Genomic DNA, 54,723 nt, shown 5'->3' with positions numbered 1-54,723 from the left:
CGCTCGCGGTCACGCTATGGTCCCCTCGAAGAGAAACAACGCCTCTCGGGGGAGCCGTGGCGACCGACCTGCAGGACCTATCGCGACGCCTGTTCGCAACCGCTGATCAGCTCTGGACCAACAGCTCCTTGCGGCCGGATCAGTACGCACAGCCGGTCCTGGCGCTGATCGCCCTTCGCCAGATGGAGGCGAAGTTCGACAAGGTGCACGCCGAACTGGCTCCGCAGTTCAAGGGGCGGCTCAAGGCGACGCCTGCGGACTACCAAGCGCGCGGTGCGGTGTACCTGCCGGAGAACGCCCGGTTCTCGAAGTTGCTCTCCCTGCCGGGTACGGCTGACCTCGGAGCGGCGCTGAACGCGGCCATGAAGGCCGTAGGCGACCATAACCCCGACCTCGCTGGCGCCCTTCCACAAGGTTACAGCGGGCTGCCGAGCAGCGTACTCCAAGAACTTCTCCGCCTGCTCGCTCCTCTGAAAATCGAAGGTGACGCCTACGGTCTGGTCTTTGAGTACTTCATGGGACAGTTCGCCTCGTCCTTCATGCAGAAAGGAGGAGAGTACTTCACGCCAGCCTCAATCGTTAAGCTCATCGTGGAAGTGATCGAACCTTACCACGGCACCATCTTCGACCCGGCGTGCGGATCAGGTGGCATGTTCGTCCACTCGGCGGAATTTGTTCGCCGTCATCATCGCGCGCCCGAGAGCGAGATCAGCGTCCACGGCGTGGAGAAGATGTCGGACACGCTGCGTCTGTGCAGGCTCAACCTAGCAGTGCACGGATTGTCCGGCGATCTGCGTGAGTCTAACAGCTACTACGACGATCCACACAAGCTGATCGGCCGGTTTGACTTCGTCATGGCCAATCCACCCTTCAATCAGCCGGAGGTGGATCGGGCGAAGCTGGTGAATGAAGCTGGGAAAGTGGACGCCAGATTCCCGCTTGGGCTGCCCTCCGTCAACAACGCCAACTATCTCTGGATCAGCCTGTTCTACGCAGCCTTAAAGCCAACCGGCCGAGCCGGCTTCGTAATGGCCAACAGCGCCTCGGACGCCAGCGGTAGCGAGCGTGAGTTGCGGCGGAAGCTGATTGAGACTGGCGCAGTAGACTGCATCGTCTCCGTAGGTCCGAACATGTTCTTCACGGTGACCCTGCCGGTGACCCTCTGGTTCCTTGACAAGGGAAAGGCGAAGAGCCCGCGTGGCGATCAGGTGCTGTTCGTTGATGCACGGCATCTATACCGGCAAGTGACTAGGGCGAACCGGGTCTTTGATCCAGACCAAGTCGAGTTCCTCGCTAACATTGTTAGGCTCTGGCGGGGTGAGGATGCGGAAGCGATGCAAGGCAGCTTCCCGCGTCTCTCCGAGGCTTTCCCCGACATGAACTACCGGGACGTGCCGGGGCTCTGTCGTGCTGCAACGAGGAAGGAAATCGCTGCACAGGACTGGAGCCTTAATCCAGGTCGCTATGTTGGTGTGGCTCCAGGACAGAAGCAGGAAGATGACGAGTTCCGAGTGAAACTGGAGGCGCTGCAGGAAGAGTTAGAGGAGCTGAACGCTGAGGCCGCACAACTCCAAGCGCTGATCGCGCAAAATGTAGTGGAGCTGATCGAAGCATGAGCCAGTTTCGGGAGTGCCGCCTTGGGGATGTTTTGACGTTACAGCGTGGCTTCGACCTTCCTTCTGCTCTTCGCGCGCCCGGGCAGGTGCCAGTCGTCTCCTCTAGCGGTATCACCGGCTTCCATTCGGAAGCAAAAGTACGCGGACCGGGCGTGATAATTGGCCGATACGGCACTCTCGGCGAAGTTCATTTCGTGCAGCAGGATTTCTGGCCGCTCAACACGTCGCTATACGTCAAAGACTTTAAAGATAACGACGTTAGATACTGCAGCTATCTTCTCCGGACCGTTAAAGTTGCTGAAACATCTTCGACGGCAGCCGTCCCGGGTGTTAATCGTAACGTGCTTCATGAGGTGCCAGTACGCTGCCCACCACTCCCGACGCAGCGCCGCATCGCTGCTATCCTCGGCGCCTATGACGACCTCGTTGAGGTGAACCGGCACCGGATTGCGTTGCTGGAGGAGATGTCGCAGCGGCTGTTTGAGGAGTGGTTCGTTCAATTTCGCTTCCCGGGACACCACGAGCTTTCCTTGGAGCTAGCAGCGGAAGGACCACGTCCGGTCGGCTGGTCGTGGCAGCAGTTACGTGCTGCCTGCGAGAAGCACAACGGTGTGCAAACTGGTCCTTTCGGTAGCCAGCTCCACCAGTCGGACTACAGCGACGAAGGCGTGCCCGTTGTGATGCCGAAGAACATCATAGGGCTGCGTGTCGTCGAGGACGACATCGCTCGTATTCCCGAGCAACTTGCTAATGACCTCGGGCGCCATCGGATGAGCGTAGGCGACATTGTGTATGGACGGCGCGGTGACATTGGTCGTCGCGCCTACATTTCGAAGCGCGAAGACGGCTGGTTCTGTGGGACCGGCTGCCTGCGACTACGCCCTGACCGCGCCGTCGTCACGCCCCGTTACCTGTTCGATGCGCTTGGCCTGCAAGTCACTTTCGCCGCCATCAAGGCGCGAGCGCAGGGTGCTACGATGCCGAACCTTAGTGCGGGAGCACTGTCAGGCGTACCGGTGATGGTCCCGCCGCTTTCTCTCCAGCAGCAATACACGGATTTAGTGGAACCGCTCGCCGAACTCGGGGCCACGATTGCCGGTGCCAATGATGCACTCCGCCGCTCCCGCGATCTCCTTCTGCCGCGACTGATCTCCGGTGAGTTGTCCGCTGCCGCCGCCGAGCGGGAGCTGGAGGCTGCAGCCTGATGTCATCCGCCGGCACTCCTCCCACGCTCTCGAGCGCGATCGCCAGCGAGAAGGTCGTAGTGGAAGTGCCTGCTGTCGAGCTGCTACAGTCCCTCGGCTGGCGGCATGACAACCTCATGCAGGAGGAGCCGGGGGAGAAGAACGTCACCGGGCGCGTCTCCTTCCGAGAGACCATCCTACCCGCCCGCCTCCGGACTGCGCTCCGTCGACTGAACCCGGCGTTGCCTGAAGAGGCACTGCTCGATGCCGAGGCGAGTCTGACAGAGGATCGTTCTGCGATGCTGCCGGTGGCCGCGAACCGCGAGGTCCACCGGCTGCTACGGGACGGTGTAGAAGTGCAGTCGCGTCAGCCTGACGGCACTCTGAAGCCCGACCGAGTGCGGGTGGTGGACTGGGTCGACCCGTCCGCTAACGATTTCCTCCTAGCCTCACAGCCTTGGTTCGCCAGTGAGCTATACACCCGCCGCCCCGATGCGGTGGGTTTCGTGAACGGCATCCCGCTGCTGCTCTGCGAGTGGAAGGCGCCGACCAAGCCTGTTCAGGAGGCTTACGACGCGAACCTGAGCGACTACCGAGATGCGATCCCACGCCTCTTCGACTTCAACGGCTTCACGGTTCTGTCGAACGGCATCGAAGCCCTAATAGGCCCGTCACATGGCTCCTTCGACGCCTTCGCCCCTTGGAAGAAGCTGGATGAGGACGGACCAGAAAGCGTGGCACTGGAGACTCTCCTTCGAGCGACGTGCGAACCCTCGCGTTTCCTCGATCTGGTCGAGAACTTCCTCCTCTTCGATGATGCCCGTAGTGGTCTAAGGAAGGTGCTCGGGAAGTACCATCAGGTTCTCGGGGTCAACCGCGCAATCGAGGCCGTTCAGCAGATCGAGGAGAACCGAGGCCGCCTTGGCGTCTTCTGGCACACGCAAGGCAGCGGCAAGAGCCTGTCCATGGTCATGTTCGCCGAGAAGGTGCTTCGCCGTCTCGGGGGAAACTGGACATTCGTGGTAGTCACTGACCGGCAGGAGCTGGACGAGCAGATCGCTGGCAACTTCGCCTCCGTGGGCGCGCTCACCAAGAACGTGGACGAGTGCCAAGCCCAGACTAGAGCCCACCTGCGGGATTTGCTGACCGGACAGGAGCGGTACGTCTTCACGCTCATCCACAAGTTCTCGACCGAGCGAGGCGAGCCTATGCCCGTTCTGTCAGAGCGCAGCGACATCATCGTAATCACTGACGAGGCTCATCGAAGCCAGTACGACCAACTCGCAGCGAACATGCGCCGGGCTCTGCCGAACGCTGCCTTCATCGGCTTCACCGGAACGCCGCTGATCGCTGGGCAGGAAGAGCGCACCCGGGAAATTTTCGGTGATTACATCTCCGTATACAACTTCGCCCAGTCTATCGCTGACGGTGCAACCGTTCCCCTCTACTACGAGGCCCGAAAGCCCGAGCTGCAGCTCAATTCAGAGGAGCTGAAAGACGAATTGGACAAGCTGCTGGACGAAGCTGCTCTCAACGATGAGCAGGAGGCTCGGCTTCAGCGGGAGTTCGGCCGGCAGTACCACCTCATCACCCGTGAGGACCGCCTGGACGGAATCGCCAGGGACCTCGTGCGGCACTTCTCTGCACGAGGCTACCTCGGGAAAGCGATGTTCGTGGCCATCGACAAGGCCACCGCGGTTCGCATGTACGACAAGGTGAGGGCGGAGTGGGCTGCGCTCATCGCCCTTGAAGAGGCCAGCCTCGCGAAGGCACCTCAGGAAGCTCGTGAGGCCCTTGAGCAGCGCCTTGAGTGGATGCGGTCGACTGACATGGCCGTGGTCGTCAGCCAAGGCCAGAACGAGATTGCCGACCTCAAGGCGAAAGGGTTGGACATCCTCCCTCACCGGGAGCGGATGCTGAAGGAGGACCTGGAGAGCAAGTTCAAAGACGGTGACGACCCCCTACGATTGGTGTTCGTCTGCGCCATGTGGATCACCGGCTTCGACGTGCCGACCTGCAGCACGGTGTACCTCGACAAGCCGATGAAGAACCACACGCTGATGCAGACCATCGCGCGTGCCAATCGGCGAGCCCCGGGCAAGAGCGCGGGTGTCATCGTAGACTACGTGGGTGTGTTCCAGAACCTTCAGAAGGCGCTGGCCATCTACGCTGCGAAGAACGCGAGCGGGGCCCCGATCCGCGATAAGGACCAACTGGTCACCGAACTGACGCAGGCCCTCGCTGAAGCCCGGGAGTTTTGCACCAACCTCGGGGTGGACATCGACGCGATCCTCGCTGCCGACAAGCTCGCGAGGCTGGCGCTCATCAGCAAGGGCGTAGAGGCTCTCATCGCCCCTGACGAGCAACGACGCCAATTCTTCCGCCGCTCTGGAGCCGCTACGCGGGCCTACAAGGCGCTTCTGCCTGACGAGCGTGCTACCCCCTTCTTGAAGCCTGTGGCGGCCCTACACGTCCTTGCTGAGGCCGTACGTGCCAAGCTCGGTCCAGTGGACCTCTCCGCCCTCTCGACCAAGATCGAGGCCCTCCTTGATGAGAAGATCGAGGGCGTCGCGATCACCGCCCCCATCATCCAGGGGGACGACGCTGCCGGCAGGGTGGACCTATCGAGCATCGACTTCGAGAAGCTGGCCAAGCTGTTCGCCACCCAGCCCAAGACCGCCGGGGAGCAACTGAAAGACAGCGCTGAGAAGAAGGCTCAGGAGATGGCGCAGCGCAATCCGACGCGCGTACACCTCGTGGAGAAGCTCGAACGGCTGGTGAACGACTACAACCTCGGCACGCTCGCCAGCGAGACGTTCTTCGAGGCGCTCAAGAAGCTGATCTCCGAGATGGAGGAGGAGGAGCGTCGTGGGGCTCGGGAGGGACTCACGGAGGAGGAACTCGCCATCTTCGATCTCCTCACGAAGCCTGAGCCGAAGCTGACCAAGGCCCAGGAGGATGAGGTTAAGCGGGTCGCCCGTGACCTGCTGGAGAAGCTACAGGAGCACCTTCGCGTTGCCGGCTGGCAGCTCAGGGTGAGACCCAGAGCGACCGTTCAGTCCACCATCCGCTTCACCCTGAACGACCTTCCCGAAGACCCCTACAGCGAGGACATCTGGGAGGGGAAGGTAGATGCTGTATGGCAGTTCGTCTTCACCCGGTACCAGTCCGGCGGGGCGTTGGAAGCTCGCATTTGAGCGGGTTCGAGGCTCTCAAGCTCTGCAGCGGCCTGCTTGGCAACGTCGATGTGCGGGCGCGGATGGCCATCGCGAAACCCATGCCGAGCGGTCCCATGTGCCACTGCAACCTCGTTAAAGGAGGGGGCTTCGCTGGCACAATTTTGGCACACTGCGCCCACTCGCAGCGTCAGATCGACCCCCTTGGAGGCTTGACCATCAGCCCAATCCGCGCGTAGCTTCAGGCCACTAACAGTCTGTTCCAAGAGGGTTTTCGCGCGTCCTTCCGTCCTACGCGTGGATCACCCGCCCATACGCATCGAGCACGCTCTCGTGCATCATCTCGCTGAGGGTCGGGTGCGGGAAGACCGTGTGCATCAGCTCTTCCTCGGTGGTCTCGAGGTTCATCGCCACGACGTAGCCCTGGATCAGCTCCGTCACCTCGGCCCCGACCATGTGGGCGCCGAGCAGTTGGCCGGTCTTGCGGTCGAAGACCGTCTTCACCAGGCCGTCGGGCTCGCCGAGCGCGATCGCCTTGCCGTTGCCCGCGAAGGGGAAGCGGCCGACCCGCACGTCGAAGCCCTGCTCCTTGGCCTTGGCCTCGGTGAGGCCGACCGAGGCGATCTGCGGCTGGCAGTAGGTGCAGCCCGGGATCTTGCCCTTGTCCATCGGGTGGGTGTGCAGGCCCTTGATCGTCTCGACGCAGATCACGCCCTCGTGCTCGGCCTTGTGGGCCAGCATCGGCGGACCGGCGACGTCGCCGATGGCGTAGATCCCCGGCACGTTGGTGCGCCCGAGCCCGTCGGTGGCGACGATGCCGCGCTCGATCGCGACGCCGAGTTTCTCCAGCCCGAGACCCTCGATGTTGCCGACGACGCCGACCGCGGAGATCATCCTCTCCGCCGTGATCTCCTGCGCCTTGCCGCCCTCGGTCTCGACCGTGGCGGTCACCGTATCGCCGCCCTTCGCGACCTTGGTCACCTTGGCGCCGGTGAGGATCTTGATGCCCTGCTTCTCGAAGCGCTTGCGGGCATGGGCGGCGATCTCGGAATCCTCCACCGGCAGGATCTGCGGCAGCAATTCCACCACCGTCACCTCGGCCCCCATGGTGCGGTAGAACGAGGCGAACTCGATGCCGATCGCGCCCGAGCCCATCACCAGGAGGCTCTTCGGCATCTTGTCCGGCACCATGGCCTCGTAGTAGGTCCAGATCTGGCGTCTGTCCGGCTCGATGCCGGGAATCGCCCGCGGGCGCGCGCCGGTCGCCACGACGATGTGCCTGGCCCCGTAGGTGCCCGCGCCCTTGGCGCCCTTCGGGGCTTCCGCGCGCGTCGTCTCCCGCACCGTGACCCGGCCGGCCTCGTTGCCGTTCGGCGCTGCCTCGATCGCGGCCTCGCCCCAGATCACGTCGACCTTGTTCTTCTTCAGCAGCATGCCGACGCCGCCGTTGAGCCGGCCGGACACGCCGCGCGAGCGCTTGACGATGGCGGCCGTATCGAACCCGACATTCTCCGCCGTCAGGCCGTAATCCTTGGCGTGCTGCATGTAATGGTAGATCTCGGCCGAGCGGAGCAGCGCCTTGGTGGGGATGCAACCCCAGTTGAGGCAGATGCCCCCCAAATGCTCGCGGTCCACCACCGCCGTCTTGAAGCCGAGCTGCGCGGCCCGGATCGCCGCAACGTAACCGCCGGGGCCGGCGCCGATGATGAGGACGTCGTAGGTGTCGGACATTCAGGTCTCCGGCAGTCGATCCGAGAGTGACACGGGGCGGCGGTCCTCAGACCAGCATGCCCATCGGGCTCTCGATCAGCCCGTTGAAGGCGGCGAGCAATTCGGCGCCCAGCGCCCCGTCGACCACCCGGTGGTCGCAGGACAGCGTCACCGTCATCGCCTGCACCACCGCGGGGGCGCCGTTCTTCGCCACCACCCGGGCCTCGCCGGCGCCGACCGCCAGGATGGTGCCGTGGGGCGGGTTGATGACTGCGCCGAACGACTTGATGCCGAACATGCCGAGATTCGACACCGCGGTGGTGCCGCCCTGGTACTCCTCGGGCTTGAGCTTCCTGGTGCGGGCGCGGGCGGCGAGGTCCTTCATCTCGGCCGAGATGGTCGAGAGGGTTTTCTGCTCCGCGCGGCGGATCACCGGCGTGAACAGACCGCCGTCGATCGCCACCGCGACGCCGACATCGGAGTGGCGGAAGCGCAGGATGCGGTCTTCGGCCCAGACGGCATTCGCCGCCGGCACCCGCTGCAGGGCGAGCGCCAGCGCCTTGATGACGAAGTCGTTGACCGAGAGCTTGAAGGCTGGCTTGCCGTCCTTGTCCTTCGTCGCCCCGGCATTGACCTGCTCGCGCAAGGAGAGCAGCGCGTCGAGCTCGACGTCGAGGGAGAGGTAGAAGTGCGGGACGGTCTGCTTCGACTCGACCAGGCGCTTGGCGATGGTCTTGCGCATGCCGTCGAGGGGCACCTCCTCGTAGGAGCCCGGCTCGAACATCCCCATCACCTGCTTGGCCGAGAGACCGGAGGGCGGGGCGGCCGCAGCGGGCGTCCGGGCTTGCGCCGGCTCGGGCTTCGCCGCCGGGGCGGGGGCGTCCTTGGCGGGCTGGGGCGCGGGCTTGGCCGTCCCACCCTCGAGGGCGGCGCGGACATCGCGCTCGATGATCCGCCCGTGCGGGCCCGAGCCCTGCAAAGCGGCGAGGTCGACGCCTTCCTGCTTGGCGATGCGGCGGGCCAGCGGCGAGGCGAACAGGCGGCCGCCGGGGGCCGCCGCTGCCGCGCCGTTCGGCTTGCCGGCGGACGGACCTGTCGACGGCCGCGCGCCTTCCGGCGCGGTGTCGATCCGCTCGTAGGACATCGTACCGCCGCCGGGCGTCTCGTTGCCGGCCGGCGCCTGGGGCTTGCCGGATGCGGGAGCCTCGCCCTTGGCGGGCGCCTCCGCCTTCGGCCCGTCGCCGCCGGCCTGCACGCTGCCCGGATCCTCGCCCTCCTCGGCGATGAGGGCGATGAGGTCGTTGACCGGCACGTCGGCGGTGCCCTCCGGCACCACGATCTTGGCGAGCACGCCCTCGTCGACCGCCTCGACCTCCATCGTCGCCTTGTCGGTCTCGATCTCGGCGAGCACGTCGCCCGACTTGACGGTGTCGCCCTCCTTCTTGAGCCACTTGGCGAGGTTGCCCTTCTCCATGGTCGGCGAGAGGGCGGGCATCAGCACGTTGATCGGCATGGATTCAGGTCTCGGCGGGAGGAGGGGCGGCCGGATCGTCGAAGGGAAACAGATCGTCGAGCGGGAAGGAGACGGCGTCGAAGGGCGGAAGGGCAACCGTTTCGCCGCGCTCGACGGTACCCAGCAGCAGCCAGCGGCCGCCGGTCAGGGCGAAGCCCTCGAGCACGCCGTCCGTGGGATCGAGCAGCCAGAGATGGCCGACACCGGCCTCGGCGTAGATCCGCCGCTTCGGCCCGCGATCGAGGCGAGCCGTGGAGGGGGACAGGATCTCGCAGACCCAGTCCGGTGGGGTCTCGATGTAGGCGGCCTCCGGCTCGGCCGGCAGCCGCTCGCGGCGCCACCCGGCGAGATCGGGAACGACCACGTGCGGCCCGAGATGCAGTTCGGGCTCGATGATGAAGATCCACCCGCCCGGACCGCCGCGGCCGCGCCGGAATGGCGGGGTCAGTTCCGAGGCAAGCTCGACGGCGGCCGCGCCGTGCCGCGGCCGCGGCCTCGGATGCGTCTCCAGCCTGCCGTCGACGATCTCGGCCACGAGGTGGTCCGGCACCGCCTCGAGGTCGGCATAGGTAGCCCAAAGCGGCGCGGCCTCGGCCATCGCGAGCCTCAGTTGAAGCGCTCGGGATCGAGGCTCTCGGCCTCCATCCCGGCGCGGATGCGCGCGAAGGCCTCCTCCTCGGACAGCTCGGTCTCGCGGGCATAGACCACGGCAGCCTGGCGGGCGAGGTCGATGAGGAGCCGGCCCCAGGTCGCCGGGTCCTCAAAGGAGCGGCGCAGCGCGACGCTCACCGCGCCGTCGACCACGGCGGCGCGCAGGACCTCGATGCCGCCCTGCTCCAGGGCGTCGGGGGGTACGTCGAGGGCCTCGAAACGGGGCTCGTCGTCGGTCATGGGGTTCACCGGTAGCAGACGGCCTTGGCCGCCTCGATCACCTCGGCGACGTTCGGCAGGGCGAGCTTCTCCAGGTTCGCGGCATACGGCATCGGCACATCCTTGCCGGTGATGCGCAGGACCGGGGCATCGAGGTAGTCGAAGGCGTCGACCATCAGGCGCGCGGCGATCTCGGCGCCGATGCCGGATTGCGGAAAACCCTCCTCGACGGTGACGCAGCGGCCGGTCTTCTTCACCGATTCGACCACCGTCTGCGAATCCATCGGCCGGATGGTGCGCAGGTCGATCACCTCGGCGTCGATCCCGGCCTCGGCGAGCTCGTGGGCGGCCTTGAGGGCGTAGGTCATGCCGATGCCGAACGAGACGATCGTCACGTCCTTGCCTTCGCGATGCACCTTGGCCTTGCCGATCGGCACCGTGAAGTCGTCGAGCTTCGGCACCGGGAAGGACTGGCCGTAGAGGATCTCGTTCTCGAGGAACACCACCGGGTTCGGGTCGCGGATCGCGCTCTTCAGCAGGCCCTTCGCGTCGGAGGCGGTGTAGGGCATGACCACCTTCAGGCCCGGCACGTTGGAGTACCAAGCGGCGTAGTCGTGGCTGTGCTGGGCGCCGACGCGCGCCGCCGCGCCGTTGGGGCCGCGGAACACGATCGGGCAGCCGAGCTGGCCGCCGGACATGTAGAGGGTCTTGGCTGCCGAGTTGATGATCTGGTCGATCGCCTGCATGGCGAAGTTGAAGGTCATGAACTCGACGATCGGCCGCAGGCCCGTGAACGCCGCGCCGACGCCGACGCCGGCGAAGCCGTGCTCGGTGATCGGGGTGTCGACGACGCGCTTCGCGCCGAATTCCTGCAATAGCCCTTGCGTGATCTTGTAGGCGCCCTGGTACTCGGCGACCTCCTCGCCCATCACGAAGACCTTGTCGTCGCGGCGCATCTCCTCGGCCATCGCGTCGCGCAGGGCCTCGCGGACGGTCTGGGTCACCATCTCGGTGCCCTCGGGGATCTCGGCCATCGCCGGGTCCTGGCCGCGGTTGGTGATCACCGCCGGCGCCGGCGGCTTGCCCACCGGCTTGTCGTCCTCGGTCTTCGCCGCGGGGGCGGGGCGCTCGGCCTGGCCCTCGGCGTGCATGTCGGGGGCGGGCGCCTTCTGGCCCTCTTCCTTATCCTTGCCGTTCGCCTTCGCGCCGCCGGCCTGGACGCCCTTCGGGTCCTCGCCCTCCTCGGCGAGCACCGCGATCGGGGTGTTGACCGCGACGTTGTCGGTGCCGTCGGCGACCAGGATCTTGGCGAGCACGCCCTCGTCGACCGCCTCGACCTCCATGGTGGCCTTGTCGGTCTCGATCTCGGCCAGGATGTCGCCGGCCTTGACCGGGTCGCCCTCCTTCTTGAGCCACTTCGCGAGCTTGCCCTGCTCCATCGTCGGCGAGAGGGCGGGCATCAGGATGTCGGTCGCCATGGGGTACTCTGTCGATCCGGGAGAGGGGCGGGCGCGGGATCGCCGTCCGCGACGCGGACGGCCGGGGACGTCAGGGCCGCGCGGTCAGAGCAGGATGTCGGTCCAGAGCTCGGACGGATCGGGCTCGGGGTCGCTGGTGGCGAACTCCGCCGATTCGTTCACGATCTCCCGCACCTTGGCGTCGACCGCCTTGATCTCGTCCTCCGCCACCTTGTGGGGCCCGAGCAGGCGCTTGCGGACCTGCTCGATCGGGTCGGATTCCTCGCGCATGCGGGCGACCTCGTCCTTGGTCCGGTATTTGGCCGGATCGGACATCGAGTGGCCGCGGTAGCGGTAGGTCTGCATCTCGAGGATGTAGGGGCCCTCGCCGTCGCGGGCATGGGCGATCGCCCGCGTCGCCGCCTCGCGCACGGCGCGGACGTCCATGCCGTCGACCTGCTCGCCCGGGATGCCGAAGGAGACGCCGCGCTTGGAGAAGTCGGTCTGGGCCGAGGCCCGCGAGACCGAGGTGCCCATGGCGTAGCGGTTGTTCTCGATCACGTAGACCACGGGCAGCTTCCACAGCTGCGCCATGTTGAAGCTCTCGTAGACCTGGCCCTGGTTGGCCGCGCCGTCGCCCATATAGGTCAGGCTGACCGCGCCGTCGCCGCGGTACTTGTTGGCAAAGCCGATGCCGGTGCCGAGCGAGACCTGGGCGCCGACGATGCCGTGGCCGCCATAAAAGTTCTTCTCGCGGGAGAACATGTGCATCGAGCCGCCCTTGCCGCGGGAATAGCCTCCCTTGCGGCCGGTGAGCTCAGCCATCACGCCCTTCGGCTCCATGCCGCAGGCCAGCATGTGGCCGTGGTCGCGGTAGCCGGTGATGACCTGATCGCCGTCCTTCGAGGCCATCTGGACCCCGATCACCACGGCCTCCTGGCCGATATAGAGGTGGCAGAAGCCGCCGATCAGGCCCATGCCGTAGAGCTGTCCGGCCTTCTCCTCGAAGCGGCGGATCAGCAGCATCTCGCGATAGGCGTGCAGGTCCTCGTCGCGGCTGAAGGCCGGCACGTTCGAGGCCGCGGGCGGCGGGGCCGCCTTCTCGCGGGTCTTGTCGCTCCCGCGGCGCGCCTCTTTCGCGGCATCCATCGGCACCCTCCCGGCTGCTACCTTTGTGGGAGCGGTTTTAGGGCAGGTGGCGGCGCAAATCGAGCGGTTCGGGGCCGAAAGCCGCTGCCGGGATGAAGTCCGTCGCGGGGATCGGGGCCAGGATCAGGGCAAGAATCAGGGAGTGATGATGACGACGTCGTTGGGATGGACGCGGCCGAGCACGACCCGGGCCCGCTCCTCCAGGAGGTCGCGGTCGATCTGGTCGCTGCGCAAGAGGGCCACACGGCGCTCCCACTCGGTCCGGTCGGCCTTGGTGGCGTCGAGCTCCTGCTGCAGGCCGTAGGCCTGGATCTTCAGGGCTCTCTTCGCCTCAAGGCCGCGGCTTCCGCTCTCGGCCTCGTGCAGGAAGTAGCCGACCACGAGGATCGACACGGCGTAAAGGCCGAGCGGCAACAGGACGGCACGGGCGCGACGACGAACTACCATGCGGGGAAGGATGGGGCGGGAGGGTTAAGGAAGGCTCAAAGCCTCACGAAGCGCCCCGCCACGCCGCGGGCGTGAGGCCGGTCGCCTGGGCGAAGCGGCGGGTGAAATGGCTCTGCGAGGCGAATCCGCAGGCGAGCGCGACCTCGGCGAGGCTCACCCACCGCCCGGACAAATCCCTGGCGAGGAGGTCCTTGGCCCGGGCGATCCGCCGCTCGGTCACGTAGCGGTGCGGCGCCAGGCCGAAGCTCGCCTTGAACATCTTGGCGAAGTGGAAGGTGCTGAGGCCCGCCGCCTCGGCCAGCACCTCCAGGCTCAGCGCCTCGGCGAGCCGCGCCTCGATCAGCTCCGCGACGCGGCGCCGGACGGCGGGCGCGAGGCCGCCCTTCACCGCCCGCTCCGCGCCCGGGCCGGCATGGCGCCGCAGGAGGGCGTGGAGCAGGAGGTGGCAGGCGGCGCCGAGCGCCATCCGGTCGGCGCCCGCCCCCCAGTCGAGGGGCAGCACGGCGCCGCGCACCAGCATCGCGGTGGCGGGATCCTCCGCGAAGGTCAGCTCGCGCAGGGAGATCGTGCGGGGATCGACGTCGAGGGCGCTCACCGCCTGGTAGGCCAGGGTCTCGGGCGCGACGTAGAGATGGACCATCCGCAACGGACCGCCGATCAGCCACCGGCTCTCGTGGCCGGCGGGCAGGAGGCAGAGCTTGTCCGGCCCGCCGCCCGACACGGCGCCGTCCTCGCGCACCACGCCCTCGCCGCCTTCGAGGTAGAGGCTCAGGGTGTGGTGGTCCGGGCGGTCGTAGCGGGCGCGGTTGTCGCGGTTCTGCCACTCGGCCAGCGACAGCCCGCGCCCGATCTCGGCGCTGCGCAGGAGCGCCGCGCCGGTGCGGGAGAGGGCATCGCGGACATCGGGGTTCAGCTCGGTCACGGTCTCGCGCCAGACATCTGCGCCAGGAGGAAGTCGCGGCACGACCCTAGGGGCTGCACGCGGCTCCCCGCAACCGATCGCGGCCGTGACCGCGCGACCGGGTCCGGGACAAGACCCGAGAAAGCCCCAAGAATCGACAAAGCCGCAAGAATCGACAAAGCCCCAAGAATGGACAACGCCGCCGCCGGAACCGGGAAGCCGGCCGGTCCGGGCTCGCCTATCCGGGGCCCTCGCACCAGCCGGATCGGAACCCGACCACCGTGACCGCCTTCCTCTACGCCCTGACCGTGCTCATCTGGGGCACGACCTGGATCGCCATCAAGCACCAGCTCGGTGCCGTCGCCTTCGAGGCGTCGATCGCCTACCGCTTCGCCCTCGCCGGCGCGGTCCTGGCCGCCGGCCTCGCCCTCACCGGGCGGCTCAAGACCATCCCGTGGCGCCACCAGCCCTTCGTGCTCCTGCAGGCGCTGTGCCTGTTCTCCTGCAACTTCGCCTGCTTCTACCTCGCCACGCGCTCGGTCCCGAGCGGGATCGTCTCGGTGGTGTTCTCGGCCGCGACGATCTTCAACGTCGCCAATGCGTACCTGTTTCACCGCCGCCGGCCGGCGCCGCGGGTGCTGGCAGGCGCCGTAATCGGACTTCTCGGCATCGCCTGCCTGTTCCGGGACACGCTCATCGGCACCGCCCTCGACCGGGACACGGCGATCGGCCTCGGCCTGGCGCTGCTCGGAACCTGGTTCTTCTCGGCCGGGAACCTCGTCTCGGCCCGCAACCAGCGCCACGGCCTGCCCGTCGCCACGGTGAACGCCTACGGCATGCTCTACGGCGCGGCTCTCGTGGCGGGGGTCGCCTCCTTACGCGGCGTGCCCTTCGGCTTCGACCCGTCGCCGGCCTACGTGGGGGCGCTCCTCTACCTGGCGATCCCCGGCTCGGTGATCGGCTTCACCGCCTACCTGACGGTGGTGCACCGGATCGGGCCCGAGAAGGCGGCCTACATGACCGTGCTGTTCCCGGTCGTGGCGCTGACGATCTCGGTCTTCGCGGAGGGGTACCGGGTGACGCCGCTGGCAAGCCTCGGCTTCGCCCTGGTGCTCGCCGGCAACGTCGTGGTGTTCGCGCCGCTCCAGGCCCTGCGCGCCCACAGAAAAGGCCGCCCGGAGGCGGCCTGCGACGCGTGATCCTTTCGGCGTTCGGGAGGGGCCGGACGGCCCCTCCGCGACGAGGATCAGCCGACCTTCAGGGCGCCGCGGCCGAGATAGCGGGCCTGCGAGCCGAGGCCCTCCTCGATGCGGATGAGCTGGTTGTACTTGGCCAGTCTGTCCGAGCGGGCGAGCGAGCCGGTCTTGATCTGCCCGCAATTGGTTGCGACGGCGAGGTCGGCGATGGTCGCGTCCTCGGTCTCGCCGGAGCGGTGCGACATCACCGCGGTGTAGCCGGCGCGGTGGGCCATGTCGACGGCGGCCAGGGTCTCGGTGAGCGAGCCGATCTGGTTGACCTTCACCAGGATCGAGTTGGCCGTGCCCTTCGAGATGCCCTCCGACAGGCGCGTCACGTTGGTGACGAACAGGTCGTCGCCGACGAGCTGGCAGCGGTTCCCGACCTTGTCGGTCAGCGCCTTCCAGCCGGCCCAGTCGTCCTCCGACATGCCGTCCTCGATCGACAGGATCGGGTAGGCGTCGACGAGCTTGGCAAGGTAGGCGGCCTGGGCCTCCGGGTCGCGGGTCTGGCCCTCGCCCTCGTAGACGTACGAGCCGTTCTTGAAGAACTCGGTGGCGGCGCAATCGAGGGCGATGACGATGTCGCGGCCGGGCTCGAAGCCGGCGGCGCGGATCGAGTCCATCACGAAGTCGAGGGCGGCTTCCGCCGAGGGGAGGTTGGGGGCGAAGCCGCCCTCGTCGCCGACATTGGTGTTGTGGCCGGCCTTCTTCAGGGCGCCCTTGAGGGTGTGGAACACCTCGGCGCCCCAGCGCACCGCCTCGGCGAGCGAGTCGGCGCCCACCGGCATGATCATGAATTCCTGGAAGTCGATCGGGTTGTCGGCATGCGCGCCGCCGTTGATGATGTTCATCATCGGGACCGGCAGGATCCGGGCCTGGGTGCCGCCGACATAGCGGTAGAGCGGCAGGCCGGAGGCCTCGGCGGCGGCCTTGGCGACGGCGAGCGAGACGCCCAGGATCGCGTTGGCGCCGAGACGCGCCTTGTTCGGCGTGCCGTCGAGCTCGATCATCGCCTCGTCGATGGCGGCCTGCTCCTCGGCGTCCATGCCGCCGATCGCGTCCAGGATCTCGCCGTTGACCGCCTCGACGGCCTTCAGCACGCCCTTGCCGCCGTAGCGGGACTTGTCGCCGTCGCGCAGCTCCACCGCCTCGTGGGCGCCGGTCGAGGCGCCCGACGGCACCGCGGCGCGGCCGAAGGAGCCGTCCTCCAGGAGGACGTCGACCTCGACGGTGGGGTTGCCCCGGCTGTCGAGGATCTGGCGGGCGGCGATGTTGGTGATCGCGGTCATGAGAGGATCTCTCGGGCAGGCTTGCAGGCGTTCGCGCGGCTTATCGGCCAAGATGCCGCCTGCGGCAAGCCGCCCAAGGGTGCGGTGCTGGGGAAGAGCGTCGAGGCCGGGATCGTCCCGCACCGGGACTGACCTGCGCCGGCGCGAGCGGTTTCACGCGGGCCCGCGCGGGTCTATAGGGCGGGCATGACCCAGAACATCACGAACCAAGACGTCACGGATCCGGACATCGCGCGCCACGCCCGGCAGCTCGGTCAGCCCACCGCCCAGCCGCGCACGCCCGACGAGGCTCAGCTCGACCGGGTGCCGAACCCGCATCCGGATACCGATTACTGTGCCCGCTTCACCGCGCCGGAATTCACCTCGCTCTGCCCGGTCACCGGACAGCCCGACTTCGCCATCCTGGTGATCGACTACGTGCCGGACCGGTGGCTGGTCGAGTCGAAGTCGCTGAAGCTCTACCTGCACAGCTTCCGCGATCACGGCGCCTTCCACGAGGATTGCACCGTCGGCATCGGCCGCCGGCTGACCGCTCTGCTGGAACCGCGGTACCTGCGCATCGGCGGCTACTGGTACCCGCGCGGCGGCATCCCGATCGACGTGTTCTGGCAGACCGGCACGCCGCCGGCCTCGGTCTGGCTGCCCGACCAGGGCGTGCCGCCCTACCGGGCCAGGGGCTGACGACCCACTCGGCTGACGACTTCGGCCGACAACGAGAAAGGGCGGCCGGGTCACCCCGGCCGCCCCTCCCGTAGTTAGATGCCGCTTAGATCTCAGTAGCCGTAGCCATACCCGTAGGCCGGGGCCGGGGCGCCGTAATAGCCGTAGCCGTTGCGGCGGGCCGCATCGGCCGCGGCCGCGGCGCCGATCGCGCCGACCGCCGCACCCGCGATGCCGAGGCCGACCGCGGCGCCCGGCGAGATGCCGCGGCGACGCCCGCCATAGGCGTAGGGCCGGCCGGCATAGCCGCGGCCATAGCCGTGGCCGTATCCGCCATGGCCGTAGCCGTGACCGCGCCAGCCCTGGGCCTGGGCCGGGGAGGGGGCGATGGTGGACATCGCGCCTAGGGCGACGGCGAGGGCCGGGATGATCGCCAGCTTGCGCATCGTTGATCTCCTGCTTTCGTTCAAGCCATATGACCCGGATAACCGGCTCGGCCGTGAAGGGTTCCCGCAATCGTCCGGTCCGGGACCGCCCGCATCCGCCGCGCCGGATCGGGTGTCCGATCCTCGCAGCAGGGGGCGTGACTGGCTCTGATCCTGGGGCCGGCCGCCTGAACTCGGGCTGAACTGGCGCCCGGCACCCGACATCCTTCGCCGGCCGTCAGCCGGCGCGGGCCAGCCGGCGGGCGGTGACGAGCCCGAGGACCAGGATCGCGGCGGCACACAGCACGAGCGCCGGCAGCTGCCCGAGGGCCGTGAGGCCGAATCCCAGCACCGCGACGCCGAGGGCCTGGCCGCAGAAGAACGAGAAGGCGTGGAGCGCCACCGCCGAGGCCCGGGCCTCCGGCACCACCTCGGTCACCTGCACCTGGAAGGTGTTGTGCAGCATGTAGAAGCCGAGGCCGAGGGCCACGAGCGCCGCCGCGTCGGTCTGCCAGGCGCCGGCGAAGCCGACGACCGTCAAGGCGGCGCCCGAGACCGCGCCGCCGGCCATCAGCATCCGGGTCTGGCCGAGGAAGCGCAGCAGGAGCCCGACGGTGAGCGAGTAGATCAGGCCCCCGGCGGCGAAGCCCGCCAGCACCAGCCCGGCCTCCTTCGGCCCGCCCTCGCCCCGCGCCTCGATCAGGTGGGCGAGGTGGGGGAAGATGCCGAACACCGCGATCGCCTCGACGAAGACGGCGCAGAACAGCACCCGGGCGCGGGGGTTGCGCAGGATGGTGCGGTAGCGCGCCAGCGCCGGGGCGAGCGCGAAGCGCCCGCTGGCAGCACGCAGGCGCCGGGCGAAGCCGAGGGCGACGCCCGTCAGCCCCGCCGCCCCGACCCCGGCGGCGAGCCAGAACACCCCGCGCCAGCCGATCGCGCCCTCGATCAGCCCGGCGATGGTGGAGCCCGAGAGCTGGCCGAGGATCACCGCGACGAGGAAGCGGCCGATCGCGACCTGGCGCCGCTCCATCGGGATGCGGTCGCCCATCATGGCGAGCGAGAGCGGGATCACCCCGCCGGCCGCGGCGCCCGCGACCATGCGCAGGCCGAACAGGGTACCGATGTCGCCGGTGAACGCGCAGGCCGCGAGCGCCAGGGTCAGCACGAACAGGCAGGCCACCACCACCCGCTCCTTGCCGAGCGCGTCGCCGACCGGCCCGAGGATCGGCTGGATCAGCGCGTAGGGCAGCGCGAAGGCGGTGGAGAGCAAAGCCACGGTGGCGGGCGGGCTCGCGAGGTCGCGGGCGAGCACGCCGACCAGCGGCTCGACCACCCGGCCGGCGAAGGTGCTGGCGAAGCCCCCCGCGGCCAGGACCGCGATCAGGCGGGAGGGCGAGTCGGGTGCGGCCTGCATCGCCGCCGCCCCGTCAGTCGCCGGCCCCGTCCGCGTGTCGGGCTTTGGCGAGGGAGTCCTTGGCGAGCCGGTCGAAGGCCTGGAGCTCGGCCAGCAGCGCCGGCATCTGCCGCAACGGCACCATGTTGGGCCCGTCGGAGGGCGCCGTGTCGGGATCGGGATGGGTCTCGATGAACACGCCCGCGACCCCCACCGCCACCGCGGCCCGGGCCAGCACCGGCACGAACTCGCGCTGGCCGCCGGAGGTGGCGCCCTGGCCGCCGGGCTGCTGCACCGAATGGGTGGCGTCGAACACCACCGGCAGGCCGCCGCTCACCTGCGCCATGATCGGCAGGGCGCGCATGTCCGAGACGAGCGTGTTGTAGCCGAAGGAGGCGCCGCGCTCGGTGAGCAGCACGTTGGGGTTGCCCGCCCCGGTGATCTTGGCCGCGACATGGGCCATGTCCCAGGGGGCGAGGAACTGCCCCTTCTTGACGTTGACCACCCGGCCGGTGGCAGCCGCCGCCAGCAGGAGGTCGGTCTGCCGGCACAGGAAGGCCGGGATCTGCAGCACGTCGACGGCCTGCGCGGCCGCCGCGCAATGGCCGGCCTCGTGCACGTCGGTGACGACCGGCAGCCCCAGGGTCTCGCGGATCTCGGCGAAGATCGGCAAGGCCTGATCGAGGCCGATGCCCCGGCTCGACCCGGCCGAGGTGCGGTTGGCCTTGTCGAACGAGGACTTGAAGACGAGGCCGATCCCGAGGGAGGCCGTCATCTCCTTGAGGGCGACGGCGACCTCGAGGGCGTGGGCGCGGCTCTCCAGGGCGCAGGGGCCGGCGATCAGGCTCAGCGGCAGGTGGTTGCCGAAGCGGACGGAGCCGGCCGCGACGGCGACGGGCGAGGGGGCGGTCGAGGAGGATGGGGTCGGCATGATGCTGCGAGGCGTAGCGGGTTTCGGCGGGCGCGGGAAGGGACCGGGCGGAGCCCCCTCCGGTCCGGGCGGGCCCCGCCCCATGGCGGGGCCCGATTTCCGAGGCGCGTCCCGTGCTGTAAAGCCGGCGGCCGTCGCGTGGATCCGAGGCAGGGATCTTCCGTGGTCCGGCCGGCCTCCCCGCCGTCCCCCGCCAAGCGCAGCATGGGAAACGATGTCGTCCGCCCCTCTCACGCCTCCGAGCGACATCTTCTGCGCGCCCCGGCCGGTCGACAGCCTCGACGGCTGCTTCTTCACCCACGCGATCGACCTTCCGGGATACGGGACGATGCCCGGCCAGTGGGACATGCGCGCCGCCGTCGAGGACTGCCTCGGCTTCGTCGCGGTGGACGGCAAGCGGGTGCTCCATGTCGGCTGCGACAGCGGCTTCCTCGGCTTCGAGATGGAGATGCGGGGGGCGGAGGTGGTCTGCCTCGACGGGGCGGACGGCCGCGCCTGGGACATCGTCCCGTTCCCGCAGCACGACGCCGCGACGACGCGCCGGCAGCTCGACCAGCATCTCGACGCGATCCGCCGGGCGTACTGGTTCAGCCACCGCGCCCTCGGGTCGCGGATCCGGCTGGCGCGCGGGACGGCCACCGCGATCCCGGACCTCGTCGGCCCCGCCGACATCGTGGTGATGAACCAGGCGCTGCCTAGCCTGCGCGACCCGTTCCGCGGCCTCCACGCCGCCGCGCGGTTCTCCCGCGAGACCATGATCGTCACCGACGTCGCGGCGTCGCGGCGCTCCTGGCTGCGCGACCTCGCCCGGCTCTCGCGCCGGCCGGCCTTCTTCGTGCCGCGGCCGCACCGGCCGGAGGGATGGGGCACGTGGTGGCGCCTGCCGCCCGAGACCGTGCGGGAGATCCTGGCGATCCTCGGCTTCGCGGACTCGGCCGTGCACCACCACCGCCAGCCCCATCTCGGCACCCCGCGCCCCTGCTACACGGTCGTCGCGCGCCGGACGGGCCCGACCGGCGACGATCCGGACGACGAACTGGACGAGGCACGATGAGGGCCGAGGGGCGGCACGCGAGAGCAGGCGGGACGGAGAGCAGGCGGGCATGCGGCGAGCGCTGAGACGGACCTTCGGCATCGCGGGCGGGGTGCGGATCGCGCCGGAGCCGCCGCGCCTGCGCGTGGTGGAGAACGCCCATTACCTGCCCTTCGACCATGACGGAGCCTGGGGCGTGTTCGACGCGGAGCGCCGGATCGTCGAGGAGAGCGTGGATTACCTCGGGCCGGAGCGGCAGCTCCAGCACCAGGTGACGGCGTGGCCGCAGGGCCTGTCCGGCCCGGTCGAGGACGCGCCCGAGGCGCACTACCTCTATCTCGGCCAGCTCAATCCCCATTACGGGCACTTCATCGTCAACACGCTGGCCCGGTTCTGGCCGATGCTCGAGGACGGCCGCGACCGGCCGACGCTGCTGTGCCACGGCTATTTCGGCGGGCACGATCTCCTGGCCGGGCGCCCCTTCGTGACCGAGATCCTCGGCCGCCTCGGGCTGCGGCTGGCCGACCTCACGGTCTTCGACCGTCCGGTCCGCATCCGGCGCCTCACCGTCGTCGCACCGGCGCTGGTGGAGATGGCCTGCGCCCATCCGGTCATGGCCGCCCTCGGGGAGGCAGTCGGGCGCGCCTCGCTCGATGGCGTCCCGGTCGACGCGGAGGCCCGGCCGGTCTACCTGTCGAAGGCGCGGCTCACCGACTACGTGCAGCGCATCGAGAACGAGGGCGAGCTTGCCGACCTGCTGAGCCGGGAGGGGATCGACGTCGTCCACCCCGAGACGCTGACCTTCGACGAGCAGGTCCGGCTGCTGGCCCGGCGCCGGACGATCATCGCGGGCCTGGGATCGGCCCTGCACACCGCCCTGTTCGCGCCGCCGGGCCGGTCGATGATCGTGCTGAGCCCGCACCCGGACATCAACGCGACCTACCTGCTGATCGACGCCCTCAAGGGCAACCGGTCGCGCTACTACCATCCGCAGGGCCTGGTCTCCGTCCAGGGCGAGCACCGGCAGCTCACCTCCTTCGCGGATCCGCGGCGCATCGCCGAGGAGCTGCTGTTTCGCCTCGCGCATCCCGAGGCGTCGGAGGCGTGGGACGGCCTCGACGCGCGCGCGACCTGGCACACCTCGCCGTCGATCCCGGCCCTGCCGTCCCGGCTGCGGCGCAGGCGGGTGTTCGGGCCCGGCGCAGGGTGAGGGCTGCGCGACCGCCGCGACGCCGCCTTGAGAGCACGTCACGATCGCGTTGCCATCGTGAAGCTCTCCAAGTGCTTGTTTTGCCGCATACCTCCGACGAACCGGTATCCGCTTCGTCGGAGAATGCCCTAAGCAGACTTGCGTTGGCAGGCCAACGCTTCGTCCGCTTAGGCTCTTGTTTTGTCGCAGATTTTTGCCGCAAAACCGGCAGCCACTTTTGCGAAATCTGCTTAGCTGAACGCTCCGTCCGCCGGGGCCGCGCGGCCCTCGTAGATCCCGTAGGACAGGTAGTGGAGCAGGGGATCGATGCCTGCCCGCGCCACGTCGGGGTTCTGCGCCAGGTAGAGCTTGGTGTCGAAGGCCTTCGACGGGTCGCGGCCCTCCCGCCAGCCGTCCCGCGCGTAATGCGCCAGGGGATCGACCCCCGCGGCCTTCACGTCGGCATAGGCCGCCAGGTAGCCCTCCGTGTCGAAGACCGCGTTGCCGTCGCGCCCCTCGCGCCAGCCATAGGTGTCGTAGTGGGTCTTCGCGTAGGCGAGGGGATCCCCCGTCGTCAGGGCCGCCGCCGCAACGTCGGCATTGGCGAGCAGATAATATTCCGCGTCGAAGCCGCGGGCGGCGGCGAGGTCCGCGACCTCGCCGATCGCCGCATACGTCGCCCGGCCCTCGTAGCGGCCGTAATCGAGGTAATGCGCCAGCGGGTCGATGCCGGCCGCCCGGACGTCGGGATTGCGCTCGAGGTAGAGCCGCGTGTCGAAATTCGCGCCCGGATCGCGGCCCGTCCGCCATCCGTCCGCGTCGTACTGGGCGAGCGGGTCGGTCGTGACGGCCGGGTTTGCGGCGCGGTAGCCGAGGGTGGAGAAGAACGGGTTCGGGTCGCGGCCCTCCCGCCAGCCGTCGCGCGCGTAATGCGCCTCGGGATCGACCCCCGCCGCCCGCACGTCGGCGTAGCGAATATTATAGAACGCGTCGCTGACCAGCCCGCTGCGGTCGAGGAGATCGCCGTAGAGGCTCAGGTACTCCGTGCCGGCGATGACCCGGCTCGCATCGACCTGGACCGGCGCCCCGGCATTGAGGGACGGCGAGAACTGGTCGCCGTAGAAGGTCAGCGGATGGAAGACGGCTGCGAGGGCGCCCACCTCCGCGAAGCCGAGAGCCGGATCGAAGCTGCGGGAGGTGACGTCGAACTTCTCCGTCGCCGTGATCAGCAGCCGGCGCTCCAGCGGTCCGAGGGCGCCGTTGGCGATGTCGATGTATGTCGGATCGCCGACGCGGCGGATGTCCGTGTCGAACAGGAACGCGCCCTCGTAGTTCCGCGGCGTCGCGCTGTAATTGCCGACCGGGTCGCCATAGGTGACGTAGTTGGTCAGGTTGCCGCCCGGGAAAATGAAGTTGCCCTCGTCGATGCCGGGCGCGGCGAAGGTCGTGCCCCCGAGGCCGAGCCGGGTCGACACGTAGGCGGCCGCCGCGGCGCCGAGCGAGTGGCCGGTGACGACGACGCCGGCCTGGGGATTCGTCGCCTTTGCGGCCGCGACCACCGTCCCGGCGAACGCGACCGCCTGGTCGAGGGCCTCCGGCACGTAGCCGAAGAAGAGCGCGAGATCCGCCTGGACCTGGGCCTCCAGGAAGGCCGGGCGCTGGAGGATGCCGGTCGAATCGGTGCCCTCGAAGCCGATGATGATGGTGGGGTCGTCGCCCCCGGTGATGAAGGCGGCACCGTGGAACCCGGTCGTGTCGTCCAGGCCGGTGTCGAACGTGTTGGGCGCGTAGTAGAACGGCTGGAGGCCGGCCGGGTTGGGCGGCAGGGCGTTGCTGTCGGCGTAGCCGTACATCCAGCTCGACACGTCGAAGAAGTTGTTCAACGTCGGTGCGGTCATGGCAGGGCCTCCGGTCGAGATGCGGCGGGGTTCGGCGGATGGTTGGTCCTTGCGGTCATGGCGGCCCCGCGCCGTCGAGCCGGGACCGGATGAACGCTCCCGCCTCGGCCAGGGCCGCGCGGCCCTCCTCCAGCTCCGGGTGGAACAGGTGCCAGGCGTGGATCATGTGCGGCCAGATCCGCACGCTCACCGGCACGTCCGCCGCCCCGGCCGCCCGCGCCAGCCGGAGGGCGTCGTCGAGCAGGATTTCGGCGGACCCGACCTGGATCAGCATCGGCGGCAGGCCGGCGAGGTCCCCATCGAGCGGCGAGACGAGGGCCTGGCGCGGGTCGGCGCCGGCGAGGTAGGCGTCCGCGAGCTCCGCCAGGTAGGCGCGGCTAAGGAGCGGGTCGATGGCGGCCTTGCTGTCGAGGGTGGCGCCCGAGAGCGTCAGGTCGACCCAGGGCGAGGAGAGCCAGAGGCAGCGCGGCGGCGGCAGGCCGGCCTCACGCAGCGACAGCACCGTCGCGAGGGCGAGGCCGCCGCCCGCGCTCTCCCCGGCGAGCGCGATGCGCTCCGGCGCGATCCCCCGGTCGAGGAGGAAGCGGTATCCGGCGAGCGCGTCCTCGAGCGCCGCCGGGAAGGGGTGCTCGGGGGCGAGCCGGTACGCGAGGGCGAGGGTGCGCGCCCCGGCCTCCCGCCCGGCCCGCGCCACGACGTGGCGATGGCTGTCGAGCGAGCCGGCCATGTAGCCGCCCCCGTGCAGGAACAGGACCACCCGCGCCGGATCCGCCGCATCCGTGCCGGTCCACTCGGCGGGCACGCCCCCGGCACTCACAGGCTCCACCGTCACGTCCGGCGGCAGCGCGTAGTCGGCGCCGAGCCCGTCGAGGCGCGCGCGCCGGGCCGCGAGATCGACGGGGCGCGGCCGCGCGGCGAGGCGGGCACGGATGCGGTCGAGTTCGGCGATCGACATCGGGGCTCCTCGGGGGGATTTTCGCGCTGGGGACGGGATGCCGTCAGCGGGACGGCGCGCTCCGGGCTTCGCATCCGCGTCGCGGGCGCTCCCGGGCCACGCGATGATACGGCCGCGGACCGAGGTCATGGAAAGGACCGCCTCCCACCCGCAATACAGAAGACGCACCAGGCGTGCGGGCATTGCTGCGGATCATCGCGGCCCCTCCCGATGACTCTCTCGCGACTGCTGTGATCGACGATTCGACAGTCGCGCCGGCACTGCGGCCGAGATTGATATTTCCAGAAAATTTCTAAGATACAAGTTGCAAAATTACATCGTCACGATCGAGGATTTGGACTGCATTTGCCGTTATTTTTAGAGGTAGCTCGCATCATACCGATGGTAGGGCATCTCCGACGCGGTTACGCCCAAATCGTTATGTCCACGCCACCGATCGGTGGAGGGAACCCGATACGACGGCGCGCGCGGGTGATGCCGGGCTTGGGTCCGCGTCGGCCGCAGGGCCATCCGGGGAGCCGTGTCTCACCGCAACGGAAGGGGGATCCGACGCACGGCCCCCCCGAGCCTCTCGCGATGGGCGGGCTCAGGCGCCGGGCGCGGCCCGCAGGGTGAAGCGGGTCATCTCGGAGGGCCGGCCGAGGCGGAGCGCGAAGCCCGGCCAGATCCCGGTGCCGTTGCCGACATAGAGGATCATGCCGGCGACGTCGTAGCGGCCCGAGACGAAGCCGTTGTTGCCCCGCGCCACCAGCCGGTCGAGGCCGAGGATCATCCCGCCATGGGTGTGGCCGGAGAGCTGGAGCGCGACGCCCCGGGCCGCCGCCCGCTTCGCGGCGCGGGGCTGGTGGTCGAGGAGCACCACCGGCGCGCCGGGGGGAGCACCCGCGAGCGCCGCCGCGAGGTCGGGGCCGGCCTCGCCGGCGGCCGGGGCCGAGGCATCGGTGACGCCGGCGAGCACGAGGCGGTCCTCGCCCCGGGCGAGCACCGCGTGGGCGTTCGGCAGCAGGGTCAGGCCGAGGCCGGCGAGGTGGCGCATCCAGGCTGGATAGTCGAAGAAATACTCGTGGTTGCCCGGAATGGCGAAGACCCCGTCCGGTGCCCGCAGGTCGCGCAAGGGGGCGACGTCGTCTCGGCGCATCGCCACCGAACCGTCGATGAAGTCGCCGGTCACCACGATCGCGTCGGCGTCCGCCCCATTGGCGCGGTCCACGACGGCGCGGGCCCAGGGCGCCGGGAAGAGGCGGCTCAGGTGCAGGTCGGTGAGCTGGAGCAGCCGGTAGCCCTCGAAGGCCGGCGGCAGGCCGGGGATCGCCACCGCCACGTCCCGGACCGGCGGCACCCGCACCGCATTGGCGACGCCGAGGGCCGCGAGGCCGGCCGCGAGCCCGGCCGCCCCGAGCCGCACCCCGTCCGGGACGGCGACCGGGCTCCAGCGCAGGAGGGCGGTTGCCAGGGCGCCGAGATCGACGAGGATCTGCAGCACGGCGAGCAGCAGGATCGCGCCGAACGCCCAGTTGAGCGCGAGCACGATCCCGCGCGGGAATTCGGGCGCGAAGACCGAGCCGGAGGAGAGCCGGTTCCAGAGGTGGAACTGCGAGGCGGCGAGCAGCAGCAGGGCGAGGAGGCCCTTGGCGGCGAGCGGCAGCCCGAGGGGCGCGAGCCAGCGCACGATCACGTAGGCGCAGGGCGCCGCGAAGATGAGGTGGAAGATGGCGGGTCTCCTGTCGTCGCCCGATCGCCGTGTCCGGCCCTCCCGTACCGGCCCCGGGGCGCGGCGGGGAGGGGTTTTTCCGGACCGAGACGGGGCGACGCACCGACGCCCCCGCGGGGCTATCCCAGTATCTCGCCCGGCATCTCGCCCGGCCTCTCGCCGAGCATCTCGCGCACCAGCGGCGCCACCTTGGTGCCGTAGAGCTCGATCGAGCGCATCAGCCGGTCGTGCGGCAGCGGGCCGGCGCTGTACTTGAGCTGGAACCGGCCGAGGCCGAGCCCCTTCACCGTCGCGGCGATCTTCCGCGCCACCGTCTCCGGGCCCCCGAGATAGAGCGAGCCGTGATCGGCCTCGCGGTCGAATTCCTGCCGCGTCATCGGCGGCCAGCCGCGCTCGGCACCGATGCGGTCGCGCATGCGCTTGTAATCGGCGAAGAATTCGTCGCGGGCGCCCGCATCGGTCTCGCCGACATAGCCCGGGGAGTGGACGCCGATCGGCCGGACCGTGCGGCCGAGCTGGGCGCAGGCCCGGTGGTAGAGATCGACGTAGGGGCGGAAGCGCTGCGGCTCGCCGCCGATGATGGCGAGCATCAGGGGCAGATCGTGATGCACCGCCCGCACCACCGAGTTCGGGCTGCCGCCGACGCCGATCCAAGTCTTGGGCGGCGTCTCCGGAATCGGGAAGACCGACTGGTTGTCGAGCGGCGCCCTCGTGGTGCCCTGCCAGGTCACCGGCCCGCCGGCGAGCAAAGCGGCGAACAGCTCCAGCTTCTCCTCGAACAGGGTCTCGTACTGGTCGAGCGGGTAGCCGAAGAGCGGGAACGATTCGGTGAACGAGCCGCGGCCGAGGATGACCTCGGCGCGCCCGTTCGAGAGACCCTGCAGGGTCGAGAAGCGCTGGTAGACCCGGACCGGGTCGTCGGAGCTGAGCACCGTCACGGCCGAGCCGAGGCGGATGCGCTCCGTGCGTCCGGCGATCGCCGCCAGCACCATCTCGGGCGAGGACACCGAAAAGTCCTCGCGGTGGTGCTCGCCGATGCCGAAGAAGTCGAGCCCGACCGCGTCGGCCAAAATCCCTTCCGCGACCACGTCGCGGATGACCTGGCCGTGGGGCAGGAGCTCGCCGTCGCGGGTGGTGACATCCCCGAACGTGTCGAGGCCGAATTGCAGGGCGTGTGTCATGGCGGAGAAGATGGACGCGGTCGTCCGCGTTTGAAATGCGCAGCACTGCAAGGACGGGCTTGCAGCGGCGCATGGGAAGCCTGGACCCTGGACCGTGCGGAGAGGGGGCGCGCCCGACCTTAAACCCCGCTCGAAGATCTCGACAGTCTTTATACCCTCCGGGTCATTCCGGGGCCGCGGAAGCGGAGCCCGGAATCCAGAACCGCGGATGGTTCAGGATAGAACGGAGACCGTTCCACCTTCTTCCGGAACACCTGTGGTTCTGGATTCCGGGCTCCGCTGCGCGGCCCCGGAATGACGCGGAGCTTGGGAATTCCGTAGAGGCCAATCAAACAGGCTCCCGGAACCCAGCCCGGGACGACCGTCAGCGCGGGAAGATGTGCAGCCCGTCATCCGGCAGCAGGTTGCGCGCCGGGCCGCCGGTCTGCTGGCCGCCGCCCTGCTGGTAGGCGGGCCGCTCGGGATGGCGGTCGTTGTCGCCGCCGGTGTCGTACACCCAGGGGGCGGACCACGGGGCGCGTCCGCCGATGGTGCCGGTGGCGTCGATGTCGCGCGGGCCGTAGCGGTAGGCCGGGCCCGGCTGGGCGGCAGCCGCGAGCGTCGTCGCCAGCAGCGCGGCCGGGATCAGGAGGGTGCGGAGGTGGCGCATCGGCGTCCTCGTCGAAGAGTGGGGCGGCCGCCGAAAGCGGCCGGATTGCCGAGATAACGGCCACGCCGGGCCTGCCGTTCCGGCATCGCGGGCTTGCCGTTCCGGCATCGATGGACAGCCTGCCCGGCCGGGGCTTCCCGTCCGGTTAAGGCATCCGGGGGATGTCAGCCCCGCCGCAGCTTGGCGTAGCGCTTGAGCACCCGCTCGCGCTTGAGGCGCGACAGCCGCTCGATCCAGAACAGGCCGTCGAGCTGGTCGATCTCGTGCTGGAGGCAGGCGGCGGAAAACCCCTCCTCGTCGGCCTCGTGCGCGGTGCCGTCGAGGTCGCGCCAGCGCACCCGCACCCGGGCCGGCCGCTCGACCTCCTCGTCGACGCCCGGCATCGAGACACTGCCCTCGCGGTGGCGGGCGGTCTCGGGCGAGGCGGAGACCAGCTCCGGGTTGACGTAGACAAGCGGCGCGAGGTCGAGCCCGGCCCGGATGATCGTCAGCCGCAAAGGCGCGCCGACATGCGGGCCGGTGAGGCCGAGCGCCGAGACCGCCCGCAGGGTGTCGAGGAGGTCGTCGGCGAAGGCCCGCAGGGCGTCGTCGAAGGACGTGACCGGGGGCGCGGCCAGGCGCAGGCGCGGATCGGGGTAGAGCACCAGGGGGAGGGCGGGCATCGGATCCTGCTCGAGCATTTTCCGACGAAGTGGATACCGGTTCGTCGGAGGTATGCGGTAAAACAAACATCTAGAGAGCTTCACGACGGCAGCGCGACCGTGAAGCTCTCTAGCGGGTGTGGAACGATTCGGGCCACAGGCCGGCCCGCTCGATCCCGACGACCAGCACCACCACGGCGAGCGCCACCGCGAGCACGACCAGCAGGTTGCGGCCCGGCACGCCCCGGGCGATCAGCACCAGGATCAGCAGCAGGGAGATGACCGAGACGACGACGTCCATGGAGGATCCTCGGGGTACGGGGAATCGGGCCGGAGGCGCCTGACCAAACCGTAATCTTCACGCCACGGCCCGGTCAGGGCCGCCGACCATAATGGCTCCATCGACCGGCCGCGAGCGCGGCCCTCGCCAGACGGAGCCTTGAGACCCCGATGACCCAGACCACCCAGACCACCTCCCACGAGTCCCGCCGCTTCCACCGCAAGGCCCTCGCCTCCGTGGCGGCCGTCACCCTGGTGGCCACCGGGGCGCTCGGCACCGCCTTCCTGCCCCCGAGCAGCCCGGCCTACGCCCAGGCCCTGCCGCAGACCCCGATCACCACCGCCGAGCATCCGCCGGGCAGCTTCGCGCCGATCGTCAACCGGGTGAAGCCGGGCGTCGTCTCGGTGAAGGTGAAGCTGAAGGACGACGCCTCGGACGACGAGGAGGGCGGCGGCCAACAGAGCCTGCAGAACGTGCCGCCGCAGCTGCGCGAGTTCTTCCGCCGCTTCGGCGAGGGCGGTCCCGGCGGCGGCATGGGGGGCAACATGGGCCGCCCGCAGCGCCACGGCGGCGGCGCGGCTCAAGGGTCGGGCTTCTTCATTTCGGCCGACGGCTACGTCGTGACCAACAACCACGTGGTGAACAACGCCAAGACGGTCGAGGTCACGCTCGACGACGGCCGCACCCTGCCGGCCAAGGTCATCGGCACCGACCCGAAGACCGACCTGGCGCTGCTCAAGGTCACCGATGGCGCGCCGTTCCCCTACGTGAAGCTCGCCCACGGCGCGCCGCAGGTCGGCGACTGGGTGGTGGCGATCGGTAACCCGTTCGGTCTGGGCGGCACGGTCACCGCCGGCATCGTCTCGGCCCGCGGCCGCGACATCGGCGCCGGCCCCTACGACGACTTCCTGCAGATCGATGCGCCGATCAACAAGGGCAATTCGGGCGGGCCGACCTTCAACGTCTCCGGCGAGGTGGTGGGCGTCAACACGGCGATCGCCTCGCCCTCGGGCGGCAATGTGGGCCTCGCCTTCGCGATTCCCTCCGAGACCGTGCAGGCGGTGGTCGACCAGCTGCGCACCGACGGCAAGGTCGCCCGCGGCTATCTCGGCCTCCAGATCCAGCCAGTGACGAAGGACATCGCCGACAGCCTCGGCCTCGACAAGGCCAAGGGCGCGCTGGTGACCAGCGCCCAGGACGGCACGCCCGCCGCCAAGGCGGGGCTGAAGTCCGGCGACGTGGTCCAGGCGGTGAACGGCGACCCCGTCACCGATGCCCGCGAGCTGTCGCGCAAGATCGCCTCGCTGAAGCCCGGCACCAAGGTCGACCTCGCCTATCTGCGCGGGGGCAAGGCCGAGACCGCCCAGGTGACCCTCGGCTCGCTGCCGAACGACACCAAGGTGGCGAGCCTCGACGACCGCGGCGGGCGCCGCGGCGACAGCCAGCCGCGGCTCGGCCTCGGCCTCGCTCCGGCGGATCAGGTCGGCGCCGGCCGGGAGGGCGTCGCGGTGGTGAGCGTCGATCCGGACGGCCCGGCGGCGGCCAAGGGCATCCAGGAGGGCGACATCATCCTCGACGTCGGCGGCCAGCCGGTCTCGACCCTCTCCGACGTCGCCGCCCGCATCCGCGCCGCGGAGACCGACGGCCGCAAGGCGGTGCTGATGCGGGTCAAGAACGACAAGGGCACCCGCTTCGTGGCGATCGGCCTGCAGTCCAAGAACGGCTGACCAAGAGCGGCTGATCCTCCGAACGGACAGTCCGGCGCCGGCCCCGCGAGGGGCCGGCGCTCTTCATGTCGGGCGGCCCGCGCCCTCGCCGAGCGCCGCCGCGAGCCGGAGCGCGAGCCGGGCGAGGGTCCGCCCGAACAGGCCGGGATCCTGCAGCGCGCTCGCCGTCACCAGCGCGCCCTGGATCGCCGTGACGGTCTCCTCGGCGAGGTCGAGCGCACGGGCCTCGGCCACCCCGCCCCGGGCGAGCGCGGCGGCGACCGCGTCGCGCCAGGCGGCGAAATAGGCGTCGATGCGCCGGGCGAAGGCGTCGCGGGTCGTCGAGAGCGCGAAGGCGCCGACGAGGCAGATGCGCCGCCCCGACCGGAAATACCCGTCCGTCTCCGCCAGCATGGCGCGCAACGCCGCGGCGGGGTCCGGATCCTCGCGCAGGGGGCGGAACATCCGCGCCTCGAACCACGCCTCGATCTCGGTCAGCACGCAGGCGGCCATCTCCTCCTTCCCACCGGGGAAGAAGTGATAGAGGCTGCCCTTGCCGAGCCCGGTGCGCCGGGAGATCGCCGACAGGCTCGCCCCCTCGTAGCCGTGCTCGCGGAAGGTCTCCGCCAGCAGCGGCAGGATCGCCTCGCGGGTCTGGGGCGCCCTCAGAGCCCCAGCTCCGTCAGGCCGGGATGGTCGGCCGGGCGGGGCCCAGAGCGATCCCAATGGAAGAGGCGCTCGCCCTCGGTGATCAGCAGGTCGTTGATGCTGGCGTGCCGCGCCGCCATCAGGCCGTTCTCCGCGAACTCCCAGTTCTCGTTGCCGTAGGCGCGGAACCACGCCCCGGATCCGTCGTGGAACTCGTAGGCGAAGCGGACGGCGATGCGCGCGTCCGACCAGGCCCAGATCTCCTTGATCAGGCGGTACTCGTGCTCGCGGGCCCATTTGCGTGTCAGGAAGTCCACGATGGCCGGGCGGCCCTGGAAGATCTCGGCGCGGTTCCGCCACCGGCTGTCCGGCGTGTAGGCGAGGGCGACCTTTTCGGGGTTGCGGCCGTTCCAGCCGTCCTCGGCGGCGCGGACCTTCAGGAGGGCGGTCTCGCGGGTGAAGGGCGGCAGCGGCGGGCGGCTCTCGGACATGGCGGGGCTCCTCTTCTGTACCGATCGGTAAACTGGCATCGGGACAGCGTCAAGCGCACCGGATCCCGCCGGAGACCGGCCGCGAGACCGGCGGGGATCAGGTCCGGCAGAGCCGGGCGAGCCGCCGGCCGGCGACCCGGCCGCGGGGCGTGCCGTCGGTGTGCACGGCCTCGCCCGACAGCGCGATCCGGGTCGGGTTCTCGATCAGGGTGTAGCGGGTGCGCGCGGCCGGCAGGCCGAACTGCACCGCCCAGAGCCGGAGGGAGGCGCAGAAGGCGCGCAAGGTGGCGGGCCCGAAGCGCAGGGGATCGAGCACCGGGGCGACCTCGGCGGCGCCGTAGGGCAGGGCGCGGAAGCCCGCGAGCCGGTCCGGACGGCCCTCCGCGAGGGCGAAGGCGGCGCTCGATTCCAGCCCCAGGGCCCCGGCGCGGTCCGGCGGGGCGGTGGTGAGCGCGACGGAGAGCGGCTGCTCGGCCACCAGCACCACGGCGCGGTCGGGCGCGCCGGCGAGGTCGACCGCCAGGGGGCGGTAGCCGGCGCCCGGCTCGCGCGGCACGGTGAAGACGAGGCCGACGAGGTCGAGGGCGGCGGCGGAGCCCGAGACCCGGTCGGGATGGGCAGTCCAGCCGATCAGCCGCTCGCGCTGGGCCCTGCGCTCGGCCGCCACGTCGGGGATCTGGATGTCGGGATCCTGAAGCGTGCCGCGGATCGGGGGGCCTGCGGGAGCACCCGCGCAGACCGGGCAGGGCCGGTCGGGGGACGGCCTCTCGTCCGGCGCAGTCCGGTCCGGCAGGCGGGTCGGCACCGGGACCGAGCCCGGAACCGGCTCCCGGACCGCCCCGGCGGCGACCCCATCGGACGCGTCCTGGGCCGGCCGCGGCCGCAGCAGGCCGATGCGCGGATCGAGGGCCGCGATCACCGCGAACGGGATCGCGACGGCACCGAGCGCCGCCAGGCCGAGCCGCAGATGCCCGCTTCCGTCCCGCACGCTCCACCGCCCCGCTTGCGCGCATCCCTGCCGCGATCGCGCCACTCTGCACCGGTTCTCACGGAAAGTGCGTCCGTGACAAAGACTTAGATGGAAAAACCTGGGGATGGCGCCGCCCGCCCCTTGTTCTCTACCCCAACGTCACGGGTGAGGCACGCGCGAATGCCGTGTAGGCTGCCGTCATGACGATGCCCGCGCCCGATCCCACCGACGGCCTCGCGCGCCGGCTGCGGCTGGAGCGCGAGGCGCGGGGCTGGTCGCTCGGCGAACTCGCGGCCCGCTCCGGCGTCTCGAAGGCGATGATCAGCAAGGTCGAACGGGCCGAGGCGAGCCCGACCGCGGTGCTGCTCGGCCGGCTCTCGGGGGCGTTCGGGCTCACCCTCTCGACCCTGCTGGCCCGGGCGGAGGGAGAGACGGGCCAGCTCGCGCGCGCCGCGGCGCAGCCGGTCTGGATCGATCCGGCGACCGGCTACCGCCGCCGGCAAGTCTCACCGCAAGTCTCGCCCCTGGTGGCGGAGAATCCCCTCGACCTGACCGAGGTGGAGCTGCCGGCCGGCGCCGAGGTCGCGTATCCGGCGGCGTCCTACGCCTTCCTGCGCCAGATGATCTGGATGCTCGACGGCACCCTGACCTTCCGGGAGGGGGACACCACCCACGTGCTCGAACCCGGCGATTGCCTGGCGCTCGGCGCACCCGCCGACTGCATCTTCGCCAACCGGAGCGGCCGGCCCTGCCGCTACCTCGTCGCCGTGGTGCGGCAGCGCTGAGAGCCTGACAAATTGGCTTCCGGAGGATTTTACACCCTCAGTGTCATCCCGGGGCTCGCCGAAAGGCGAGAACCCGGGATCCATAAACGCTGACGGTGCCGAACGAGACGGAACGCGATCCGCTCGATCCTGAAGCGTCAGCGTTTATGGATCCCGGGTTCCGCTTCGCGGCCCCGGGATGACGCTGAGGGTGTGAGTTGGCTCAGCCGACTCGAACAGGCACTCAGGCCGCGCGCCGGGCGAGGACGCTGCGGGCTTCGGCGCCGCCGCGCAGGAAGCCGTAGACCAGCACCGGCCAGCAGAACAGCAGCACCGCCAGCGGCACCGACATCTGCCAGCCGACGATCGCCCCGACGATTCCCGCCGCCGAGCCGACGAAGCGGAAATAGAACACCGGCACCGCGACCACGAGGGCGACGAGGACCGGCACGCCGAGCACCGCGGTCAGCCCGGCCTGCACCGCCAGGAGGTTGGTCACGCCCATGGCCAGGAACACCAGGAAGGCGGCAATCTGCGTCATTGGATCCTGCTCTCGCGCTCTGCGAACCGTGTGGGGCCACACAGCAGGCGAGCATGGCTTTTTGTGGGGCGCGACGGGCTTGGCGGCCGGACTTGGCGGCCGAGCGTGGCCCGCCCGCCACAGCCGTGCCGGCCGCGCCTTCATCTAACAGTCATCCCCTCCTCAGCCGCGCCGGCTTGGATCAGGTTATCCACAGCGCGGACGGCCACAGATCCGCGGGGGCGACAGTGCAGGGGGCACGATGGACGCGCGGGCGTTGCTCACCCAAGTCCAATCCAACATCGGGACGACGTGCGATCGCGCGGTACGGCAGGCATCATTGATCGAGATCCGCGAGCGGAACGGCTTGCCGACCGATCACGAGCGGCATGTCCTGCGCGGCATTCGCCTGTCGCTCGGCCTGGAATACCATCACGAGGACCTGCTGCTGGCCGCCATGGCGGACGAGACGCAGCCCGCCCCGCCGGCCCGCCGCGCCTGCCACCGCGGCGCAGGGGAGGATTGCCCGCTGCCGGTCCGCTGCTGCGCGATCCTGGCGGCGACCGTCAGGCTGCCGTCGCCGGCGGCCTTGTCGCCGGGAGTCTTGTCACAAAGAGCCTTGTCGCACTCGGCCGCCGCGCCGCGCTGATTCGCGAAAGACGAGCCCGCATCCGCCGCCCGCGGGCGCCCGGAAGCGAGGCGCCGCCGCCACAGCCGCCACCGACCCACCATCCCGAAAAGGGCCGCCCCTCTCGGGCGGCCGCCCCGTCCCGGACCTATCCCGGGGCGCTGTGGCGCCGGAGCACTGGCGGCCGGCCCGGGGCGGTCCTCTCGTACGGCGAGACCCGCCCACGGCGACACCAGGGAGCCGCCACCTTGCCCACCCCGTTGCCCGTCCCGTCGGATGCGCCGCTCTTCCTCCACCTCGCCGGATCGCTGGCCTTCGTGGCCGTCGCCGGCCGCGGCATCGGCTGGGCCCTCGACGCCTGGGTGCGGCGCGCGCCCGAGGCCGCGCCGCCGGCCGAGCCGGAGGACGCGGCCGGGACGGAGCCGGCGGAGCCGCCTCACTCCGGCGCCCGCATCCGGTAACCCACCCCGGTCTCGGTCAGGATGTAGCGCGGGCGCTCGGGCTCGGGTTCGAGCTTCTGGCGCAGCTGGCGCACGTAGACCCGGAGATATTGCGGGTCGGCGGCCGTGCCCCAGACCTCGCGCAGCAGGTGGGCGTGGGTGAGCACCTTGCCGGCATGGTGCACGAGCAGGCGCAGCACGTCGTACTCCTTCGGCGACAGCTTCACCTCGCGCTCGCCGACCCGCACGATCCGGCGCACCAGGTCGACCGAGAGCTCGCCGACCCGGAAGACCGGGCGCTCGCCGGCCACCGCGAGCTGGTGGCGCAGCGCGTTGCGCATCCGGGCCAGGAGTTCGTTCATGCCGAAGGGCTTGGTGACGTAGTCGTCCGCCCCGAGATCGAGCGCCTCGACCTTGCCGGCCTCGTCGTCCCGGCTCGACAGCACGATCACCGGCAGGTCGGGCTTCGCCGCGCGGATCCGGGCCAGGAGCTCGTGGCCCTTGATGTCCGGCAGGCCGAGATCGAGGATCGCCAGGGCGAAGGCCTCCCGCTCGAGGAGCTCCAGGGCGGTGCGGCCGTTCGGGGCCTCCGCCACGGCGTAGCCCTGGCTGCCGAGGCCCACGCGCAGGAGCCGGCGGATCGGCGGCTCGTCGTCGATCACCAGGATGCGGATGTCGGTCACGCGGCGTCCTCCAGGGCGGCGCGGGGCACCGGGACGATCAGGGTGAAGGCGGCCCCGGGACCGTCGCCCCGGTTGCGGGCGGTGATCCGCCCGCCCATCGCCTCGACGAAGCCGCGGGAGATGGCAAGGCCCAGGCCCGTCCCGGCCCGGACCCGGTCGCTCTTCCTCACCCGGTAGAAGGTGTCGAAGATCCGCTCCTCGTCGCCCGCCGGGATTCCCTCGCCCTCGTCGAGGATCCGAAGAGCGACCGCGTCGCCCTCGCGCCAGCCCTCGACCCGCACCAGGCTGCCCTCGGGGGCGTATTTGGCGGCGTTGTCGAGGAGGTTGAACAGCACCTGCTCCATCAGCACCGCGTCGAGACGCAAGGAGGGCAGGCCGGGCCTCAGCGCCAGCGCGATCCGGTGATGGGCGAGGATCTTGCCCGCCCGCTCCAGGGCCGTCGCGACGATCTCCGCAAGGTCGTGGGGGGCGAGGTTCGGGGCGAGCGCGCCGGATTCGAGCTTCGTCATGTCGAGCAGGTTGGCGATGAAGCGGTTCAGCCGCTCGGCCTCGTCGATCATCGTCGCGAGCAAGTCTCCTGTCGCCTCCGGGTCGAGGGCGTCGCGCAAGTCGCGCAGGGTCGTGGCCGCGCCGAGCACCGCGGCGAGGGGGGTCTTGAGGTCGTGCGAGAGCGACGACAGCAGGGCCTGGCGCAACCGGTCGGTCTCGGCCGAGCGCCGGGCCCGGTCGAGATCCTCGACGAGGTGGACCCGCTCGATGGCGAGCGCGCCCTGGTCGGCCAGCGCGTCGAGGAGGCGGCGCTGGTCGGGGGTCAGGAGCGGCCCCGGCTTGTCGCCGTCGAGACCCACCACCCCGACCATGCCGCGGCCGGTGCGCAGGGGGAGGAACAGGCGCTTGGCGCCCGGCAGGGTGTCGGCGCCGCGGCCCGCCGGGCGGCCGTGGTCGAAGGTCCACTTCGCCGCCGCGAGGTCGGCCTCGTCGAGGAAGTCCTCCGGGGGATAGCCCGCCATCACCGTGACGGTGCCCGGATTCGCCCCGTCCATTTGGGGCAGCAGCAGCACCACCCGCAGGCGCAGCATCAGGGCGATCTGGTAGGCGGTGGCCCAGAGCACGTCGTCGAGGGTGCCGCAGCCCGCGAGCTTGCGCGAGAAGCCGTAGAGCGCCTCCGTCGCCTTGCTCCGCGTGCGCGAGATCGTCGCCTCGGCCCGCACCCGGGCGGCGAGGTTCGAGACCACCACCGCCACCAGGGTGAAGAAGAACAGCGCGACGACGTTGGTCGGGTCGGCGATGGTGAAGGTGTAGAGCGGCGGCAGGAAGAAGAAGTTGTAGGCGAGCGACGAGGCCACGACCGCGGCGAGCGACGGGGTGAGCCCGAAGCGCACCGCCACCGCCACGACGGCGGTGAGGAAGACGAGGTCGGTGCTCTCGTGGCCGAGGGAGGATTGCAGCGCGAGACCGAGGCCCAGCGCGGCGGCGACCGCCGCGAGCGCCGCCGCGTAGGGCAGGAGGCTCGGACGGGGCGGGGCGGCGGTGGGCACGCCCTTGTGGGCGGCGGGTTCGCCTGCGACCTCCTCGCCCGCCACGACGTGGACGCTGATCGGGCCGGAGCGGCGCAGCAGGTCGTGCACCACCGAGCCGTTGAGAAGCTCGAACCAGCGCGAGCGGGTCGACTTGCCGATCACCACGTGGGTGGCGTTGTGCTCGCGGGCAAATCCCACCACGTCGTCGGCGATGCGGCCCTGGCTCGGCAGGGTCGCGGTCTCTCCGCCGAGGCGCTCGGCGAGCCGCAGGGTGTCGGCGATGCGGTCGCGCTCGGCCTCGCTCAAGCTGGCGCTGCGCCGGCTCTCGACCGTGAGCGCCGTGAACGGCGCCCGCAGCCGGTCGGCGAGGCGCTTGGCGTAGCGCACCAGCCCCGCCGAGCGCGGATCCTCGCTGACGCAGACCAGCACCCGCTCGCCCGCCGCCCAGGGGCCGGGGATGGCGTGGGCGCGCATGTGGGTGACGAGCTGGTCGTCGACCTGCTGGGCGGTGCGGCGGAGCGCCAGCTCGCGGAGCGCCGTGAGGTTGCCGGGGGAGAAGTAGTGCTTGAGCGCCCGCTCGGCCTGGTGCGGCAGGTAGACCTTGCCCTCCTGCAGGCGCTGGATCAGGTCGCCGGGGGAGAGGTCGATCACCTCGATGTCGTCGGCCCGGTCGAGGATCGAATCCGGCACCGTCTCGCGCACCCGGATCCGGGTGATCTGCGCCACCACGTCGTTCAGGCTCTCGACGTGCTGGATGTTGAGCGTGGTGTGGACGTCGATGCCGGCCTGGAGCAGCTCCTCGACGTCGAGGTAGCGCTTGGGGTGGCGCGAGCCCGGGGCGTTGGTGTGGGCGAGCTCGTCGACGAGGGCCAGCCGCGGTTTCCGGGCGATGAGCCCGTCGAGGTCCATCTCGGCGAGCGCGGCGCCGCCATACGGCGCGGCGCGGCGCGGCAGCACCGCGAGCCCGGCGACCAGGGCCTCGGTCTCGGGGCGGCCGTGGGTCTCGACCACGCCCACCACCACGTCGATGCCCTCGCGCAAGCGGGCATGCGCCGTGGTCAGCATCTCGTAGGTCTTGCCGACCCCCGGCGCCGCCCCGAGGAAGATTTTCAAGCGCCCGCGCCCGGGCGCCTCCCGGCGCGCCTGCGCCAGGAGAGCGTCCGGCGAGGGCCGCAGGCCCTCGCGTGAGGGCCTGTTGTCCCTCATCGACCCTGCGCGTCGAGGGCGCGGTTGAGGGCGAGGACGTTGACCCGGCGCTCGCCGAGGATGCCGAGGCCCGGCTCCCGGATCTGCCCGGCGACGAGGGCGCGCAAGGAATCCTCCGGGACGCCGCGGGCACGCGCCACCCGGGGCACCTGGAACAGGGCGGCCTCGGGCGAGACATCGGGGTCGAGGCCGGAGCCCGAGGTGGTGACGAGGTCCTGCGGCACCGGGTCGGCGGGGTTCTCGGCCTTGAGCGTCGCGATATCGGCCTTCACCCGGTCGATCAGCGCGGGGTTGGTCGGACCCAGGTTGGCGCCGCCGGAATTGGCGGCGTTGTAGGGCGAGGCCACCGTCTTCGCGGCGTCCGCCGGATCGGGCGCCACGGTCGCCGAGGGGCGGCCGTGGAAGTAGCGCTCGCTGGTGAAGCTCTGCCCGATCAGGGAGGAGCCGATCAGCGTGCCGTCGGCCGCGCGGATCAGGCTGCCTTCGGCCTGGTCCGGGAAGAGGCGCCCGGCGAGGCCGGTCATGGCGAGCGGGTAGGCGAGGCCGGTGACCAGGGTCAGGCCGGTGAGGAGCACGAGGGCGGGGCGGAGGTGCCGGAGCATGGCGGTATCCAATCAAGCCAGGTGGAGGGCGCTCACGGCGAGGTCGATCAGCTTGATGCCGACGAACGGCACCACGATCCCGCCGAGACCATAGATCAGGAGGTTGCGCCGCAGCAACGCGGCGGCGCCGACGGCGCGGTAGCTCACCCCGCGCAAGGCGAGCGGGATCAGCGCCACGATGATCAGCGCGTTGAAGATGATCGCCGACAGGATCGCGCTCTGGGGCGAGGCCAGCCCCATCACGTTGAGGGCCTGGAGCTGCGGGTAGAGCCCGACGAACATCGCCGGGATGATGGCGAAGTACTTCGCCACGTCGTTGGCGATCGAGAAGGTGGTGAGCGCACCGCGGGTCATCAGCAGCTGCTTGCCGATCTCGACGATCTCGATGAGCTTGGTCGGGTCGGAATCGAGGTCGACCATGTTGCCGGCCTCGCGGGCTGCCACCGTGCCGGTGTTCATCGCCACGCCGACATCGGCCTGGGCCAGCGCCGGGGCGTCGTTGGTGCCGTCGCCGCACATCGCCACGAGCTTTCCTTGCGCCTGCTCACGCCTGATCAGCGCCAGCTTGTCCTCAGGCGTGGCCTGGGCGAGGAAGTCGTCGACGCCGGCCTCCGCCGCGATGGCGGCGGCGGTCATCGGGTTGTCGCCGGTGATCATCACCGTGCGGATGCCCATCCGGCGCAGCTCGGCGAAGCGCTCCCGGATGCCGCCCTTGACGATGTCCTTGAGGTGGACGACCCCGAGGAGCTTGCCGTCGCGGGCGACCGCCAGCGGCGTGCCGCCGGCCTTGGCGATCTCCTCGGCGATCGCCCGCACCTCCTGGGCCGCCGCCGGATCGAGGCGGGGCTGGAGCACCCGGGCCGCGGCGCCTGCGCCGACGAGGGACGGGGCGGCTTCCAGGCTCGCGATCACCGCCTCGACCGCGCCCTTGCGGATCGACGAGCCGTCGAGGTCGATGCCCGACATCCGCGACTGGGCGGTGAAGGGCACGAAGGTGGCGGCGAGGCTTCCCATGTCGCGGGCGCGGATGCCGTGGGCCTCCTTGGCCAGCACCACGATCGAGCGGCCCTCCGGCGTCTCGTCGGCCAGCGAGGCGAGCTGCGCCGCATCCGCCAGCGTGCCCGGCGTGACGCCGCGGACCGGGCGGAACTCCGTCGCCTGGCGGTTGCCGAGCGTGATCGTGCCGGTCTTGTCGAGGAGCAGCGTGTCGACGTCGCCCGCCGCCTCGACGGCCCGGCCGGACATGGCGAGCACGTTGAAGCGCACCAGCCGGTCCATGCCGGCGATGCCGATCGCCGAGAGCAGCGCGCCGATCGTGGTCGGGATCAGGGTGACGAAGAGCGCCACCAGCACCGCGAGCGGGATCGCGCCGCCGGCGTAAGCGGAAAAGCTCGGGATCGAACCCACCGCGAACACGAACACGATGGTGAGGCCGGCGAGCAGGATGTTGAGGGCGATCTCGTTGGGGGTCTTCTGCCGGGAGGCGCCCTCGACCAGCGCGATCATCCGGTCGATGAAGGTCGAGCCGGCGGCGGCCGTGATCCGCACCCGGATCCAGTCGGAGAGCACCTGCGTGCCGCCGGTCACCGCCGAGCGGTCGCCGCCGGATTCGCGGATCACGGGGGCGGATTCGCCGGTGATCGCCGCCTCGTTGACCGAGGCGATGCCCTCGATCACCTCGCCGTCCGACGGGATCACGTCGCCGGCCTCGACCAGCACCACGTCGCCGACCTTGAGGCCGGCGCCGGGCACGGTCGCGTAGCCCTCGCGCGGGCCGCCGGGCGCGGCGGCGGGGCCGGCGAGCAGCTTCGCGGTGGTCTCGGTGCGGGTGCGGCGCAAGGAGTCGGCCTGCGCCTTGCCGCGCCCTTCCGCCACCGCCTCGGCGAAGTTGGCGAACAGTACGGTGAACCACAGCCAGAGGATGATCTGGCCGGTGAAGAACAGGTCCTTCCCGCCCGTGACGAGGTCGCGGAGGAACAGGATCGTGGTGAAGGCCGCCACGACCTCGACCACGAACATCACGGGATTCTTCACCATCTGGCGCGGGTCGAGCTTCAAGACCGCGCCGAGGCAGGCCGGCCCGATCAGGGCGGCGCTGAGGAGGGAGGATTTTTGGGACTGGGCCATGATCCTGGGATCCGGATGAGGCAACGATTTCACGAGGAGGGCGAGGCCGGCGGCAGCGCCCGGGAGTTTTTCGGTCGATCCAGGTTGGACGACGGTCCTTCCACCCTCAGGGTCATTCCGGGGCCGCGCAGCGGAGCCCGGAGTGCCGAAGGCACGCCCAGACGCTCAGGTGTTTCGGAAGAGGACTGCGCGCGTTCCGCTTCGTTCTGCACCACCTGCGGTTCTGGATCCCGGGCTCTCGCCTTGCGGCGAGCCCCGGGATGACGCGGAGGGTTTCAGGAGTGGGCGTGGGTACTCTTTGCCGATGCTGCTGATCTCACGGCGCCAGCGCCGCGCCACCGAGCATGATCGCCGCCCAGATCGCGCCGGTGCCGAGGAGTGCCAGACCGGTGAGCGCCAGGACGATGTCGCAAGGGCGTAAGTCCGACCGGTCGGGGCGCGGGCCGGAGCGCGGCCGGTGCCGGGAGAGCCCGCGGCGGAGGCGGGCGGCGTGAGCGGTGGTCATGGTCAGCCCCCCGCCGCCGCGAAGGTCTGGCCGGCCGCGCCCGCCAGGTGCTCGACGATCGGCCCGAGCGCCAGGGACGGGAAGAAGGTCAGGCCGCCGACGATCAGGATCACCCCGACGAGGAGCCCGACGAACAGGCCACTATCGGTCGGGAAGGTCCCGGCGGAGGTCGGCACCGTCTTCTTCGCGGCGAGCGAGCCGGCGATGGCGAGCGCCGGGATGATGACGAAGAACCGCCCGACCAGCATCCCCGCCCCGAGGGTCAGGTTGTAGAACGGGGTGTTGCCGGACAGTCCCGCGAAGGCCGAGCCGTTGTTCGCCGCCGCCGAGGTGAAGGCGTAGAGGATCTCCGAGAAGCCGTGCGGACCCGCGTTGGCCGGTCCCGCCAGCCCCGCCGGCAGCACGGTGGCGAGCGCGGTGAAGCCGAGCATCATCAGCGGCAGGCAGAGGATGGCGAGCATCGCCATCTTGACCTCGCGCGCCTCGATCTTCTTGCCGAGATATTCCGGCGTGCGCCCGACCATCAGCCCGGCGACGAAGATTGCCACCACCACGAAGACCAGCATGCCGTAGAGCCCGGCGCCGACGCCGCCGACGATGATCTCGCCGAGCTGCATGTTGACGAGCGGGATCAGGCCGCCGAGCGCCGTGAAGGCGTCGTGCATGGCGTTGACCGCGCCGCAGGAGGCGGCCGTCGTCACCACCGCGAACAGGGCCGAGCCGGGGATGCCGAAGCGCAGCTCCTTGCCCTCAAGGTTGCCGCCCTGGAGCCCCAGCGCGTTCAGGAGCGGGTTGCCGGCGCCTTCCGCCGCGTAGGTGATCGCGGTGCCGGCGAGGAACAGCACACCCATCGCGGCGAGGATCGCCCAGCCCTGGCGCTCGTCCCCGACCATGCGGCCGAACACGTTGGTGAGCGCCGCACCGAGCGCGAAGATCGACACCATCTGGATCAGGTTCGAGAGCGCGGTCGGGTTCTCGAACGGGTGGGCGGCGTTGGCGTTGAAGAAGCCGCCGCCATTGGTGCCGAGCATCTTGATCGCGACCTGGCTCGCCACGGGGCCGAGGGCGATCGTCTGCTTGCCCCCCTCCAGGGTGGTGGCCTCGGCGTAGGGCGCGAGCGTCTGCGGCACGCCCTGCCAGACCAGGAACAGCGTGTAGACGATGCAGAGCGGCAGCAGCACGTAGAGGGTGCAGCGGGTGAGATCGACCCAGAACGATCCGACGGTGCGGGCCGACGCCCGGGCAAAGCCCCGGATCAGCGCCACGGCCAGCGCGATGCCGGTCGCCGCCGAGAGGAAGTTCTGGTGCGTCAGCCCCAGCATCTGCGACAGGTAGGAGAGGGTGCTCTCGCCGCCGTAATTCTGCCAGTTGGTGTTGGTGACGAAGCTGACCGCCGTGTTGAAGGCGAGGTCGGGGGCCACCGCGCCCTGGTCGGCGGGGTTGAACGGCAGGAGGCCCTGGAGCCGCAGGATCCCGTAGAGCAGCACGAAGCCGGCGGCGTGGAAGACCAGCATCGCGCCGGCATAGGCCAGCCAATGCTGCTCGTGGGCCTCGTCGATGCCGGCGAGGCGATAGAGGCCGCGCTCGACCGGGCGCAGCAGGGGCGAGAGGGGGGTGCGCGCACCGGTGAAGACCCGGGTCATGTAGAGACCGAGTGGCTTCACCAGGGCGAGGACGATCGCGCAGAACAGCGCGATCTGGAGCCAGCCCGAGAGAGTCATGCCCGAGAGAGTCATGGGATGTGCCTCCTCTAGAACCGCTCGGGCCGCACGAGGGCGTAGGCGAGGTAGGCGAGCAGCCCGAGGGTCATCAGGCCGCCGAGCCCGTAATCGAGGGTCATCGCAGGCCTCCTCACAAGCGTTCGCACAAGGCGGCGTAGCCGAGGGAGAGGGCGAAGAAGCCCAAGCCACCGGCCAGCATCAGGAAATCGAACATGGGTGTCCCCGTCGGGCGGCGCGGGGAGTGATGGGCGCCGCCGCAATCGAACCGGACCGTGAGCCACGGTCCCGGTCCTGGAGATCCACCCGAACGCATAGGGATTCGAGAGGGGAGCGGGGGGCGCGGTATCAAGACGGCATAAAGACGGGCGGGATCAGGGGCGGCGAGCGGCCCGGACCGCCTCGCGCAGGCCGGCGCAGGCGTGAGCCTCGCCGCCGACGGCCTCGCAGGCGGCCTGCAGCGCCCGCCCGTCGATCCGCAGCACGCAGGTGGTGCCGTTCAGGAAGCCGTGGATGGAGAAGCCGCAGAGCCGGCAGGCGGCGCGCACAGGGACGAGCGCCGGCCGCCGCGCCCCGTCGCGCGAGGGCCGGACGCGGCGCAACTCCCCGGTCGCCGCGGCGCGCGCGCCGCATTCGCCAACCTCATCCATCGCGTTTCCCCCGGCGACACATCTCGACCGGGGGTCTCTGCGACCGGGGACAGGGGGAAACGATGCGGCCGGACGGGCCGCGATATCAGAATTCCATCAAGGCCGGACGCGGCGTTCAGGCCGCCAGGAGCTCCCCGCCCTTCTCGGCGATGACCTCGCGCACCTTGGCCGAGAAGACCCCGAGCAAGAGCGGCAGGCGGACCTCGACCCGGGCGGCCGCGTCCTCGACCGCGATGGTGCCGCTGACCGTCTGGCCCATGGCGCCGACCACGAAGGCGAGGGTGTCGCCGTCCCAGACCGGATCCTGCATCGTCAGGCCGGCCTTCTGGACGAGCTCCCGGCCCTGGCCGAGGCGGGACTCGATGCGCCGGCGCGCCTCGGCCCGGCCGATCTGGTGGGGAATCTCGACGACCAGGGGCTTTGCCATCACCGTCTCCGCGGCCCGCCGCACCCCCTCCGGGCCGGCATCAGGGCGCGATGCTCCGGCAGCGCCGAATCATCCTTGGTTGAAATTCACCATGCCGTCGGGGAATTCAATCCGGAGCGGACGCTGAGGCACCGGGGCGGGGGTGAGGGGCCGGTCTCAGGGACGCGACCGTTGCAGCCGGGCGTCACGCCCCGCACCATCCGGCCGGGACCGCCGAGGGGTGCTGTCCAAGCCGCCCGGCTTGGCGTAGGGGACCCGGGCGGGACGAGGGGCGCTTCAAGCGCCCGAAGAGCGGAGATGGGTCTTGAGCGCGATCGAGCGGGGAATCCTCGGCGCCATCGCCGTGTGCATCGCGGCCACGGCCGCCCTGTGGTGGCTGGCGATGCCGGACGAGCCGGTGCGGGCCCTGCAGGACGGCCTGGGCTCCGCCGCGCTCGCCACCATCATCGCGGGCGCGGCCGCCCTGCGCTCGCCCGAATGAGGGGCCGGTGACGCCGGCCGGGAAGCGCCTCGCCGCGCGCCTGGTGCGCTGGCTCGCCGCCGGATTCGTCGCCTTCGCGGTGCTCTGGATCGCCTTCCACCTGCGCTGAGGCGGGATGGGCTGCGGACGCGTGTCGGAGCCTGCCCGACCGGCTCCCTTGGCGTTTCAGGCCGGCAGCGCCACCGGCCGCCGCCGGTGCACCGCCCGGCGCTGCCCCAGCACCGCGCAGGCGCCGCCGAGGACGAACCACATGTACCAGGTCGGCACCAGATAGTAGAGCATGTTGTCCGAATACGCCATCGACAGGTAGCCGACCGTCATCGCCAGGATCATCCAGGCCCAGCGCTCGCCGCGAAGGATCAGCTTGCCCGTCAGCGTGATCACCCGGACGTAGAGCCAGAGATAGGCCAGGAAGCCGATCACTCCGGTCTCGAACAGGAACTGCACGTAGACGCTGTGGGAATCGATGGTGTCGTTCTCGAGCGGCAGCGGGAAGAACTGCGCGACGTAATGCCCGAAGCTCGACAGGCCCCAGCCGAAGAGCGGCCGCTCCCAGAACCAGGTCATGGCGCCCTGCCACAGCAGCATCCGGAAGGCGTACGAGTTCAGCTTCTCGTAGGCGTCCATGGTGTTGCCCTGCTGCAGGTCGGCGAGGCGCTCGGCGAGTTCCGGCACCGCCAGCAGCGCCACCGGCAAGCTCAGGAAGTAGAGCAGGGTGCGCCGGTCGAAGAGGAGCCCGTGGGTGAGGAGGATCAGGCCGGCGCCGGCCCAGGCGCTGCGGGTCTTGGTGAGCAGGATCAGCCCGAGCAGGACCGGGACGTAGAGCACCAGCGCCCGGCGCAGCCGCGGCGACAGGACGAAACCCTTGCCCGAGGCCTTGGCCGAACCTTTGCCCGTCAGCAGCGTCAGGACGACCGCCAGGATCGTCATCAGGTAGAAGGCGTAGATGTTGGGGTGCGGGAAGCTGCTGTAGACCCGGGTGCCGTCCTCGCCGAACTCCGCCCAGCCCAGGGCGAGCTGCAACCCCGCATAGAGCGTCGGGGCGATCGAGCCGGCGACGATGATCAGCAGGAAGCGGCGCAGGTCGGCGAGATCGCGCACGAAATAGAAGGCCAGGAGGCAGAAGGCGGCGTGGGTCGCCAGCAGCATCACGAGCCGGATCGCGGCGCCCGGATCCGGCGCGAAGCGCGAGGAGACCAGGCAGACCAGGAGCAGCGGCAGCCACAGGATTGCGGTGGGGCCCGGTCTCACCCGCGGCCGGGTCGCCACGCAGGCGACGGCCACCACCAGCACCGCGAGATTCACCGCCGCGCCGACACCCATGTCCTCGAGGCCGCCGACCTTGGTCAGGTTGAAGATCGGATCGAGGGCCGAGCGCGTCAGCAGCACCGCCTCGACGAAGCGCCGCGGCCCGGCGAACCAAGCAAACAGGATCAGGAGGGCGCTGGCGGCGATCAGCATCGGTCGTCCCACTCCCGGATTGGGGCCGGCGCCCTGCTTAACTGCCCCGGCGCTCGGGCGGAGCGCCGCAAAAGGGAGAGGCCTCCCCCGCAAGGCGTAAGCGTCGCGGGTTCCCGCTGCGGCAGGTGTCGCCCCGGGGCCGTGGTGCTGCTAAGCTGAGGCCATCCGAATCCGGACACCCGATCGATCGACGATGCGCCTCTGCCTCGCCTCCCTGCTCCTCCTCGGCGCGCTCGCCGCCCCGGCCCACGCCCAGACGACGGCGCCGGCCCCGAACCCGTTCGGCCCCGGCGCGGCGCGGCCGAACCAGGCGCCGCCGAACCCGCCCGCCATCCCGGCCAAGCCCGCGGCCCCGGCTCCCGCGGCTCCTGCGGCTCAGGCTCCCGCGACCGCGGCGCCGGCCGGCCAGCACGCCCCGGCCGCCGGTGCGGTCTTCCCCACTGCCGTCTCGCCGAAATACGCCAAGGAGCCGGCCGGCAGCGCCCGCCAGCACACCTGCCTCGACCAGTACAACGCCAACAAGGCGGCCGGCGGTGCCGGCAACGGCGGCCTGAACTGGATCGAGAAGGGCGGCGGCTACTACTCGGAGTGCAACAAGCGGCTGAAGGGCTGACGCAGCCCGCGGCGGCCGTCGTCACGGGACATAAGCGTCGAAGGAACGGTCCCATCGTGGGCCGCTCCCATGCCGAGACGAGGTGCCGTCGGGCGCACGGCTTCAGCCTCACGGTTGTGGCTGGGCACCCGACGGCATTGGCTTCGCTTTGCCCTGTTTCCTCTTCTCCCAGGCAAGCCGGACGATCGGACCCAACACGGCACCGACGGCCATGAAAAAGTAGAGCCAGGGAAAGAGCCGCTTGTGGATCGACACCGCGCGCCCGCACCGGTCGCCGGCGACGATCTCAATGGCTTGGCCCGGGTGAAACTTGAGGTCCGTCGGCCCGAGTTCGATCTCGTCCCGGCATTCGATCGGACCCGACGGCGCAGCGATGGCATATGAGACCTCGCCCATCGTTCTGCCCTTGATGAAATAGATCGGTCCGACGATGGCGGAGATCGTCGGCCCCGCCTCGACGCGCCGGCGCTCATCCGCCATCGTCCAGGACAGGGAGCCGAAAAGCAGCACCATGAAGATGTAGCCGGTGACCAGGACGGCGAGTGCGATGCGTTTCAGGCGGGAGGTTGCGGGCTTGCTCACACCACGGTCCCGCGCGCCTCACGCCCGCGGCGGGCCGGGGGCCGGCCGCGCCGTCAGCGCCAGCGCCGTGCCCAGACCCGCGACGGCGAGCCCCGCCAGCACCGTCCAGGCCGGCCAGGCGGCGCCGGCGCCCTCGGCCAGCGCCGCCTGGTAGGCCTCGATCGCCCAGGCATTGGGGGTGAGCCAGCCGAGGCTCTGGAGCCAGGGCGGCATCAGGAAGCGCGGCACCATGCTGCCGCCGACCGCCGAGAGCAGCAGCACCCCGAAGGTCGAGACGAGATGGGCCTGCTGGCGGGTGCGCGCCGCCGCGCAGGCAGCGAGGCCCAGGCCCGCCGCCATGGCGGCGACCAGCACCCCGGTGACGAACCACGAGACGGCGTGCGGCCCGACCGAGACGCCGTAGAGGAGCGCCGCCGCCCCGAAGATCAGCGCCCCCTGCACGACACCCTGGAGCACCAGGAACAGGAATTTTCCGAGCACCACCACCGGCAGGCCGCCGGGGGCGGCGGCGAGGCGGTCGGCGATGCCGGACTGGCGCTCCTCGACGAGCGACAGGGCGCCCTGCATGGCGGCGAACAGCAGGAACACCGCCGCGATCGCCCCGGCATAGTAGGCGACCCGGGCGTTTCCGCCGTGCCCCTCCGCCGTCGAGACGCGCGCCACCAGGGCGGCGAAGGAGAAGGCCTCGCGCTTCTCGCGGCTCTCGGCGAAGGCCTTGTCGAGGAAGGCGCGCTCGTCCGGGCCGATCTTGCCGGTGCGCTCGACGTCCGCGACGACCCGCGACAGGACCACGTCGGGCAGCGCCTCGTTGAGCACCCGTTGCACCTGGCCGAGCGCGATCGGGGTGGCCAGCGCCCGAGCCGGGCTCTCGACGACGAGGATCGGCGCGTCGCTGGTGCCGCTCCCCGCCGCGAGGTCGCCGCGCAGGACCAGGGCCACGTCGACCTCGCCCCGGCGCACAGCCGCCACGGGATCGCCGTCGAGGAGCGCGATGCGCAGGGCCGGATCGGCCTGGAGCGCGGTCACGAGGCGGCCGGTCGTGGCGGTGCGGGCCTGGTCGAGGAGCCCGACCTGGATGCGGATCCGCTCGCCGACGGCGCCGGAGAAGATCGCCGCGAAGACGCAGAAGATCACGGTGGGCAGCACGAAGGCCATCACCAGGGCGGCGCGGTCGCGCCACAGGGTGAGCAGCATCACCCGGAACGCGGCGACGATCATGCGGGGACCTCGGCGGGGGCGGGGACGGGATCGCCGGGCGTCTCCCCCGCCGTCACGTCGCGGTAGAGCCCATCGAGGCCCGGCTCGCGCACCCGGATCTCCCGCACCGGCACTCCGTGGCGACGCAGATGCGCCAGCAGGGCCGCGCCGTCGCGCCCGCCCGCCGCCGCGTCGCCGGCGCGCCAGGTCGCCCGCCACGTCAGAGGGGAGGCCGGATGGAAGCCCGCCTGGCGCAAAGCGGCGGCGGCGGTCGGACCGGCGGCCTCGGCGAGCGCCACCTCGTGCTCGGGGGGGCCGTCCCGCAGGCCGGCGAGCAGGTCGGCGAGGCGCCCGTCGAGGCGGAGAGCGCCGTCCTGGAGCACCAGGACCCGGTCGGCCAGGCGCTCGGCCTCGGCGAAGTCGTGGGTGGCGATCAGCAGGGCGGCCCCGGTCGCGGGCAGGCCTTCGAGCACGGCGTGGATCGCCGCCCGGGCGGCCTGGTCGACCCCTTGCGTCGGCTCGTCGAGGAGGACGAGGGCGGGCTCGGCGAGCAAAGCCACCGCGATGTTGGCCCGGCGCTGGTAGCCGCCGGAGAGCACTCCGACGAGGCGGCCCGCCACCGCCTCGAGCCCCGCCCGCGCCAGGGCCCGGACCACCGCCGGCTCCCGCGTCGCCCGGGGCAGGCCGGCGAGGCGGGCGAACACTTCGAGGTTCTCGCGCACGGTCAGGCGCGGATAGAGGGCGATCTCCTGCGGCACCCAGGCGATGGCGCGCCGCACCCCGGCCTCGCGCGCGGGATCGCCGCCCGACACCCGCACGCTGCCGCCGTCCGGGATGAGGCGGCCGGCCAGCAGCCGCATCAGCGAGGTCTTGCCCGCGCCGTTGGGGCCGAGCAACGCCACGGTCTCGCCCCGCGCCAGGACGAGGTCGACGCGATCGAGGACCCGGCGGTTGCGGTACGAGAAGGTGAGGTCGCGGACGCGCGCCGCTGGATCGGGCATCATGCTGTCAGATCAGCAGAGCTTTGCGGCATTCCGAGGGAGTGCCATCGGCGGGGCATGTTCAGCCCGGCGCCTACCGCGCCGGCAGGGCGCGGGTGAGCCGCACCCGCAAGGCGGTGCCGGGCTCCGCGAGGCGGAAGGCGGCGGCGGAGAAGTCCGGGCGGCCGCGACGGCCGGCGCCGTTCGAGAAGCCGTAGGGCTCGGTCGGCAGGCCCAAGCCCGTGCGGCCGAGGCGGCCGTCGCCGTCGAGATCCTGGAACGCCGCCACCGCGTAGGTGCCCGGCGGCACGTCGGAGAAGCCGAAGCGCAGGCTCTGGGCCACGGCCGGGCCGCTCTGGCCGATGCGGCAGGATTCCTCGGCGAGCGACCCGGTGCAGAGCGCGACGAAGACCCGGCCGGCCCCCGGCTCGACCCCGTCGACCTCGACCGAGAGGCTCGCCGCCGCCGCCGGCGCGGCCAGCACGGCGAGGAGGGCGGCGATGCCCAGGCCCCTCACGAGGCCTCTCCGAGGCTCGCGGCGGGGCTGAGCGGCATGCCGCGGGAGGGCACCGGCTGGAGCGCCAGGTCCTCGGCCATCAGCCGCGCGGTGATGCGGGCGCCTTCGTAGATCACCGGCAGGCCGGAGCCCGGATGGGTGCCGCCGCCGACGAGGTAGAGCCCGGGGCCGAAGCGGTTATGGGGCCGGAAGTAGAGCATCTGGCCGAGATCGTGCGACAGGTTGAAGGTCGCGCCCTCGTGGACCGCGAACTCGTCGCGCCACTGGGTCGGGTCGACCACCCGCTCGTAGCGGATGCGCGACTCGATGTCGGTGAGCCCGAGCTTCTCCAGCCGCTTGAGCACCAGGGCGCGGTAGGACGGGCCGACGGTGGCCCAGTCGATCCCGGCGCGCAGGTTCGGCACCGGCACCAGCACGTAGAGGCTGGTATGGCCCGGGGGCGCCATGCCGCCGTCGGTATAGCCGGCATGCTGGACGTAGATCGAGGGCTGCATCGGCAGCACCCCGTCGGAGACCTCGCGGATGTTGCGGGCGTAATCCTCCGACAGGAGGATGGTGTGATGGCCGAGGCTCTCGGGCATCGATCCCTCGATGCCGAGATAGAGCATGTAGGTCGAGCAGGAGAGGCGGGCCTTCTCCACCTTGGCGTTCCGCCAGCGGGGCCGGCGCGCTTCCGGCACCAGCTCGGGCACGACCTTGGCGAAGTCGCCGTTGATGACGACCGCGTCGGCGGCGATGCGCTCAGCCCCGACCTCGACCCCGACGGCCCGCTTGCCCTCGAACAGCACCCGGTCGACGGCGGTGCCCAGCTTGATCTCGACGCCCATGCGGCGGGCGAGCCCGGCCATCGCCTCCGAGACCGCGCCGCAGCCGCCCACCGGGTGGTAGACCCCGTGCTCGTATTCGAGGAAGCTCAGGATGGTGAACAGGCTCGGGCACCGGAACGGCGACATCCCGAGGTATTTGGTCTGGAACGAGAAGGCGAGGCGGACCCGCGGGTCCTTGAAGTAGCGCGATAGGTCGCGGTCGACGGTGGCGTGCGGGCGCAGCAGCGGCAGCGCCGCCAGCATCGCCGGGGAGACGAAGCTGCGCAGCGAATCGCAGGCCTGCTGCAGCACCGGGATGAAGGCCGCGAGCTTGTGACGGTTGTCGTCGAGGAAGCGGCGCACGTTCCTCGCGTCGAGCGGCGCGATGCGGGCGATCTCGGCCTCGAGGCGTTCCACGTCCGGCGTCGCCCGGATCTCGCCGCCGCCCTCGAAGACGAGGTGGTATTGCGGATCGAGCCGCTCGAGGGTGAGGTGGTCCTCCAGCCGCTCGCCGCAGGATTCGAAGATGTCGGCCAGGATGCGCGGATAGAGGAAGAAGGTCGGCCCGATGTCGAACCTGTAGCCGCCCGGCGCCGTGACCGTGCGGGTGCGCCCGCCGACGCACTCTTCCTTCTCGATCACCGTCACCTGCACGCCGTCGCGGGCGAGCATCAGCGCCACCGCGAGGCCGCCCGGCCCCGCCCCGACCACCACCGCCCGCCGCCCCGACAGGGTGCGGTACCCATCCCGCGGCTGCAACAACGCTCCACCTCCTGCCTGACCGACGACGGGTCACCCGTGCGTACGGCCTAGTTGTGGTGCACGGCCTTGAGCCGGCAATGGCTGCGCATTGTCGCGGTGGGGGCGGGTGTGGATATTTTCCTGCGGTGTGGCGGGGCAGAAGAGCGGCGGGAGGATGTCCGGTCGTGCCCCGGACCCGCCTTCGTCGATCGAGTGCAGCGACAGCGCTACGACCCGGAGGCCGACCGTTCGCCGGCGACGCGCCGCGGCTAAGGCCGCCCGTGGATGGTCGTAGGATTGAGTCGTATTGCGTAGAACGCTTGCCTCAGAGGATACGAGCCATGCGAACCACCCAAGCCCTCAGCATCACCCTGCCCCATGAGATGGCGCAGATGATCAAGGACAAGGTTGCATCGGGAGAATACGCCACCGAGAGCGAGGTCATCCGCGACGGTCTGCGGGCTCTTCAGGCCCGCGATGCAGCGGTGGAGCTTTGGCTGCGCGAGGATGTCGCCCCGGTCTTCGATCGGGTGGCCGCCAGGACGGAAACCTTGGTGCCGGCCGATGAAGTTCTGGGTGGCGCGGCCCGCCGCTACCAAGCACGGAAGGCCGGAACCGGCAAAATCTGATGGCGCGCCGGGTCCTGTTCTCGACCCAAGCGCGGGCGGAACTAGCCTCCTGCCAGCCGCCCCCCGCCGAGCCGGTGCAGGGCCACCGCCCCCGCCACCGCGACGTTGAGCGAATCGACCCCCGGTGCCATCGGGATCGCCACCCGGCGGGAATGGGCCATCAGCGCCTCGGGCAGGCCGGGGCCTTCCGTGCCGAGCAGCAGCAGCGCGCGGGGCAGGGGCGGCAGGGTCGTGATGTCCTCGCCGCGCGGCGAGAGGGCGACCGGGACGAGTTCATGGCGCTCGCACAGGGCCAGCAACGCGTCGCCGGTCGGCACCCGGGCGAAGGGCACGGTCAGGCTGGTGCCGGCCGAAACCCGGATCGCCTTGCGGTAGAGCGGATCGCAGGTCTCGGCATCGAGGAGCAATGCGTCGGCCCCGAAGGCGGCGGCGTTGCGGAAGATGCCGCCGACATTGTCGTGGTTGGCGAGCCCCACGAGGCCGACGAGCAGCGCCGGGCCCGCCGGCACCAGGGAATCGGGCGACGGCTCCGGCCCGCGCAGGCCCACCGCCAGCACGCCGCGATGGATCGGAAAGCCCGCCACCGCCCCCATCACGCCCTTGGCGGCGAGGTAGACCGGCGCGTCGAGGCCGTCGAGCGCCGGCGCCAGCCCGGGCAGGCGCTCGCGCGAGAGCAGGACCGACTCGATCCGGAACCGGGCGCCTCCTGAGAGCAGCACCCGCAGCACCACCTCGCCCTCGGCGATGAAGCGCCCCTCGCGGCCGACGAGGTCGCGCTCGCGCATGTGCGTGTAGGCGGAGAGACGCGGGTCGGCGGGGTCGTCGATCGGGATCGGGGTCATCGTCCGCCCGGGCTACCCTGAGCCCGGACGTCCATCAACCCGGACTTCGCTCATCCCTCGGCTCACCCCTTGCGGGCGGCCAGCGGATCGGCCTCGGCCTTCGTCGGCACCTTTACCAGGGCCTCGCCGTCGAGCACCGTCTCGCCGTTGACGGCGCAGATGCAGGTGAGCCGCGCGCGGCGGCGCTCCGGCACCAGCTCAGCCACCTCGACGGTGACGTCGACGGTGTCGCCGATGCGCACCGGCGCGCGGAAGTTGAGGCTCTGGCTGATATAGACCGCGCCCGGGCCGGGCAGGCGGGTGCCGAGCACCGCCGAGATCAGCCCTGCGGTGTAGAGGCCGTGGGCGATGCGGGTGCCGAACGGCGTGCGGGCGGCGAAGTGCTCCGAGAGGTGGATCGGGTTGCGGTCGCCGGTGATCTCGGCGAAGCCCACCACGTCGGAGGCCGCGATGGTCTTGGACAGCGTCTCGGACAGGCCGACGCTCAAATCCTCGAAGTACAGCACGCGCAGTTCGGGCATCATCGGCGTCGCTCCCGGTCGTTCTTGTGTCGCGGCCGCGAGGGACGGCCGGCGGCTCGCGGCTCCGCCGATCCCGGCCAGGATCCCCGGCGTCGCACGGGACGGGGGCGGAAATCCAGTGGCGAAAGGTCGGAGAGGGAGGGGCGGGGGGGGGGGGGGGGGCGGGGGGGCCGGCGCCCCCCCCCCCCCCCGCGCCCCCCCCCCCCCCGCCCCCCCCGCGCGCGCCCCCCGGCCCGGCCCCGGGGGGGGGCG

54 protein-coding genes are annotated in these 54,723 nt (G+C 70.7%); 14 read left to right on the top strand and 40 right to left on the bottom strand.

The window, feature by feature from the left end; all coding sequences use genetic code 11:
- Window positions 1-56: 56 nt before the first annotated feature.
- Genes ABZT49_RS06480 through ABZT49_RS06470 form a run of 3 tightly spaced genes read left to right on the top strand, consistent with a single transcriptional unit; the run spans window position 57 to window position 5,997 of the window.
- Entirely contained in the window at window positions 57-1,616 is a 1,560-nt protein-coding gene (locus ABZT49_RS06480; protein ID WP_355284539.1) for a class I SAM-dependent DNA methyltransferase, read from the top strand.
- A complete protein-coding gene (locus ABZT49_RS06475; RefSeq protein ID WP_355284537.1) occupies window positions 1,613-2,821 on the top strand; it encodes a restriction endonuclease subunit S in 1,209 nt (402 codons plus the stop codon). The genes ABZT49_RS06480 and ABZT49_RS06475 overlap by 4 nt, the downstream gene beginning before the upstream one ends.
- A complete protein-coding gene (locus ABZT49_RS06470) occupies window positions 2,821-5,997 on the top strand; it encodes a type I restriction endonuclease subunit R (RefSeq protein WP_355284534.1) in 3,177 nt (1,058 codons plus the stop codon). The genes ABZT49_RS06475 and ABZT49_RS06470 overlap by 1 nt, the downstream gene beginning before the upstream one ends.
- A 270-nt stretch (window positions 5,998-6,267) precedes the next feature.
- Here the strand turns inward: ABZT49_RS06470 and lpdA are convergent, their stop codons facing one another.
- The 8 genes from lpdA to ABZT49_RS06430 all read right to left on the bottom strand — a co-directional run bounded on the left by lpdA (window position 6,268) and on the right by ABZT49_RS06430 (window position 14,044).
- The gene (gene lpdA / locus ABZT49_RS06465) at window positions 6,268-7,707 is read right to left on the bottom strand and encodes a dihydrolipoyl dehydrogenase (RefSeq protein ID WP_355284531.1); all 1,440 of its coding nucleotides are present in this window, start codon (window positions 7,705-7,707) and stop codon (window positions 6,268-6,270) included.
- Between the two features lie 46 nt (window positions 7,708-7,753).
- On the bottom strand, window positions 7,754-9,199 hold the full coding sequence (locus ABZT49_RS06460; protein ID WP_355284528.1) for a pyruvate dehydrogenase complex dihydrolipoamide acetyltransferase: 1,446 nt from the start codon (window positions 9,197-9,199) through the stop codon (window positions 7,754-7,756).
- A gap of 4 nt (window positions 9,200-9,203) precedes the next feature.
- On the bottom strand, window positions 9,204-9,797 hold the full coding sequence (locus tag ABZT49_RS06455) for a Uma2 family endonuclease (RefSeq protein WP_355284525.1): 594 nt from the start codon (window positions 9,795-9,797) through the stop codon (window positions 9,204-9,206).
- Window positions 9,798-9,805: 8 nt separating this feature from the next.
- Complete coding sequence (locus ABZT49_RS06450; RefSeq protein ID WP_355284522.1) at window positions 9,806-10,090, bottom strand: DUF5076 domain-containing protein; 285 nt, start codon at window positions 10,088-10,090, stop codon at window positions 9,806-9,808.
- Window positions 10,091-10,095: 5 nt separating this feature from the next.
- The gene (locus tag ABZT49_RS06445; protein ID WP_355284519.1) at window positions 10,096-11,547 is read right to left on the bottom strand and encodes a pyruvate dehydrogenase complex E1 component subunit beta; all 1,452 of its coding nucleotides are present in this window, start codon (window positions 11,545-11,547) and stop codon (window positions 10,096-10,098) included.
- An 84-nt stretch (window positions 11,548-11,631) separates the two neighbouring features.
- The gene (gene pdhA / locus ABZT49_RS06440) at window positions 11,632-12,675 is read right to left on the bottom strand and encodes a pyruvate dehydrogenase (acetyl-transferring) E1 component subunit alpha (protein WP_093565191.1); all 1,044 of its coding nucleotides are present in this window, start codon (window positions 12,673-12,675) and stop codon (window positions 11,632-11,634) included.
- Between the two features lie 135 nt (window positions 12,676-12,810).
- Window positions 12,811-13,122 carry a septum formation initiator family protein gene (locus ABZT49_RS06435; protein WP_093565189.1) on the bottom strand — a complete coding sequence of 104 codons (312 nt, stop codon included), beginning with the start codon at window positions 13,120-13,122 and terminating at the stop codon, window positions 12,811-12,813.
- Window positions 13,123-13,165: 43 nt separating this feature from the next.
- Complete coding sequence (locus ABZT49_RS06430; RefSeq protein ID WP_355284516.1) at window positions 13,166-14,044, bottom strand: AraC family transcriptional regulator; 879 nt, start codon at window positions 14,042-14,044, stop codon at window positions 13,166-13,168.
- A gap of 260 nt (window positions 14,045-14,304) precedes the next feature.
- Between ABZT49_RS06430 and ABZT49_RS06425 the strand changes: the two genes are divergently transcribed.
- Window positions 14,305-15,222: an EamA family transporter gene (locus ABZT49_RS06425; protein WP_355284514.1), complete on the top strand. Its 918-nt coding sequence runs from the start codon at window positions 14,305-14,307 to the stop codon at window positions 15,220-15,222.
- 47 nt (window positions 15,223-15,269) lie between these two features.
- On the opposite strand, the gene eno is transcribed toward ABZT49_RS06425, so the two are convergent.
- Window positions 15,270-16,550 (bottom strand): phosphopyruvate hydratase, encoded by a 1,281-nt coding sequence (gene eno, locus ABZT49_RS06420; RefSeq protein WP_355284512.1) that lies wholly within the window; start codon window positions 16,548-16,550, stop codon window positions 15,270-15,272.
- 186 nt (window positions 16,551-16,736) lie between these two features.
- Here eno and queF point away from each other — a divergent pair, with 186 nt between their 5' ends.
- Complete coding sequence (gene queF, locus ABZT49_RS06415; RefSeq protein WP_355284510.1) at window positions 16,737-17,231, top strand: preQ(1) synthase; 495 nt, start codon at window positions 16,737-16,739, stop codon at window positions 17,229-17,231.
- Window positions 17,232-17,323: 92 nt separating this feature from the next.
- Here the strand turns inward: queF and ABZT49_RS06410 are convergent, their stop codons facing one another.
- The 3 genes from ABZT49_RS06410 to kdsA form a co-directional block, all read right to left on the bottom strand.
- Window positions 17,324-17,656, bottom strand: a complete 333-nt coding sequence (locus ABZT49_RS06410) for a hypothetical protein (protein ID WP_093565173.1) — start codon at window positions 17,654-17,656, stop codon at window positions 17,324-17,326.
- Window positions 17,657-17,873: 217 nt separating this feature from the next.
- Window positions 17,874-19,049 (bottom strand): MFS transporter, encoded by a 1,176-nt coding sequence (locus ABZT49_RS06405; protein WP_355284507.1) that lies wholly within the window; start codon window positions 19,047-19,049, stop codon window positions 17,874-17,876.
- A gap of 13 nt (window positions 19,050-19,062) precedes the next feature.
- The gene (gene kdsA, locus ABZT49_RS06400; RefSeq protein WP_355284504.1) at window positions 19,063-19,959 is read right to left on the bottom strand and encodes a 3-deoxy-8-phosphooctulonate synthase; all 897 of its coding nucleotides are present in this window, start codon (window positions 19,957-19,959) and stop codon (window positions 19,063-19,065) included.
- A 214-nt stretch (window positions 19,960-20,173) separates the two neighbouring features.
- Between kdsA and ABZT49_RS06395 the strand changes: the two genes are divergently transcribed.
- Both ABZT49_RS06395 and ABZT49_RS06390 read left to right on the top strand, forming a co-directional pair.
- Entirely contained in the window at window positions 20,174-21,013 is an 840-nt protein-coding gene (locus tag ABZT49_RS06395; protein WP_355284502.1) for a hypothetical protein, read from the top strand.
- A gap of 49 nt (window positions 21,014-21,062) precedes the next feature.
- Window positions 21,063-22,202, top strand: coding sequence for a glycosyltransferase family 61 protein (locus tag ABZT49_RS06390; protein ID WP_355284500.1), 1,140 nt, complete (start codon window positions 21,063-21,065; stop codon window positions 22,200-22,202).
- Between the two features lie 230 nt (window positions 22,203-22,432).
- On the opposite strand, the gene ABZT49_RS06385 is transcribed toward ABZT49_RS06390, so the two are convergent.
- The 7 genes from ABZT49_RS06385 to ABZT49_RS06355 form a co-directional block, all read right to left on the bottom strand.
- Window positions 22,433-24,079 (bottom strand): lipase family protein, encoded by a 1,647-nt coding sequence (locus ABZT49_RS06385; protein WP_355284497.1) that lies wholly within the window; start codon window positions 24,077-24,079, stop codon window positions 22,433-22,435.
- A gap of 55 nt (window positions 24,080-24,134) precedes the next feature.
- Complete coding sequence (locus tag ABZT49_RS06380; RefSeq protein WP_355284495.1) at window positions 24,135-25,034, bottom strand: alpha/beta hydrolase; 900 nt, start codon at window positions 25,032-25,034, stop codon at window positions 24,135-24,137.
- A gap of 586 nt (window positions 25,035-25,620) precedes the next feature.
- Window positions 25,621-26,745: a metallophosphoesterase gene (locus ABZT49_RS06375; RefSeq protein ID WP_355284616.1), complete on the bottom strand. Its 1,125-nt coding sequence runs from the start codon at window positions 26,743-26,745 to the stop codon at window positions 25,621-25,623.
- A gap of 119 nt (window positions 26,746-26,864) precedes the next feature.
- Window positions 26,865-27,926, bottom strand: a complete 1,062-nt coding sequence (locus ABZT49_RS06370) for an LLM class flavin-dependent oxidoreductase (RefSeq protein WP_355284492.1) — start codon at window positions 27,924-27,926, stop codon at window positions 26,865-26,867.
- Between the two features lie 364 nt (window positions 27,927-28,290).
- The gene (locus tag ABZT49_RS06365) at window positions 28,291-28,575 is read right to left on the bottom strand and encodes a hypothetical protein (protein ID WP_355284489.1); all 285 of its coding nucleotides are present in this window, start codon (window positions 28,573-28,575) and stop codon (window positions 28,291-28,293) included.
- Between the two features lie 164 nt (window positions 28,576-28,739).
- Window positions 28,740-29,237, bottom strand: a complete 498-nt coding sequence (locus ABZT49_RS06360; protein WP_355284486.1) for a peptide deformylase — start codon at window positions 29,235-29,237, stop codon at window positions 28,740-28,742.
- Between the two features lie 109 nt (window positions 29,238-29,346).
- Entirely contained in the window at window positions 29,347-29,517 is a 171-nt protein-coding gene (locus ABZT49_RS06355; protein WP_355284483.1) for a hypothetical protein, read from the bottom strand.
- 149 nt (window positions 29,518-29,666) lie between these two features.
- On the opposite strand from ABZT49_RS06355, the gene ABZT49_RS06350 reads away from it, so the two are divergent.
- Complete coding sequence (locus ABZT49_RS06350) at window positions 29,667-31,223, top strand: Do family serine endopeptidase (protein WP_355284481.1); 1,557 nt, start codon at window positions 29,667-29,669, stop codon at window positions 31,221-31,223.
- Between the two features lie 63 nt (window positions 31,224-31,286).
- On the opposite strand, the gene ABZT49_RS06345 is transcribed toward ABZT49_RS06350, so the two are convergent.
- The 3 genes from ABZT49_RS06345 to ABZT49_RS06335 form a co-directional block, all read right to left on the bottom strand.
- The gene (locus tag ABZT49_RS06345; RefSeq protein WP_407943450.1) at window positions 31,287-31,928 is read right to left on the bottom strand and encodes a TetR/AcrR family transcriptional regulator; all 642 of its coding nucleotides are present in this window, start codon (window positions 31,926-31,928) and stop codon (window positions 31,287-31,289) included.
- The gene (locus tag ABZT49_RS06340) at window positions 31,868-32,341 is read right to left on the bottom strand and encodes a nuclear transport factor 2 family protein (protein WP_355284478.1); all 474 of its coding nucleotides are present in this window, start codon (window positions 32,339-32,341) and stop codon (window positions 31,868-31,870) included. Before ABZT49_RS06340 ends, ABZT49_RS06345 begins: the two co-directional genes overlap by 61 nt.
- Window positions 32,342-32,438: 97 nt before the next feature.
- Window positions 32,439-33,329 carry a hypothetical protein gene (locus tag ABZT49_RS06335; RefSeq protein WP_355284476.1) on the bottom strand — a complete coding sequence of 297 codons (891 nt, stop codon included), beginning with the start codon at window positions 33,327-33,329 and terminating at the stop codon, window positions 32,439-32,441.
- A gap of 182 nt (window positions 33,330-33,511) precedes the next feature.
- On the opposite strand from ABZT49_RS06335, the gene ABZT49_RS06330 reads away from it, so the two are divergent.
- Complete coding sequence (locus tag ABZT49_RS06330; RefSeq protein ID WP_355284473.1) at window positions 33,512-34,096, top strand: XRE family transcriptional regulator; 585 nt, start codon at window positions 33,512-33,514, stop codon at window positions 34,094-34,096.
- Between the two features lie 223 nt (window positions 34,097-34,319).
- Here ABZT49_RS06330 and ABZT49_RS06325 read toward each other — a convergent pair whose 3' ends face one another.
- Window positions 34,320-34,616, bottom strand: coding sequence for a hypothetical protein (locus tag ABZT49_RS06325; protein ID WP_355284470.1), 297 nt, complete (start codon window positions 34,614-34,616; stop codon window positions 34,320-34,322).
- Between the two features lie 241 nt (window positions 34,617-34,857).
- On the opposite strand from ABZT49_RS06325, the gene ABZT49_RS06320 reads away from it, so the two are divergent.
- Together ABZT49_RS06320 and ABZT49_RS06315 are read left to right on the top strand one after the other, a co-directional pair.
- Window positions 34,858-35,244, top strand: a complete 387-nt coding sequence (locus tag ABZT49_RS06320) for a hypothetical protein (RefSeq protein WP_355284468.1) — start codon at window positions 34,858-34,860, stop codon at window positions 35,242-35,244.
- 227 nt (window positions 35,245-35,471) lie between these two features.
- Entirely contained in the window at window positions 35,472-35,684 is a 213-nt protein-coding gene (locus ABZT49_RS06315; protein WP_355284465.1) for a hypothetical protein, read from the top strand.
- Here ABZT49_RS06315 and ABZT49_RS06310 read toward each other — a convergent pair.
- The 9 genes from ABZT49_RS06310 to ABZT49_RS06270 all read right to left on the bottom strand — a co-directional run bounded on the left by ABZT49_RS06310 (window position 35,660) and on the right by ABZT49_RS06270 (window position 45,101).
- Complete coding sequence (locus ABZT49_RS06310) at window positions 35,660-36,346, bottom strand: response regulator transcription factor (RefSeq protein WP_355284463.1); 687 nt, start codon at window positions 36,344-36,346, stop codon at window positions 35,660-35,662. The two genes, ABZT49_RS06315 and ABZT49_RS06310, sit on opposite strands and share 25 nt — an antisense overlap.
- Window positions 36,343-39,072 carry a sensor histidine kinase KdpD gene (locus ABZT49_RS06305; RefSeq protein WP_355284460.1) on the bottom strand — a complete coding sequence of 910 codons (2,730 nt, stop codon included), beginning with the start codon at window positions 39,070-39,072 and terminating at the stop codon, window positions 36,343-36,345. The genes ABZT49_RS06310 and ABZT49_RS06305 overlap by 4 nt, the downstream gene beginning before the upstream one ends.
- Complete coding sequence (locus ABZT49_RS06300) at window positions 39,069-39,674, bottom strand: K(+)-transporting ATPase subunit C (RefSeq protein WP_355284458.1); 606 nt, start codon at window positions 39,672-39,674, stop codon at window positions 39,069-39,071. The genes ABZT49_RS06305 and ABZT49_RS06300 overlap by 4 nt, the downstream gene beginning before the upstream one ends.
- Before the next feature lie 12 nt (window positions 39,675-39,686).
- Window positions 39,687-41,801 carry a potassium-transporting ATPase subunit KdpB gene (gene kdpB, locus ABZT49_RS06295; protein WP_355284455.1) on the bottom strand — a complete coding sequence of 705 codons (2,115 nt, stop codon included), beginning with the start codon at window positions 41,799-41,801 and terminating at the stop codon, window positions 39,687-39,689.
- A 316-nt stretch (window positions 41,802-42,117) separates the two neighbouring features.
- Window positions 42,118-42,306 carry a hypothetical protein gene (locus ABZT49_RS06290; protein WP_355284452.1) on the bottom strand — a complete coding sequence of 63 codons (189 nt, stop codon included), beginning with the start codon at window positions 42,304-42,306 and terminating at the stop codon, window positions 42,118-42,120.
- A gap of 2 nt (window positions 42,307-42,308) precedes the next feature.
- Window positions 42,309-44,027, bottom strand: coding sequence for a potassium-transporting ATPase subunit KdpA (gene kdpA / locus ABZT49_RS06285; protein WP_355284611.1), 1,719 nt, complete (start codon window positions 44,025-44,027; stop codon window positions 42,309-42,311).
- A 29-nt stretch (window positions 44,028-44,056) separates the two neighbouring features.
- Window positions 44,057-44,146 carry a K(+)-transporting ATPase subunit F gene (locus ABZT49_RS06280; RefSeq protein ID WP_099905332.1) on the bottom strand — a complete coding sequence of 30 codons (90 nt, stop codon included), beginning with the start codon at window positions 44,144-44,146 and terminating at the stop codon, window positions 44,057-44,059.
- A 252-nt stretch (window positions 44,147-44,398) separates the two neighbouring features.
- Window positions 44,399-44,674 (bottom strand): hypothetical protein, encoded by a 276-nt coding sequence (locus ABZT49_RS06275; RefSeq protein WP_355284448.1) that lies wholly within the window; start codon window positions 44,672-44,674, stop codon window positions 44,399-44,401.
- Window positions 44,675-44,789: 115 nt separating this feature from the next.
- Window positions 44,790-45,101, bottom strand: coding sequence for a polyhydroxyalkanoic acid system family protein (locus ABZT49_RS06270; protein ID WP_355284445.1), 312 nt, complete (start codon window positions 45,099-45,101; stop codon window positions 44,790-44,792).
- Window positions 45,102-45,405: 304 nt separating this feature from the next.
- On the opposite strand from ABZT49_RS06270, the gene ABZT49_RS06265 reads away from it, so the two are divergent.
- A complete protein-coding gene (locus ABZT49_RS06265; RefSeq protein ID WP_355284442.1) occupies window positions 45,406-45,582 on the top strand; it encodes a hypothetical protein in 177 nt (58 codons plus the stop codon).
- Between the two features lie 165 nt (window positions 45,583-45,747).
- Here ABZT49_RS06265 and ABZT49_RS06260 read toward each other — a convergent pair whose 3' ends face one another.
- Window positions 45,748-47,043, bottom strand: a complete 1,296-nt coding sequence (locus tag ABZT49_RS06260; protein ID WP_355284439.1) for an O-antigen ligase family protein — start codon at window positions 47,041-47,043, stop codon at window positions 45,748-45,750.
- A gap of 193 nt (window positions 47,044-47,236) precedes the next feature.
- Between ABZT49_RS06260 and ABZT49_RS06255 the strand changes: the two genes are divergently transcribed.
- A complete protein-coding gene (locus ABZT49_RS06255) occupies window positions 47,237-47,656 on the top strand; it encodes a hypothetical protein (protein ID WP_355284437.1) in 420 nt (139 codons plus the stop codon).
- A 108-nt stretch (window positions 47,657-47,764) separates the two neighbouring features.
- On the opposite strand, the gene ABZT49_RS06250 is transcribed toward ABZT49_RS06255, so the two are convergent.
- The 5 genes from ABZT49_RS06250 to crtI all read right to left on the bottom strand — a co-directional run bounded on the left by ABZT49_RS06250 (window position 47,765) and on the right by crtI (window position 52,500).
- A complete protein-coding gene (locus tag ABZT49_RS06250; protein WP_355284434.1) occupies window positions 47,765-48,238 on the bottom strand; it encodes a hypothetical protein in 474 nt (157 codons plus the stop codon).
- Between the two features lie 18 nt (window positions 48,239-48,256).
- Window positions 48,257-49,456, bottom strand: a complete 1,200-nt coding sequence (locus ABZT49_RS06245) for an ABC transporter permease (protein ID WP_355284432.1) — start codon at window positions 49,454-49,456, stop codon at window positions 48,257-48,259.
- Complete coding sequence (locus ABZT49_RS06240; RefSeq protein WP_355284608.1) at window positions 49,453-50,436, bottom strand: ABC transporter ATP-binding protein; 984 nt, start codon at window positions 50,434-50,436, stop codon at window positions 49,453-49,455. The genes ABZT49_RS06245 and ABZT49_RS06240 overlap by 4 nt, the downstream gene beginning before the upstream one ends.
- Window positions 50,437-50,509: 73 nt before the next feature.
- Entirely contained in the window at window positions 50,510-50,932 is a 423-nt protein-coding gene (locus tag ABZT49_RS06235; RefSeq protein ID WP_355284429.1) for a DUF2141 domain-containing protein, read from the bottom strand.
- Window positions 50,929-52,500: a phytoene desaturase family protein gene (gene crtI / locus ABZT49_RS06230; RefSeq protein ID WP_355284426.1), complete on the bottom strand. Its 1,572-nt coding sequence runs from the start codon at window positions 52,498-52,500 to the stop codon at window positions 50,929-50,931. The genes ABZT49_RS06235 and crtI overlap by 4 nt, the downstream gene beginning before the upstream one ends.
- A 320-nt stretch (window positions 52,501-52,820) precedes the next feature.
- Between crtI and ABZT49_RS06225 the strand changes: the two genes are divergently transcribed.
- Window positions 52,821-53,108 carry a type II toxin-antitoxin system ParD family antitoxin gene (locus ABZT49_RS06225; protein WP_355284423.1) on the top strand — a complete coding sequence of 96 codons (288 nt, stop codon included), beginning with the start codon at window positions 52,821-52,823 and terminating at the stop codon, window positions 53,106-53,108.
- A gap of 41 nt (window positions 53,109-53,149) precedes the next feature.
- Here ABZT49_RS06225 and ABZT49_RS06220 read toward each other — a convergent pair whose 3' ends face one another.
- Together ABZT49_RS06220 and croR are read right to left on the bottom strand one after the other, a co-directional pair.
- Entirely contained in the window at window positions 53,150-53,950 is an 801-nt protein-coding gene (locus ABZT49_RS06220) for an RNA methyltransferase (RefSeq protein WP_355284421.1), read from the bottom strand.
- 62 nt (window positions 53,951-54,012) lie between these two features.
- On the bottom strand, window positions 54,013-54,474 hold the full coding sequence (gene croR / locus ABZT49_RS06215; protein WP_093565088.1) for a 3-hydroxybutyryl-CoA dehydratase: 462 nt from the start codon (window positions 54,472-54,474) through the stop codon (window positions 54,013-54,015).
- Window positions 54,475-54,723 lie beyond the last annotated feature (249 nt).

The sequence above is a fragment of the Methylobacterium sp. EM32 genome, from assembly GCF_040593685.1.
In the GTDB taxonomy this organism is placed as follows: domain Bacteria; phylum Pseudomonadota; class Alphaproteobacteria; order Rhizobiales; family Beijerinckiaceae; genus Methylobacterium.
The sequence above is the reverse complement of the archived record's forward strand: the minus strand, read 5'-3'. Positions and strand labels throughout refer to the sequence as shown.

What these genes read in the sequence shown, in the direction of transcription:
- ABZT49_RS06475 (WP_355284537.1), top strand. Translation starts at nt 1,613, where the DNA reads ATGAGCCAGTTTCGGGAGTGCCGCCTTGGGGATGTTTTGACGTTACAG.
- ABZT49_RS06470 (WP_355284534.1), top strand. Translation starts at nt 2,821, where the DNA reads ATGTCATCCGCCGGCACTCCTCCCACGCTCTCGAGCGCGATCGCCAGC.
- lpdA (WP_355284531.1), bottom strand. Translation starts at nt 7,707, where the DNA reads ATGTCCGACACCTACGACGTCCTCATCATCGGCGCCGGCCCCGGCGGT.
- ABZT49_RS06460 (WP_355284528.1), bottom strand. Translation starts at nt 9,199, where the DNA reads ATGCCGATCAACGTGCTGATGCCCGCCCTCTCGCCGACCATGGAGAAG.
- ABZT49_RS06455 (WP_355284525.1), bottom strand. Translation starts at nt 9,797, where the DNA reads ATGGCCGAGGCCGCGCCGCTTTGGGCTACCTATGCCGACCTCGAGGCG.
- ABZT49_RS06450 (WP_355284522.1), bottom strand. Translation starts at nt 10,090, where the DNA reads ATGACCGACGACGAGCCCCGTTTCGAGGCCCTCGACGTACCCCCCGAC.
- ABZT49_RS06445 (WP_355284519.1), bottom strand. Translation starts at nt 11,547, where the DNA reads ATGGCGACCGACATCCTGATGCCCGCCCTCTCGCCGACGATGGAGCAG.
- pdhA (WP_093565191.1), bottom strand. Translation starts at nt 12,675, where the DNA reads ATGGATGCCGCGAAAGAGGCGCGCCGCGGGAGCGACAAGACCCGCGAG.
- ABZT49_RS06435 (WP_093565189.1), bottom strand. Translation starts at nt 13,122, where the DNA reads ATGGTAGTTCGTCGTCGCGCCCGTGCCGTCCTGTTGCCGCTCGGCCTT.
- eno (WP_355284512.1), bottom strand. Translation starts at nt 16,550, where the DNA reads ATGACCGCGATCACCAACATCGCCGCCCGCCAGATCCTCGACAGCCGG.
- queF (WP_355284510.1), top strand. Translation starts at nt 16,737, where the DNA reads ATGACCCAGAACATCACGAACCAAGACGTCACGGATCCGGACATCGCG.
- ABZT49_RS06410 (WP_093565173.1), bottom strand. Translation starts at nt 17,656, where the DNA reads ATGCGCAAGCTGGCGATCATCCCGGCCCTCGCCGTCGCCCTAGGCGCG.
- ABZT49_RS06405 (WP_355284507.1), bottom strand. Translation starts at nt 19,049, where the DNA reads ATGCAGGCCGCACCCGACTCGCCCTCCCGCCTGATCGCGGTCCTGGCC.
- kdsA (WP_355284504.1), bottom strand. Translation starts at nt 19,959, where the DNA reads ATGCCGACCCCATCCTCCTCGACCGCCCCCTCGCCCGTCGCCGTCGCG.
- ABZT49_RS06395 (WP_355284502.1), top strand. Translation starts at nt 20,174, where the DNA reads ATGTCGTCCGCCCCTCTCACGCCTCCGAGCGACATCTTCTGCGCGCCC.
- ABZT49_RS06390 (WP_355284500.1), top strand. Translation starts at nt 21,063, where the DNA reads ATGCGGCGAGCGCTGAGACGGACCTTCGGCATCGCGGGCGGGGTGCGG.
- ABZT49_RS06385 (WP_355284497.1), bottom strand. Translation starts at nt 24,079, where the DNA reads ATGACCGCACCGACGTTGAACAACTTCTTCGACGTGTCGAGCTGGATG.
- ABZT49_RS06380 (WP_355284495.1), bottom strand. Translation starts at nt 25,034, where the DNA reads ATGTCGATCGCCGAACTCGACCGCATCCGTGCCCGCCTCGCCGCGCGG.
- ABZT49_RS06370 (WP_355284492.1), bottom strand. Translation starts at nt 27,926, where the DNA reads ATGACACACGCCCTGCAATTCGGCCTCGACACGTTCGGGGATGTCACC.
- ABZT49_RS06365 (WP_355284489.1), bottom strand. Translation starts at nt 28,575, where the DNA reads ATGCGCCACCTCCGCACCCTCCTGATCCCGGCCGCGCTGCTGGCGACG.
- ABZT49_RS06360 (WP_355284486.1), bottom strand. Translation starts at nt 29,237, where the DNA reads ATGCCCGCCCTCCCCCTGGTGCTCTACCCCGATCCGCGCCTGCGCCTG.
- ABZT49_RS06355 (WP_355284483.1), bottom strand. Translation starts at nt 29,517, where the DNA reads ATGGACGTCGTCGTCTCGGTCATCTCCCTGCTGCTGATCCTGGTGCTG.
- ABZT49_RS06350 (WP_355284481.1), top strand. Translation starts at nt 29,667, where the DNA reads ATGACCCAGACCACCCAGACCACCTCCCACGAGTCCCGCCGCTTCCAC.
- ABZT49_RS06340 (WP_355284478.1), bottom strand. Translation starts at nt 32,341, where the DNA reads ATGTCCGAGAGCCGCCCGCCGCTGCCGCCCTTCACCCGCGAGACCGCC.
- ABZT49_RS06330 (WP_355284473.1), top strand. Translation starts at nt 33,512, where the DNA reads ATGACGATGCCCGCGCCCGATCCCACCGACGGCCTCGCGCGCCGGCTG.
- ABZT49_RS06325 (WP_355284470.1), bottom strand. Translation starts at nt 34,616, where the DNA reads ATGACGCAGATTGCCGCCTTCCTGGTGTTCCTGGCCATGGGCGTGACC.
- ABZT49_RS06320 (WP_355284468.1), top strand. Translation starts at nt 34,858, where the DNA reads ATGGACGCGCGGGCGTTGCTCACCCAAGTCCAATCCAACATCGGGACG.
- ABZT49_RS06305 (WP_355284460.1), bottom strand. Translation starts at nt 39,072, where the DNA reads ATGAGGGACAACAGGCCCTCACGCGAGGGCCTGCGGCCCTCGCCGGAC.
- ABZT49_RS06300 (WP_355284458.1), bottom strand. Translation starts at nt 39,674, where the DNA reads ATGCTCCGGCACCTCCGCCCCGCCCTCGTGCTCCTCACCGGCCTGACC.
- kdpB (WP_355284455.1), bottom strand. Translation starts at nt 41,801, where the DNA reads ATGGCCCAGTCCCAAAAATCCTCCCTCCTCAGCGCCGCCCTGATCGGG.
- ABZT49_RS06290 (WP_355284452.1), bottom strand. Translation starts at nt 42,306, where the DNA reads ATGACCACCGCTCACGCCGCCCGCCTCCGCCGCGGGCTCTCCCGGCAC.
- kdpA (WP_355284611.1), bottom strand. Translation starts at nt 44,027, where the DNA reads ATGACTCTCTCGGGCTGGCTCCAGATCGCGCTGTTCTGCGCGATCGTC.
- ABZT49_RS06280 (WP_099905332.1), bottom strand. Translation starts at nt 44,146, where the DNA reads ATGACCCTCGATTACGGGCTCGGCGGCCTGATGACCCTCGGGCTGCTC.
- ABZT49_RS06275 (WP_355284448.1), bottom strand. Translation starts at nt 44,674, where the DNA reads ATGGATGAGGTTGGCGAATGCGGCGCGCGCGCCGCGGCGACCGGGGAG.
- ABZT49_RS06270 (WP_355284445.1), bottom strand. Translation starts at nt 45,101, where the DNA reads ATGGCAAAGCCCCTGGTCGTCGAGATTCCCCACCAGATCGGCCGGGCC.
- ABZT49_RS06260 (WP_355284439.1), bottom strand. Translation starts at nt 47,043, where the DNA reads ATGCTGATCGCCGCCAGCGCCCTCCTGATCCTGTTTGCTTGGTTCGCC.
- ABZT49_RS06255 (WP_355284437.1), top strand. Translation starts at nt 47,237, where the DNA reads ATGCGCCTCTGCCTCGCCTCCCTGCTCCTCCTCGGCGCGCTCGCCGCC.
- ABZT49_RS06245 (WP_355284432.1), bottom strand. Translation starts at nt 49,456, where the DNA reads ATGATCGTCGCCGCGTTCCGGGTGATGCTGCTCACCCTGTGGCGCGAC.
- ABZT49_RS06240 (WP_355284608.1), bottom strand. Translation starts at nt 50,436, where the DNA reads ATGCCCGATCCAGCGGCGCGCGTCCGCGACCTCACCTTCTCGTACCGC.
- ABZT49_RS06225 (WP_355284423.1), top strand. Translation starts at nt 52,821, where the DNA reads ATGCGAACCACCCAAGCCCTCAGCATCACCCTGCCCCATGAGATGGCG.
- ABZT49_RS06220 (WP_355284421.1), bottom strand. Translation starts at nt 53,950, where the DNA reads ATGACCCCGATCCCGATCGACGACCCCGCCGACCCGCGTCTCTCCGCC.
- croR (WP_093565088.1), bottom strand. Translation starts at nt 54,474, where the DNA reads ATGATGCCCGAACTGCGCGTGCTGTACTTCGAGGATTTGAGCGTCGGC.